Origin of the sequence: Bartonella sp. AA168HLJHH (assembly GCF_042197365.1) — a bacterium.
GTDB lineage: Bacteria > Pseudomonadota > Alphaproteobacteria > Rhizobiales > Rhizobiaceae > Bartonella.
In genome coordinates, this window is record NZ_JBHIRS010000001.1 from 1 (window position 1) to 57,671 (window position 57,671).

The 57,671-nt window shown below is 37.9% G+C and carries 46 protein-coding genes, 1 other RNA gene and 2 pseudogenes (1 of these 49 running past the window's edge); 28 read left to right on the forward strand and 21 right to left on the reverse strand.

The annotated features are described in order from the left end of the window. The 17 genes and pseudogenes from ACFINM_RS00005 to gshB form a co-directional block, all read right to left on the reverse strand. A pseudogene (locus ACFINM_RS00005) lies at positions 1-1,113 on the reverse strand (hemagglutinin repeat-containing protein); the annotation flags it as partial. A gap of 215 nt (positions 1,114-1,328) precedes the next feature. Continuing rightward, positions 1,329-2,210, reverse strand: a complete 882-nt coding sequence (locus ACFINM_RS00010) for an outer membrane protein (protein ID WP_375630287.1) — start codon at positions 2,208-2,210, stop codon at positions 1,329-1,331. Between the two features lie 182 nt (positions 2,211-2,392). Beyond that, a pseudogene (locus ACFINM_RS00015) lies at positions 2,393-3,204 on the reverse strand (outer membrane protein). A gap of 377 nt (positions 3,205-3,581) precedes the next feature. Next, positions 3,582-4,418, reverse strand: coding sequence for a porin (locus ACFINM_RS00020; RefSeq protein WP_375639432.1), 837 nt, complete (start codon positions 4,416-4,418; stop codon positions 3,582-3,584). A 334-nt stretch (positions 4,419-4,752) separates the two neighbouring features. Next, positions 4,753-5,586 (reverse strand): outer membrane protein, encoded by an 834-nt coding sequence (locus ACFINM_RS00025; protein WP_375621215.1) that lies wholly within the window; start codon positions 5,584-5,586, stop codon positions 4,753-4,755. A gap of 1,503 nt (positions 5,587-7,089) precedes the next feature. Continuing rightward, positions 7,090-7,419 carry a hypothetical protein gene (locus ACFINM_RS00030; RefSeq protein ID WP_375621214.1) on the reverse strand — a complete coding sequence of 110 codons (330 nt, stop codon included), beginning with the start codon at positions 7,417-7,419 and terminating at the stop codon, positions 7,090-7,092. Positions 7,420-8,545: 1,126 nt separating this feature from the next. Continuing rightward, complete coding sequence (locus tag ACFINM_RS00035) at positions 8,546-9,166, reverse strand: ribonuclease D (protein WP_375611786.1); 621 nt, start codon at positions 9,164-9,166, stop codon at positions 8,546-8,548. Next, entirely contained in the window at positions 9,159-10,553 is a 1,395-nt protein-coding gene (locus ACFINM_RS00040; RefSeq protein ID WP_375611787.1) for a M20/M25/M40 family metallo-hydrolase, read from the reverse strand. The genes ACFINM_RS00035 and ACFINM_RS00040 overlap by 8 nt, the downstream gene beginning before the upstream one ends. 84 nt (positions 10,554-10,637) lie before the next feature. Next, positions 10,638-11,513, reverse strand: coding sequence for a bifunctional DNA-formamidopyrimidine glycosylase/DNA-(apurinic or apyrimidinic site) lyase (gene mutM / locus ACFINM_RS00045; RefSeq protein WP_375621213.1), 876 nt, complete (start codon positions 11,511-11,513; stop codon positions 10,638-10,640). Positions 11,514-11,784: 271 nt separating this feature from the next. Next, positions 11,785-13,032 (reverse strand): aminopeptidase, encoded by a 1,248-nt coding sequence (locus tag ACFINM_RS00050; protein ID WP_375639437.1) that lies wholly within the window; start codon positions 13,030-13,032, stop codon positions 11,785-11,787. A 177-nt stretch (positions 13,033-13,209) separates the two neighbouring features. Next, the gene (locus ACFINM_RS00055; protein WP_375639442.1) at positions 13,210-14,043 is read right to left on the reverse strand and encodes a cell wall hydrolase; all 834 of its coding nucleotides are present in this window, start codon (positions 14,041-14,043) and stop codon (positions 13,210-13,212) included. A gap of 549 nt (positions 14,044-14,592) precedes the next feature. After that, positions 14,593-15,315 carry a phosphate signaling complex protein PhoU gene (gene phoU, locus ACFINM_RS00060; RefSeq protein ID WP_012754655.1) on the reverse strand — a complete coding sequence of 241 codons (723 nt, stop codon included), beginning with the start codon at positions 15,313-15,315 and terminating at the stop codon, positions 14,593-14,595. 21 nt (positions 15,316-15,336) lie between these two features. Continuing rightward, the gene (gene pstB, locus ACFINM_RS00065) at positions 15,337-16,095 is read right to left on the reverse strand and encodes a phosphate ABC transporter ATP-binding protein PstB (protein WP_012230692.1); all 759 of its coding nucleotides are present in this window, start codon (positions 16,093-16,095) and stop codon (positions 15,337-15,339) included. Between the two features lie 51 nt (positions 16,096-16,146). Next, on the reverse strand, positions 16,147-17,436 hold the full coding sequence (pstA, locus tag ACFINM_RS00070; RefSeq protein ID WP_375639449.1) for a phosphate ABC transporter permease PstA: 1,290 nt from the start codon (positions 17,434-17,436) through the stop codon (positions 16,147-16,149). Beyond that, positions 17,433-18,893, reverse strand: a complete 1,461-nt coding sequence (gene pstC, locus ACFINM_RS00075; protein ID WP_375639455.1) for a phosphate ABC transporter permease subunit PstC — start codon at positions 18,891-18,893, stop codon at positions 17,433-17,435. Before pstC ends, pstA begins: the two co-directional genes overlap by 4 nt. A gap of 75 nt (positions 18,894-18,968) precedes the next feature. Continuing rightward, a complete protein-coding gene (locus tag ACFINM_RS00080) occupies positions 18,969-20,015 on the reverse strand; it encodes a substrate-binding domain-containing protein (protein ID WP_375613323.1) in 1,047 nt (348 codons plus the stop codon). Between the two features lie 133 nt (positions 20,016-20,148). After that, the gene (gene gshB, locus ACFINM_RS00085; RefSeq protein WP_375639459.1) at positions 20,149-21,096 is read right to left on the reverse strand and encodes a glutathione synthase; all 948 of its coding nucleotides are present in this window, start codon (positions 21,094-21,096) and stop codon (positions 20,149-20,151) included. 87 nt (positions 21,097-21,183) lie between these two features. On the opposite strand from gshB, the gene ACFINM_RS00090 reads away from it, so the two are divergent. Then, complete coding sequence (locus ACFINM_RS00090) at positions 21,184-21,978, forward strand: molybdopterin-synthase adenylyltransferase MoeB (protein ID WP_375639463.1); 795 nt, start codon at positions 21,184-21,186, stop codon at positions 21,976-21,978. A 924-nt stretch (positions 21,979-22,902) separates the two neighbouring features. Here ACFINM_RS00090 and ACFINM_RS00095 read toward each other — a convergent pair. Continuing rightward, positions 22,903-23,466 carry a c-type cytochrome gene (locus ACFINM_RS00095; RefSeq protein ID WP_375611798.1) on the reverse strand — a complete coding sequence of 188 codons (564 nt, stop codon included), beginning with the start codon at positions 23,464-23,466 and terminating at the stop codon, positions 22,903-22,905. A 125-nt stretch (positions 23,467-23,591) separates the two neighbouring features. Here ACFINM_RS00095 and ACFINM_RS00100 point away from each other — a divergent pair, with 125 nt between their 5' ends. The 24 genes from ACFINM_RS00100 (at position 23,592) to truB (ending at position 49,612) form a co-directional block, all read left to right on the forward strand. After that, positions 23,592-24,323, forward strand: coding sequence for a 3-deoxy-manno-octulosonate cytidylyltransferase (locus tag ACFINM_RS00100; protein ID WP_375611799.1), 732 nt, complete (start codon positions 23,592-23,594; stop codon positions 24,321-24,323). Continuing rightward, the gene (locus ACFINM_RS00105) at positions 24,320-25,183 is read left to right on the forward strand and encodes a prephenate dehydratase (protein WP_273790573.1); all 864 of its coding nucleotides are present in this window, start codon (positions 24,320-24,322) and stop codon (positions 25,181-25,183) included. The genes ACFINM_RS00100 and ACFINM_RS00105 overlap by 4 nt, the downstream gene beginning before the upstream one ends. Positions 25,184-25,720: 537 nt before the next feature. Further along, positions 25,721-26,128 (forward strand): hypothetical protein, encoded by a 408-nt coding sequence (locus tag ACFINM_RS00110; RefSeq protein WP_375610537.1) that lies wholly within the window; start codon positions 25,721-25,723, stop codon positions 26,126-26,128. A 1,585-nt stretch (positions 26,129-27,713) separates the two neighbouring features. After that, positions 27,714-27,811: signal recognition particle sRNA small type (gene ffs, locus ACFINM_RS00115), an RNA gene on the forward strand. 223 nt (positions 27,812-28,034) lie between these two features. After that, the gene (locus ACFINM_RS00120; RefSeq protein WP_375639468.1) at positions 28,035-29,975 is read left to right on the forward strand and encodes a DNA polymerase III subunit gamma/tau; all 1,941 of its coding nucleotides are present in this window, start codon (positions 28,035-28,037) and stop codon (positions 29,973-29,975) included. Positions 29,976-29,989: 14 nt separating this feature from the next. Beyond that, positions 29,990-30,313 (forward strand): YbaB/EbfC family nucleoid-associated protein, encoded by a 324-nt coding sequence (locus ACFINM_RS00125; protein WP_375621202.1) that lies wholly within the window; start codon positions 29,990-29,992, stop codon positions 30,311-30,313. Between the two features lie 30 nt (positions 30,314-30,343). Beyond that, positions 30,344-30,949, forward strand: a complete 606-nt coding sequence (recR, locus tag ACFINM_RS00130) for a recombination mediator RecR (protein WP_375639473.1) — start codon at positions 30,344-30,346, stop codon at positions 30,947-30,949. A gap of 69 nt (positions 30,950-31,018) precedes the next feature. Continuing rightward, complete coding sequence (locus tag ACFINM_RS00135; RefSeq protein WP_375621200.1) at positions 31,019-32,047, forward strand: YeiH family protein; 1,029 nt, start codon at positions 31,019-31,021, stop codon at positions 32,045-32,047. Positions 32,048-32,782: 735 nt separating this feature from the next. Continuing rightward, positions 32,783-33,469, forward strand: coding sequence for a tRNA (adenosine(37)-N6)-threonylcarbamoyltransferase complex dimerization subunit type 1 TsaB (gene tsaB / locus ACFINM_RS00140; protein ID WP_375621199.1), 687 nt, complete (start codon positions 32,783-32,785; stop codon positions 33,467-33,469). Further along, positions 33,469-33,960, forward strand: a complete 492-nt coding sequence (rimI, locus tag ACFINM_RS00145) for a ribosomal protein S18-alanine N-acetyltransferase (protein ID WP_375611805.1) — start codon at positions 33,469-33,471, stop codon at positions 33,958-33,960. Before tsaB ends, rimI begins: the two co-directional genes overlap by 1 nt. 31 nt (positions 33,961-33,991) lie before the next feature. After that, complete coding sequence (miaB, locus tag ACFINM_RS00150) at positions 33,992-35,368, forward strand: tRNA (N6-isopentenyl adenosine(37)-C2)-methylthiotransferase MiaB (protein WP_375621198.1); 1,377 nt, start codon at positions 33,992-33,994, stop codon at positions 35,366-35,368. 159 nt (positions 35,369-35,527) lie between these two features. Continuing rightward, positions 35,528-36,652, forward strand: coding sequence for a PhoH family protein (locus tag ACFINM_RS00155; protein WP_375639981.1), 1,125 nt, complete (start codon positions 35,528-35,530; stop codon positions 36,650-36,652). Next, complete coding sequence (ybeY, locus tag ACFINM_RS00160) at positions 36,649-37,116, forward strand: rRNA maturation RNase YbeY (protein WP_375611807.1); 468 nt, start codon at positions 36,649-36,651, stop codon at positions 37,114-37,116. The genes ACFINM_RS00155 and ybeY overlap by 4 nt, the downstream gene beginning before the upstream one ends. A 109-nt stretch (positions 37,117-37,225) precedes the next feature. Beyond that, positions 37,226-38,251 (forward strand): hemolysin family protein, encoded by a 1,026-nt coding sequence (locus ACFINM_RS00165; protein ID WP_375613314.1) that lies wholly within the window; start codon positions 37,226-37,228, stop codon positions 38,249-38,251. Further along, on the forward strand, positions 38,214-39,848 hold the full coding sequence (gene lnt / locus ACFINM_RS00170) for an apolipoprotein N-acyltransferase (RefSeq protein ID WP_375639477.1): 1,635 nt from the start codon (positions 38,214-38,216) through the stop codon (positions 39,846-39,848). The genes ACFINM_RS00165 and lnt overlap by 38 nt, the downstream gene beginning before the upstream one ends. A 148-nt stretch (positions 39,849-39,996) precedes the next feature. Then, complete coding sequence (locus ACFINM_RS00175; RefSeq protein ID WP_375611810.1) at positions 39,997-40,410, forward strand: helix-turn-helix domain-containing protein; 414 nt, start codon at positions 39,997-39,999, stop codon at positions 40,408-40,410. Between the two features lie 130 nt (positions 40,411-40,540). Beyond that, positions 40,541-41,809: a methionine adenosyltransferase gene (metK, locus tag ACFINM_RS00180; protein WP_375613312.1), complete on the forward strand. Its 1,269-nt coding sequence runs from the start codon at positions 40,541-40,543 to the stop codon at positions 41,807-41,809. Then, positions 41,806-42,507: a tRNA (guanine(46)-N(7))-methyltransferase TrmB gene (locus ACFINM_RS00185; protein ID WP_375611812.1), complete on the forward strand. Its 702-nt coding sequence runs from the start codon at positions 41,806-41,808 to the stop codon at positions 42,505-42,507. Before metK ends, ACFINM_RS00185 begins: the two co-directional genes overlap by 4 nt. 127 nt (positions 42,508-42,634) lie before the next feature. Beyond that, entirely contained in the window at positions 42,635-43,285 is a 651-nt protein-coding gene (gene rimP / locus ACFINM_RS00190) for a ribosome maturation factor RimP (protein ID WP_375611870.1), read from the forward strand. A gap of 47 nt (positions 43,286-43,332) precedes the next feature. Next, the gene (gene nusA / locus ACFINM_RS00195) at positions 43,333-44,964 is read left to right on the forward strand and encodes a transcription termination factor NusA (protein WP_375639482.1); all 1,632 of its coding nucleotides are present in this window, start codon (positions 43,333-43,335) and stop codon (positions 44,962-44,964) included. Beyond that, entirely contained in the window at positions 44,965-45,600 is a 636-nt protein-coding gene (locus ACFINM_RS00200) for an RNA-binding protein (protein WP_375630008.1), read from the forward strand. Next, positions 45,597-48,116 (forward strand): translation initiation factor IF-2, encoded by a 2,520-nt coding sequence (gene infB, locus ACFINM_RS00205; RefSeq protein ID WP_375639486.1) that lies wholly within the window; start codon positions 45,597-45,599, stop codon positions 48,114-48,116. Before ACFINM_RS00200 ends, infB begins: the two co-directional genes overlap by 4 nt. Positions 48,117-48,237: 121 nt before the next feature. After that, positions 48,238-48,645, forward strand: a complete 408-nt coding sequence (gene rbfA / locus ACFINM_RS00210; RefSeq protein WP_375639986.1) for a 30S ribosome-binding factor RbfA — start codon at positions 48,238-48,240, stop codon at positions 48,643-48,645. Positions 48,646-48,649: 4 nt separating this feature from the next. Beyond that, positions 48,650-49,612, forward strand: coding sequence for a tRNA pseudouridine(55) synthase TruB (truB, locus tag ACFINM_RS00215; protein ID WP_375639490.1), 963 nt, complete (start codon positions 48,650-48,652; stop codon positions 49,610-49,612). Between the two features lie 460 nt (positions 49,613-50,072). Here truB and ACFINM_RS00220 read toward each other — a convergent pair whose 3' ends face one another. Further along, positions 50,073-51,701, reverse strand: coding sequence for an MFS transporter (locus tag ACFINM_RS00220; RefSeq protein WP_375639495.1), 1,629 nt, complete (start codon positions 51,699-51,701; stop codon positions 50,073-50,075). A 314-nt stretch (positions 51,702-52,015) separates the two neighbouring features. On the opposite strand from ACFINM_RS00220, the gene rpsO reads away from it, so the two are divergent. From rpsO to ACFINM_RS00235, 3 genes are all read left to right on the forward strand, one after another. After that, positions 52,016-52,285 carry a 30S ribosomal protein S15 gene (gene rpsO, locus ACFINM_RS00225; protein ID WP_375611819.1) on the forward strand — a complete coding sequence of 90 codons (270 nt, stop codon included), beginning with the start codon at positions 52,016-52,018 and terminating at the stop codon, positions 52,283-52,285. Between the two features lie 248 nt (positions 52,286-52,533). After that, positions 52,534-54,726, forward strand: coding sequence for a polyribonucleotide nucleotidyltransferase (gene pnp, locus ACFINM_RS00230; RefSeq protein ID WP_375630006.1), 2,193 nt, complete (start codon positions 52,534-52,536; stop codon positions 54,724-54,726). Between the two features lie 72 nt (positions 54,727-54,798). Further along, positions 54,799-55,794, forward strand: a complete 996-nt coding sequence (locus ACFINM_RS00235; RefSeq protein ID WP_375630005.1) for a class I SAM-dependent methyltransferase — start codon at positions 54,799-54,801, stop codon at positions 55,792-55,794. 19 nt (positions 55,795-55,813) lie between these two features. On the opposite strand, the gene hslU is transcribed toward ACFINM_RS00235, so the two are convergent. Further along, positions 55,814-57,124, reverse strand: coding sequence for an ATP-dependent protease ATPase subunit HslU (gene hslU / locus ACFINM_RS00240; RefSeq protein ID WP_375611822.1), 1,311 nt, complete (start codon positions 57,122-57,124; stop codon positions 55,814-55,816). Continuing rightward, positions 57,125-57,671, reverse strand: the 3' portion of a protein-coding gene (hslV, locus tag ACFINM_RS00245; protein WP_375611823.1) for an ATP-dependent protease subunit HslV. The gene runs 35 nt beyond the window's last position; the window shows 547 of its 582 coding nt (coding positions 36-582); its start codon lies off the right edge, out of view — the gene reads right to left on this strand; the stop codon is at positions 57,125-57,127.

A 57,671-nucleotide genomic window follows, 5' to 3' on the forward strand; every position in this document is an offset into this window, starting at 1 on the left:
ATCCCTTACATCTTGTACAGCACCAAGAATGCCCACATTGACAGAGCCTGTCACACCAGCAAAAGACTTTTCATGCTCCTCTGAATGGCTTTTATGGTGATCTGTCATGCCATCAATCGTCACACTTTCTCCACTCACATTGATATCTTGACCGGAAAGCAGATGAGAAGCAGTGATTGTGGTCTCTTTGTCTGATTGCGTGATAATGTTGCCCATTGCCCCCAGAACAGAGGAGACCGTTGTGGTATGCGATTGAGAACTATCGGACGATTCCTCATGCAAAAAGCCACTTGATGACGATTGTGCTTGCTGATCCAAGTGTTCTTGGGCACCTTTTATGACAATCTTTCCCCCAGAGTGAATGGTAATATCCGCTTTTTTCTGATCTCCTAGTGCTTTCTCTTCTGACGTTTCCTCTGCCTTACCGGCTATGAGCGTCGAGGCTACAACTTCCGTGTTGTTGCCTGAGGCAATGGCAATGCCTTTTTCTCCTGCTATACTTGAACCTACTACTTGGGTGGCTCCAAAAGTTTTATAATAGGATGAACTTCCCCCAAAAAAACCGCCATCTGTATAGCTAGATATCTCACGGTGTGAGCTATCCTCTGCATTATTGATCAGGACATCGTTGCTGGCTTTCAGCCCTACCTTGCCCTCAGCCGCAATGGAACTGCCTGTGATGCTAAGGTCATGCGGTTTGCCATCCTGTCCTGCAATGACAGTGGTATCACCTCCAGATTTTATCGAAGAGCCAACGGCATGAGAGGCTTGCATGTCCACTTTCGTGTTTTTGCCCTGAAGATGATACTCCATCTCATCGTTTCTTACCCCTATTGTTACCTCCCCTTGGGCGCCAAGAGCAACATTACCCTTGGCATCTATATTGGAAGCAGCAATATGGATATCGCCACCCGATAGAACAGTGGTCTCTTTTCCAGAACTTAGATGAGAGCCATTGTGCACCGCGACATGAGATGTTTGATCCCCGCGATGGCTATTGGCACTGTTGCGTGTGGCATCAATCGAAACATTCCTCTCAGCTTGCAAGAGGAGTTTATCCGTTGCTTGAACATCAGAGCCTAAAATATTCAAATCTTTTCCAGAGACATAAGTGGGCTTGATGTACTTTGAAAAATATTTATTTAAAAAAAATGTGTGAATACACAACAACAAGTGTATTCCGTTTAGGGCGTTCTGTTTTGCATGAGGAGTATGATCCCATTAAAAATGAAGAGATTAAGAGGAATAAAATAGAGAGATAATAAAATAAAGGCCCCGTTAAACGAGGCCTTAGTATTTTTTGTGCTGATAATTTCATTTTTACGAAATTAGAATTTGTAAGCGACACCTACACGGAAGTCATTGGTTTTGTAGTTGAATTCACGTGTATCGTTGGCGAATTTCTTTTTACCAAAATCGGAGTAACGGTATTCTGCACGTAAAAGAACGTTGTCGGTCATTGCAAAGTCAACACCGCCGCCAATAGTGAAACCAACCATTGTCTTCGTGTCATCAGCCCAAGTACCACCAGTCAAATCTACATTTTGCTTAACTGATGGGTTTTCAACCACACCAGCTTTCTGTTCAACTTTAACTCTCTCTCCTTTTCCTGTAACTGATTGAATACCCTGTACCTGCGCATAGGCAATACCACCAGCAACATAAGGCATAATGCGGTCAACAGCAGCAAAACCGATACGAACGCGTGTAGCACCAGACCATTTTTCTTTGTAACTGTGCTTTTCCGTTACCTTGTCGCCTTTTTCAAACTGTTGCTGACCTTTTAATTCAACCTTAGCTTTTTCAAGGGCAGCATTAAAATCTGCTGCATTTTTTTCAGTAAGAGTCAATTCACGGGCTGTTTTTGATTCTTCACGGTCTGCCCAAACTGCATCGGTTTCAACACCGAGAATGAGACCATTTCCAAGGTCTACGTTAGATCCGGCATAAATACCACCCATGAAACCAGAAGGACTAGGTGTGTTATCTTTTTTGAAAAGTTCTTTATCTTCTCCTGGAATAGTTACTTTAGTTTTACTCGAAAAGTTACCAACTTGACCACCAAGATAAAAGCCTGTCCAAGAAAACGAGGGGGCTGCTGCGATAACTGCTGGGGCTGTTTCACGAGGGATGATAACATCAGCAGCTTGTGCTGCAGAAGCTGAAATTAAAGCGGCAATAGAAGTTGCTATTAAAGATTTTGTATTCATAATTTTGCTCCTAAATTAACTATCAAACGACCTTACAAGATTACAGATAGAAAAGCTGTAGTAAAAATATCACAATCATACAAATAAAACCCCAGAAAACAGCGTTTTTTTAAAAGTCAATATCTTTTGGAAATTTAATTTTTTATTAATACTTTTTATTCATAATTACACTTTTGATGAAATTAGAACTTGTAAGCGATACTTACACGAAAGTCATTGGTTGTGTAGCCTAGTTTAAGATAATCCTTTTTAAATTCCTTCTTACCAAAGTCTGAGTAACAGTATTCCGCACGAAGCAGAATATGATCTGTCATCGCGAAATCTATACCACCACCAAGGATAAAACCCTCCATCGTTTTTGTTTTATTAAATACTGTAGCAGAAACTCTTTACTTGGCTTACCCATTTGCCAACTTTTTTGTTCCTGAAACTTTACCAACACCTTGTATTTGCGCATAAGCAATACCATCGCAAGATAAGGCATAATACTGTCAGCGACAGAAAAACCAACACAAACCCGTGTTGCACCAGACCTTTTTTCTTTGAAACCAATGCGATACACTGCTGTGTCACCCTTTTGAAACTTTTTATTTTCATCCAATGTAACACCAGCAATGCAACACCAGCATCTTCAAATTCATCATTAAAATCATTAAATTCATCAACCACAAGAATCTTTGAGACCGTCTTCGTCTCTCCTCGGTCTGCCCAGACTGCATCGGTTTCAACACCTAGAATGAGAACATTTCCAAGATCTACGTTGGAACCTAAATAAATACCACCGTTGAAACCGGAAGGCATAGGTAGTGCATCTTTATCTGAAGTTTTTTCTTTTGTCTCAAAATCAAATACATAAACTTTGACTTGAAAAGTTGCCAACTTAACTACCAAGATAAAAACCTGTCTAAGAAAACGAAAGAGCTGTGATAACTGTTGGAGCTGTTTTACGAGGAATGACAATATCAGCAGCTTGTGCCGCAGAAGCTGTAGTCATAGCGATAACAAAAGTTGTTACTAAAGATTTTATATTCGTAAACTTTGCTCCTCATTTATTTACGAGCACAGTATTATACGACTACAAAAAAACGCTGTAGTAAAATGATACAATCATAGGAAACGAAAGCTGACGCAAGATAAAGTCATTTCATAACTTCACGTTTCATAAGAAATTGTAAGTTACAAGTATGTGTAAATTATTGATTTTATGGCATAATTGTTATCTGTCATTTATAAAAATCTTTTTAAGAAAATCTAAATAATATCTTTTACTCCCCTAATAAATATAGGGTATGTGATAATATAACAACAGAAAATAATAGAGGCCCTGTCAAAGACAGAGCCTCTTGGAAGTTTATTTCGTTGTTGACGAAATTAGAATTTGTAAGCAACACCTACACGGAAATCATTGGTTTTGTAAGCTAATTTATCCCCGCCCTTTACAAATGCTTTTTTACCATAGTCTGAGTAACGATATTCTGCACGCAACAGAACATTGTCTGTCATTGCAAAGTCAATACCACCACCTACAGTGAAACCAACCATCGTTTTCGTTTCATCAAACACTTTAGCAGAAGCGATTTCGGCACCTTCAGCTGTCGCTGCCTTAAGAGAATCAACCACTTGCAGCTGCGTATAAGCAATACCACCAGCAACATAAGGCATAATGCGATCAACTGCTGCAAAACCAACACGAACGCGTGTTGCACCAGACCATTTTTCTTTTATAGAGGTGCCCTCTACACGTTTGTCAGTCGCCACGATACCAGCAATAGTTTTTCCTGTAGCAGGTGTAGCTTTAGCTTCTGTAAGCTCATCTTTGAAAGTTTGAAGGCCTGCGTCCCCAATGACTGCTGAATGCGCTTTTGAATCTTCGCGGTCAGCCCAGACTGCATCGGTTTCAACACCTAGAATGAGGCCATTACCAAGATCTACGTTGGAACCTACATAAATACCACCCATGAAACCGGAAGGCTTAGGTGTCCAGTCTTTATCTGTAATTTTCTTTTTTGTTTCTGAATCAACTACATCAACTTTACCTGAAAAGTTACCAACTTGACCACCGATATAAAAGCCTGTCCAAGAAAATGAAGGGGCTGCTGCGATGACTGCTGGGGCTGTTTCACGAGGGATGATAACATCAGCAGCTTGTGCTGCAGAAGCTGCTGCTATAGCGATAACAGAAGTTGTTACTAAAGATTTTATATTCATAAACTTTGCTCCTAATTTATTTATGAGCACAGTGCTACAAGATTACAGAAAGAAAAGCTGTAGTAAAAATGATACAGTCACAGAAAATGGAGGGCACATCCCAGACAAAATCGCTTCATAGCTTGATTTTGTACGAGAAACCTAAAGATATATATATAAATAACTTATTGGTTTTTAAATGTAATTCTTGTTTATTGTCTATGATTTTTTTAAGAAAATCTGAATAATATCTTTTCACATCCACAATAAATTATGTATTGTGTGATAATATGGCAACAGAAAATAACAGAGGCTCTGTCAAAGACAGAGCCTCTGTTATTTAACTTATCATCTGTTAAAATTTGTAAGCAACACCAACACGGAAATCATTGGTTTTGTAAGAAGTCTCATATTTATCATTTGAGAATTTCTTTTTCCCAAAATCTGAGTAACGATATTCCGCACGTACAATAATATTATTGGTCATTGCTAAATCAACACCAGCACCAAGGGTGTAACCAACAAGGGTCTTTGTTTCATCAGACAGAGTACCAGAAGCGATTACTTTGTCTGAATCTTTATCTGTTATTGAAATCAACGCACTATCTTGAAGCTGTGTATAAGCGATACCACCAGCAACATAAGGCATAATGCGTTCAGCTGCAAAACCAATACGCACGCGCGTTGCACCAGCCCACTTTTCTTTAAAAGTGAAACTGTGGGTTCGTTTAGCACCAGGTTTAAGCGCATCTTTACCAATATTAATTGCAGCGTCTTTTAATACCTTGTTAATATAATTGATGTGTTCTGGGGCAATGACATATGTTTTTCCTGTCTTCGTGTCATCTTTATTAGACCACATGATATCTGTATCAACACCTAGAATAAGGCCATTACCAAGATCAACGTTGGAACCTGCATAAAGACCACCCATGAAACCAGATAGTTTAGGCAAAAGGTCATCAGGCGCTGGAATCTTGTTTCCATTACTGAGAATATCCATTTTCGTTTTACCCGAAAAACCACCAATCTGGCCCCCAACATAAAAACCTGTCCAAGAAAAAGTTGGAGCAACAATAACGGGAGCAACAGGTGTTGGTCTTGGGGGAACAATAACATCTGCTGCTTGTGCTGCTGAAGCTGAAACAAAAGCGAAAGCAGAAGCTGTTATTAACCATTTCATATTCATATTTTCTCTCCATAGCTGAATATTTATTTGAACACACCGTTTCATATAGAGCCCCATCTTCAGATATCTGTAGCAAAAATGATACACTTATAAAAAAAAACAAAAAGCCAATCAAAGTACCCTTAATTGCTTGATCTGTAATAATGAGAATAAAACTATGCCCATGCACAAATGATCTCTTTTCCTCACGTTTTCTCTCCTTTATCATTTTGATAAAAAAACTGCGCCACAGTACCCTCCGTGTAAAGCGTGTGCTATTGACATAAAAATATAATATATTGATTTATAATGAAAAAATATCTTTTATATTAATTCGTCTGCAATATTGACGATGCTCTTATCTTAAGCCTTTTTATATTAAAGAAACCAAAACCATCCCTCTGCACCTCACAAACAAGCAAGTGTGTGAATAAATAAAACTATTTAAAAGCTAACATGCCTCCTATTAATACTCTCAATATTGAATATTGAAGACCGTTACAATATTGAGAACAGCTAAATCTAACTGTTCCATTTAAATTCATACAAACAACGTTTTTAGCTTCATCCTTCGCATAACCAAATGTGAATAGCTCTTTGATTGTTTTTTCATCATTGTAAAGAATGCTTGTACCGCACAAAACAAGATCTCCACTACCCTATGGACTGCAACAAAATTACATGTAATTTCATCACGCTTGCTCTTTGTTTTTAATTTAGGAATTTATTCCTTTTTGACATATTTACGCTTCTGCTTAACTTTCTAGAAAATCTTTTCCAGAGCTTTAGCCCTATTTGTAGGCTATCATTTCATACTCTTTTTAGCTAAATTGAAAAAAATACCTAAAGACAGACAACCGGTATGATAAACATTAAAACTTATATAGAAATCTCCTTAAAGCTGAAAAAACGAGAAATCTTTCTTAAAGTTTTCACACCACACCTTGCTTTAAAAATCATGAATTTGGCAGAAAAAATATCTGATATTTTGAATCATAGACAAATGAATATTTTATAAATTCTGTAGTCGAAGCATAGCATGAAAGATCAAAAGTTTAACATTTTTGTTGCTTCACTCGATTTTGATGAAGTATCCTCTCTGCAAACAGCTTAGTTTCTTGTCGAGAGGATTTTTCTTAACTCCTTACTTATGTGATTCACTTAACTAAAGGCTCTCTCTGGACAAGCCCTACTCTAAAAACACTTATCAAGGAGTTTTATATGCGCTGTATAGTTACGCTTAAAATGACAGTATTTACAGTATAACAGCGTAACCCAAAATCGGGAGGTTATATTTATCCAAACCCATGAATTTTGTAACGAGCGATTGCCATTATACAGAGTATTCTTACACCGAAATCCACCTCCCCATATCTTTTCCAAATAGTACTCTTCACCCCCTCCGTACATAATTATAATACCCTTTGCGAACAACTGCTCCTCCACTTTTCAAATGATAAAAAATATCTCCTCTCTTCAATTCCCGATCATACGTTAGACCTCTTGATGTTGTTTTCTTACTTTTTAATAACTCATTGGACTTCGTCCAAATAAGTCTGGTCGTTTTCCTTTCCCTGATCCTCTTTTAGGCTTTTTAAATCTTTTTTTACCAGAATATGATACAGGTACTAACTTAGCTGCTGTTATGCATTGGTTGTTATGCGTGCAAGAAAGTTCCATTTGAACAACTTCAGAGAAGATCTTGCTCAACTGTTCACTAGAAAAAAGATCTCTAGGAGGAACAATAGAAGGTATACCCTCTATTAACTTTTGAGAAGACAAGAAAGAAGCACCCTGAGCTACAGAGATTGAAGCAAACGTAGCGAAAGCCGTAATAAAATATTTTATATTCATAAATTTAACCTCATTAAATATCCATAATGGATTTTATCTAGTGTCTTCATTGCAAATTTCTAGAGAAAAATAGCATGTTTATAGATAAAAAGTGAGAATCCTCAAAAAACAAAGCTTTGAAGCATTTTAATTTTAAAATAAAAGAAAATTGCCCTGCTCTGCCAACATAGAAATTACTTATTGAGTAATAAATAAAGGCACGAAGTATCGTCTGAAAATAATAAACTATACGAACTTCATATAATATACTGATTTATAATGATAATTTAGCGTTATTCATATTGACTGAGAATCCTAAATACCATAAGATTCTCTCATTCCAAATCTTTTTCATGTTGAATCAATCAAAACCATTTGTTTGCACGTTACAAGTTGTGAGAGCTGTGTAGATAAAAAACACTAAAAAAAAAGACTAAAAATGCCTCTTATGAACCGTCTCAAGTGCTAAGGACTTACACAACATTGGGAATTGGCACAGTTGTGTGGATGGTAGCGGCTTGTTACTCCATAAGCATAAAGATGGTAGTGTTCAATAGATTTTATATTGGTATTGGAAGCTTTATTGTTATATCTTTTATGAGCGCCACCGTAAAATGAACTTGGGTGTCGGTTTCTTTACAAAAAGCACATGAATTAGCAACACAAATATATTCCGTTTAGAGCGTTCTGTTTTACACGAAGAACGTAAATCCATTAAAAACATGAGAAACAAAAGTATGGGGCAATGCGTAATCTCTATTATTTAACAGACATTGCTTTAAATACTTTTGAAAGTCGTAAAGCAGAATTAAAAATGATGGTAAAGATGAGATTGGTTTTTTACATTTACACATTCATATTCTCCCCCAATTAGGCTGTATACCGGTTTCAGAGATTTAAGTCTTCCAACCTACCGTATGTTTTCAGCCTCTCCTCAAAATTGCTTTGTTTCAAATAAAAGCTGTTACAAAAATAAAAAATATGAATTCGCAAAAGTACCTTTATTGCCTAAACTTCAAATGAAATAGCACTTAAGAATTTATTATAATTCTTATCAGAAAAGATGAGAGGATAAAATGCCCATAATGTACAAGCATTTTGTCCTCTCACATCAATAATTAACTCCATTTAAAAGCCAATTTTAAAGTTAGCTATGCGCAAAAATATCAACTTCCGCCCATCCTAAAAGATCAAGCCTAGCTCTCATAGGCAAAAATTGAAAGCATGCCTTGGCAACATTTTCTCGCTCTTCACGTCTTAAACGTTCTTCAAATATAACCTTTAAACGATGCAAATATAACACATCCGACGCAGCATATTCAATTTGTGCCTGTGATAACGTTTCTGCCGCCCAATCCGAAGATTGTTGCTGTTTAGAAATATTCACATTCAGCAATTCATTACAAATTTCTTTCAAACCATGACGATCCGTATAAGTGCGCGTGAGTTTCGAAGCAATCTTTGTACAAAAAATAGCCTCTGGCATAACACCAAATGTATGTGCTAAAATAGCAAGATCAAAACGCCCAAAATGGAATATTTTTACGACCGCTTTATCTTCAAGAAGCTTGACCAAATTAGGTGCATTCTTTTGTCCTTTAGCAATCTGTATAATATCGGCAGTACCATCTCCAGAAGAAAGCTGAACAACGCATAAACGATCACGATAGGGTTGTAATCCTAAAGTCTCGGTATCAATCGCAATGGCATCAGTTTTATAATTGTCTAAGTTTGGTAAATCACCTTGATGAACGCGAATCTCAGCCATTTACCCTCCTACTTGCTAAAGCAGCAAGAATACGCGCCCAAGACCGCTGCCCCTTATGAAACGATTTTAAATTATATTTTTCATTAGGAGAATGAATACGGTCATCAGCCAGTCCAAAACCAACCAAAAGAGTTTCCATACCAAGAATTGACCGAAAATCTGCTACAATTGGGATCGAGCCCCCCATGGCTGTCAAAACAGCAGGCACTTCCCACTCTTGTGATAAGGCATCCTTCGCCTCCTTGATAAAAGATGAATCATCAGAAATCTGAAGTGCCGGAGAAGAACCGTGATTCTTAAATTCAACCTTACAATCAGCAGGAATTGAGCTACGTACATAATCACGCAACGCTTGGCGTATTTTCTCTGGATCTTGCTTATGCACCAAACGACACGATACTTTTGCACTCGCTTGAGAAGCAATAACTGTTTTCATCCCTTCCCCTTCATAGCCGCCACTAATACCATTAATTTCCATGGTAGGACGTGCCCATACAAGCTCTAAAATGCTCCGCCCTTTTTCACCAGCTGGAACGGAAAGTCCTATAGGACCAAGAAAATTTTCAGCAGTACAATTAAGTGCATTCCATGATTGTAAAATCTGTGGAGGTGTTTCTTCTACGCCATCATAAAAACCAGGAAGTGTTGCCCTATTATTTTCATCGTGAAGTCCTGCTAAGATTTTCGTTAAAATACGAATGGGGTTAGCTGCTACTCCTCCAAAATAACCAGAATGCAAATCACGATTCGCTGCTGTGATAATAATCTCTTCTGCCATAATTCCCCGAAGAGAAAGAGCAATAGATGGTGTATCCGCATCCCACATTGACGTGTCACAAACCAATGCATAATCTGCCTTAAGTTCATCTGTATTTGCTTTTAAAAAAGGAATAAGGGAAGGAGAAGCACATTCTTCTTCTCCCTCAAATAAAACAGTAACTTTAATAGGAAGCTGCCCTGTTTCTTTCTTAAATGCACGACATGCTTCAATAAAAGTCATCAACTGACCTTTGTCATCTGAAGCTCCACGAGCACAAATAACTTTCTCTCCATCTCTCTCTTTTAAAGAAGGTGTAAATGGATCATCCTCCCATAAACTCAATGGATCAACAGGTTGAACATCATAATGTCCGTAAAACAACACATGCAAACAATCATCTGAAGGTCCAGGATGATGCCCAACAACCATTGGATGCCCCGGCGTATCACGGCGTGAAGCCTCAAAACCGATGCTTTTTAAATCCTCTACTAACCAATCAGCTGCTTTACGACATGCATCCTTGTAAGCCGAGTCTGTAGAAATCGATTGAAAACGTAAAAGAGAAAAAAGGCGTTCAAGGCTCTTCTCTATATTTCCATCAAGATGTGTTAGTACTTTATTCAGCATAAAAAAAACCTTTCAAGCCTTGTGTAATTATATTATAGATGCGATGACTTTAAGCCTCTTGTAAGATTTTGCAAGACACCTTATTCATTTTTGACATTGTGAGCAGTAAAAACTTGAACGTCCAGCCTGTAAAATGCGCATAATAGGCGCTCCACATTCCAAACATTGCTTGCCTTCTCGTCCATAAACTGAAAAAGCATGCTGAAAATAACCAAGCGAACCATCTATATGCATATAATCACGTAAAGAAGAGCCACCAGACAAAATGGCTTCAGAAATCACATTGCGTATATTTTGTGCTAAAGAATCTGCAAATTCACGTGCACGTGCCGTTTTTGATGCCAATGTAAATGCACCACGTTGTGGAGACAAACGACTCCGCCAAAGTGCTTCACAAACATAAATATTCCCAAGACCTGCAACAATAGACTGATCAAGTAAAACACCCTTGAGAGACATTTTTTTATTAACAAAAGCCTTTTGTAAATAACGACCAGAAAACGAATTACTCATAGGTTCAAGACCTAGCTTATTTAAAAGTGGATGTTCATAAAGCTTATCCGTATCGACTAAAAGCATAAACCCAAAGCGACGCACATCATTATAAATAAGACGATAAACGTCACCATTCTTTGTCTGAATATCCATGACAAAATGATCATGTTTAACTAATTTACTTGACGCTGAACAAGCTTTTCTTAAAAAATCATTCTCTATACGCCATGAACCAGACATTCCTAAATGGCTTAAAATCGTTTCATCCTGAGAAAGATGAAATAATAAATATTTCGCACGCCGACCAAGTTCTATAATTGTTCTGCCAATAAGGCGCTCAGAAAAAGCCTCAGGAAAAGGAAAGCGCAAATCTCTACGATTAAGTTTGACAGATACTATCTTTGCATCAGTTACAACGGACTCAAGTCCACGACGAACTGTCTCTACTTCAGGAAGCTCAGGCATTACTCTTCTTTAATAATTATACACTTTCCAATCGTATCACTGATAAATTGACTTCTTCCCCCCTCAAAAAACGAAGACTTCCTCTACATCTACTAAACAAATTCTTGATGAGTCGATTTTACTTGGATTCCTACTCATGTGAATCATTTAACTAAAGGCTTTATGGACAAACCCTGCCTTGAATATATACCACACACTCTAAAATACTTAACGTATCAATAAAGCTTACATCCCACCCCACCTCAAATGACCGTGTTTTATGGTAACAAAATTAAGCCCATTCACCCTTACGAAATACAGGAACTCTTACACCATCTTGGGTAATGCCATCTATGTCAATTTCACCAGAACCAATCATCCAGTCAATATGAATGACACTTTTATTCCCACCACGTGCTGCAATCTCTTCTGACGTCAATGATGCCCCATCTAAAAAGCATTTGGAATAACACTGCCCTAAAGCAATATGACATGCAGCATTTTCATCAAATAAGGTATTATAAAAAAGGAGTCCACTCTTAGAAATTGGTGAAGAATGGGGCACAAGGGCAACTTCGCCCAACCGGCTTGCACCCTCATCACTTTGCAAAACCTGCTGTAAAACTTCTTGACCTGTTGATGCACGAGCCTCAACAATACGCCCGGCTTCAAAACGTACTTCAATATTATCAATCAGAGTTCCTTGATAGGAAAGGGGCTTTGTTGAGCGAACGAAACCTTCAACCTTATGAGCATGAGGAGTCGTGAAAACTTCTTCTGTCGGAATATTCGGATTGCAAATAACACCATTTTGAGCAACGGATGCACCACCATGCCATTCATGATCATCTGCCAAACCAACAGTTAAATCAGTCCCTGGCCCTGTAAAGTGTAAGGCAGAAAAACGCTGCTCATTAAGCCAAAATGACCGTTTCTTCAAATGTGCATTATGAACAGTCCACGCCTGCACCGGATCTTCTCCTGTAACACGTGAAGCAGAAAAAATTGCATCGGCTAATTTTTTAATCGCCTCATTAAGTGGTAAAGAAGGAAACATTGCCTCAGCCCATCCTGCTGTTGGATAAGCAACAATCGACCAATTCATAGCAAAATTTGATATTTGCTTGAGTGCCGGCTGGTAAGCTATTGAAGTGGCTTTATTTAAACGTGAAACCTTATCAAAATCCTGATTGGAAAGGAGCAAAGGATTATCACCAACAATCGCTAAACGCGCTGCCCCATTTTCAAAAGCCTTTGCCATTCCCTCATAAAGCCAAGAAGGGGCACAATCAAAACTAGCTGTATGGGCATTTTCAAACCGTGTAAGCGATAACATATCATCACTAAAAATTGGTGTAATGACACCAGCACCAACCTTATAAGCATGATATGCAATACGCCGAACAAAAGGTAACGCTGAAACTGGAGCAGTTAAAACAAGATCCTGCCCCTCTTGTAAATTCAACCCCACTTTCACTGTAATTTCTGCAAGACGATTAAGCATTTCAGGCAAAATTGTCTCATGAATATCAAAGTACATTACCAATACCCTTCTTTAAATAGAATGCGTTCTTTATGTCGTCATATTATAAATTGTTTTTCAGATCCTTTGAGTTCGCTTTCTCTACGTATATTTATGCGTATCATTATCGCTAAAATTCACTTAATTCATAAACCGCAATGGGTATATAATCCTTCTTTGGTCATGAAAAACTTACTAGTTCCTGTGTCGTTTTTCTAACATTGCAACAATTGCATTTAACTGATCAGATGAAGGTAAAGCCATAATCGTTTTATTTTCCTCTTTCCTAGCTAGATGTTGAGGTGCATAGGCAGGGATAGGAACTTTATCAAGCTGTACCATAGCAAAAGGCGCAGGATGTGCCATCTTGGACTGTGCTACTTCTGTCGAAGGAGATGTACTTTTCTCTGCCTTTACGCCCCTACTCTCTAAGCCTTCATCTATAAAGCTTGGCGCATGACCAGAACGTTCTTGAGCAAAAGCATAAGCAACATCATAAGGGCGATTATTTGTAGGAACTTGAAGTTCTCCATCACGTGATCGTTTTTCATAAAAAGCATTTCCCCCTGCAACCTGAACATAATGCATGTTTTTATACGGAAAAGACAAACCAGCGGTATGAAAAAACTTAGCGTGTTTAACTTTCTTATCTCGTTCACCTCGTAAAACGGCATCAGCCGCCTCTCTTACACGAGCAACAGATGCTTTCTCCGTCATAGGACGCGTTAAAACACCAGGAGCAAACTGCCTATATTGACCAACAACACCACAAATCGTCTTAGGATAGGCGGTTGAATTAACACGATTCATAACAACCGTTCCAACGGCAATCATTCCTTCACGGCTTGTGCGATTTGATTCAAAATACATTGCTCGCATAAGACATTGACGCTCTGTCAATGGATATGTAACCGCTTTTGTCTTATTATTATTTATTTTTCCAGCATCTAAATGACTTGAAGCACATCCCACAACAACTAACGGCGCTACACAACAGGTAACAAAAACATTCCAACGATTTTTTTTCATCTTATGCAACACATTCCTATAATCTCTGAGATATTCAAGTCTTGAAATGAGCTTTAAATGTATCTCTCAATAAAGTACATAGCTAATTGTTACCACTCAGTAAAATTTTAATACAAGAGGTAATCAAAAAGTATCTATGCAAAATAAAAAATAAAAAACTCTTAATTTACAGATCGATATTGTTATTCTTCATGGTTCAATATAGGCTATAATAACCCACACATTTCAATTACAATAAAGTAACACTATCCACTTCTTCTACATACGAAAAAATAATACAGATATCCCCTTTAATATAAAATTTTAACAAAATGATCTGAAAGGAAATTCCCCTAGAAAACTCCCCTCCTGCCACAATACGAGTGATGATATCATCTAATATACAAATATGTCAAACCAAGAGTTAACAATCTGCCATGCTTCTCTGAAAAAACTCTTTGTTGCTTCTTTGTGCTTTTCCATAAGATGGTTATCTTATTCTTTCTATAGCTGCACTTTAAGAAAATACTCATATATCTACAAACTTATTTTATACATATAAGAAAAATTTTAATCTATTTTCTTCTCACCTACCCCAACTTTATAAGTAAGGTCATCGCGAGGACGATCAGAGGACATATGGTAACCCGTTATGATATAATGCAGCATTTCAGCAATATTAGTAACATGATCACCAATTCGTTCAATATTCTTTAAACAAAACAGTAAGTGCGTACAAACCGTAATATTGCGCATATCTTCCATCATATACGTCAAAAGTTCACGAAAAAGAGAAGTATACAAAGCATCAATCTTCTCATCACGCTCACGCACCGCGTCAACACGCTCTAATAGGCGACTCGTATAAGCATTTAAGACTTCTTTTAATTGATTGAGTGCTAAAGCTGTAATTGTTTCAAGCCCATGATAAACAGAAGCAGATTGACGTATTTCTGAAAGTGCAACAGTCCTTTTAGCAATGTTTTTTGCCATATCCCCAATCCGTTCAAGATCAGAAGAAATACGAATGGCTCCAATAATTTCACGCAAATCGACAGCCATCGGTTGACGTTTGCAAATAATAGCAACCGCTTTTTCATCAATGTCACGTTCTGCTTCATCTAAAAATACATCATCGGCAATCACTGTCGTTGCAAGTTGAAGATCACTACACACAACCGATGCGACAGAACGTTCAATCATCCTTTCTGCATGGCTCCCCATTTCTGTAATCCTTGCTTTTAAATATTTTAGTTCTGCATCATAAGAACGGACAGTATGATTCATAGACATATCTTATACTCCTCAATTCACCTATCCAAAACGTCCCGTAATATAATCTTGCGTCCGTTGTTCTTTTGGTGAGGTGAAGATCATTTCAGTCGCACCAACTTCTACCAAATGCCCTAAATGAAACATAGCTGTATATTGAGAAACACGTGCGGCCTGTTGCATGGAATGCGTTACGATAACAATTGTATAATTCTGCCTCAATGCATCGATAAGCTCTTCAATCCGTGCTGTCGCAATGGGATCAAGAGCCGAACAGGGCTCATCCATCAAAATAACTTCAGGACTAACCGCAATGGCGCGTGCAATACACAAACGCTGTTGTTGTCCTCCTGATAAACTTGTTCCAAGATCATGAAGTCGGTCTTTTACTTCTTCAAACAAACCTGCCTGCCTCAAACTCTTTTCAACGACATCATGCAATTCAGAACGCGTTTTAACTAAACCATGAATGCGTGGACCATAAGCAACATTCTCAAATATAGATTTTGGAAAAGGACTAGGTTTTTGAAAAACCATTCCTACACGTGCACGCAATTCTACAACATCAATCCGTGTGTCATAAATATTCTCCCCATCTAAGGTAATAAGACCCGTTATTTTAGCGCCTTCAATCGTATCATTCATACGGTTAAAACAACGCAAAAAAGTCGACTTCCCGCATCCTGATGGACCTATCAAAGCCGTCACTTGATGTTCAGGAATATCAAGTGTAATACCATGGAGTGCTTCTTTGTCTCCATAAGAAACCTTCACATCCTGACCACGCATTTTAATTTTCATTATAAAAATTCACCTTACAAAAATCTTATCAAAGCTGTTGTTTTATTAAAATTACTGGCGGCGTTCAAATCGTCGACGTAAAAAAACCGCAGAAATATTCATGATCGCAAGAAAAATCATCAATACAATAATAGCACCTGATGTCTTTTCAACAAAAGCACGCTCTGCTTCACCCGCCCACATAAAAATTTGAACAGGCAAAGCCGTTGCTGGATCCATGGGGGTCGTAGGAATATTAACAACAAAAGCAACCATTCCAATCAAAAGCAAAGGAGCTGTTTCACCCAAAGCCTGAGCGACTCCAATAATTGTGCCTGTCAAAATGCCAGGCGCAGCTAAAGGAACAACATGATGAAAAATCATTTGTGTTTTTGATGCTCCCAACCCCAAAGCTGCAGAACGAATAGAGAGAGGAACAGCACGCAGAGCAGAACGTGTTGCAATAATGATCGTGGGAAGAGTCATGAGCGCTAAAACAAGACCACCAACAAAAGAGGCTGAACGTGGTAATCCTAAAAAATTAACAAAAAAAGAGAGTCCTAAAAGACCAAACACAATTGAAGGAACAGCTGCAAGATTATTGATATTAACCTCTATAAAATCTGTAAATTTATTTTTGCGTGCATATTCTTCTAAATAAAGAGCCGTTGCTATGCCTATCGGAAGGGAAACTAATAAAACGATGCCTATCATATAAAGAGAACCAATGATCGCAACACCTAATCCCGCAGTCTCAGGACGACTTGAAGCGCCAAATGTAAAAAAACCAATATTAAATGTTTTATAAAGCGTACCATCATGCGCTAAACGCTTTATCCATTCTATTTGTCGATTAGAAACTTTACGGTTTTTTTCTGCTACACGCAGATCAATCTGTCCCTTATAAGCAGAATCAATATCCGCAGATGCCAAAACTTTAACTTTTTGCATTGTGCCAATCAGTTTTGGATTCTTTGTCACCATTTCACGCAGTTGAACACGGACACCATTTGAAAACATCCGGTTAACGTCCAAAAGAGAGGCTCGATCATTTTGATTGATATTAAGTTTCTTCGCTAAAGCATTGCGTACAAGAAGTGGATAATTCGCCGTCATGAGCACTTGTGGTTTTGTTTTACGTTGACCACTTGGATCAATGATCTTTTCATCCAAATAAATCGATAATGTCATTTCACTTTGAAAAAAAGCTGTATAACCCTGACTAATGATAGACCATAAAAGCGTAAATAAAAAAAATAAACCAATAGAAATGGCAATCAAACCATAGGCACGAAAACGACGTTCAGCCCAATACCGACGCTTGAGACTAATATTGCGACGAGGAAAAAAATCTTCATTCATTCATATTGTTCCCGATATTTACGCACAATATAAAGAGCCAGAATATTCATCAAAAGTGTCATAACAAAGAGCGTCATCCCTAAGGCAAAAGCCACCAGAGTTTGTGGAGAATTAAACTCAAAATCACCGGTCAATTGATTAACAATCTTAACAGTCATCGTAGTCATTGCTTCGAAAGGATTGAGTGTTAAGTTTGCTGCAACACCTGCCGCCAAAACCACAATCATTGTTTCTCCAATTGCACGCGATGCCGTCAACAAAATGGCCCCCATAATCCCTGGAAGCGCTGCTGGTATAACAACTTTTTTAATTGTTTCAGATTGCGTTGCGCCTAAACCATAAGAACCTTCACGTAAAATGCGTGGAACAGCCGTAATAACATCATCCGATAAAGAGGAAACAAAAGGTATCAACATAATTCCCATCACAACTCCAGCAGTCAAAACACTTTGTGCCATAATAAAACTAACCCCGTCTGAGAGAGAAGCAGAGAGATCTCGTAAAAATGGTCCCACAACCTTCAAAGCAAAAAAGCCATAAACAATCGTTGGAATGCCAGCAAGAACTTCTAACAATGGCTTCACAATTGCTCGCAATCGCGCAGAAGCATACTCCGCCATATAAAGAGCTGAAAATAGTCCTATAGGTACAGCAAAAAGCATGGCAACAAATGCAATATAAAGCGTACCAGCAAGAAGCGGTATTAAACCAAATTGTCCTACTTCATCGCTGGAACCGCTCGCGGAAAAACGCGGATCCCAAACTGTTCCTAAAAAGAAATTTGAAAAGGATACAGACTGAAAAAAGCTTACTGTCTGAAAAAGCATAGAAAGCGCAATGGCTATTGTTGTCAAGACTGCAACAATAGATGCACAAATCAATCCAATAATAATAAAAGATTCAACCTTATTACGGGCACGTTGATGAGGCGCAATTTGCATCATTCCACAGATAAAACCAAAGGACGCAATAGCAAAAAGAAAAACATAACCTATAAACTGAAGCTTTTCAGAAGAGAATACCCACGACTGTGCTATTTTGAACACATCATCCGATGCTTCATCGGATAAAATCAATCCCTTCGCGAGTAATTGTGCCTGCACTTCCTTATAGGAAGCGCTAGAAAGATTCCCCTCAAAGCGATGAATCTTTTTGACGAGACTTCGAAGTGTCTCCCAAAGTAGATCGTGATTTACAGGCTCTGTTACATGCGCACTATACGCCTCAAGCTCTCGAGAGGCATTATATTCTAAATAAATTGTACTCCCAGCATCCCAAACAATTAAAAAAATAAAAGCTGGAATAACAGTAATCAAAAATGTCCACCAGCCATAATAATACGCACGAGAATGCATTTTATGTTGTCTGTATTCAAGAATGCGTGCTCGCATATAAGAAATACAAAAGCCACAAAATCCAAAAGTCAATAATAACAAAATAATAAAGGAAATGCGCATTTTATCTTTCAGTTTTTATAAAAAAATAGCATCCAAATTCCCTATCCCAGAAATCCAACAAATTTTCCCTGCAAATTATTTCAATGTCATTACTCGACCAGCAGAAAAATCAGAACGCTGTGCTTGACGCTCCTTTTCAGGAGAAACAATCAAACCATATTCAGCCAAAGGACCCTCTGGACCAATCATTTGATCAGAAAGAAAAAAGTCAACATACTCTCGCAAACCTGAAATAATACCTAAATGTGCTTTCTTAATATAGAAAAAAAGCGGACGAGAAACCGGATATTGTCCACTAGAAATCGTCTCAACTGTTGGCGCAAAACCGTTAATATCGGCAACCTTTAGTTTATCAGCATTATTTTGATAAAAAGACAAACCAAAAATACCAACCCCTGTTTTATTAGAAGTTAGACGCGCAAATGTTTCAGAATAATCACCATCAATATCAACCGCTTTTCCATCCTTACGTACCGCAATACAAGCAGTGTGTATCTCCTTATCATCCATTCCTAAAGACTTCATCACCTCAACTGCCCCACTCTCTTTACACCCCTTAGTAAGTAATTTTTCCTCAAAAACTTCACGTGTCCCATGCTTCTCCCCAGGAATATACGCTGCTATCGTCCAATCAGGAAGAGCACTATTAACTGCACTCCATTTCAAAACATTATTCGGTTGCAACTTTCCGTCTATAATAATTCGAGCAGCAAGGGCTTTATAAACATCTACTGGCTGTAATTTCCAATCAGGTCCCTTAATATCAGTTGCAAAAACAATGCCATCATACCCAATACGTATTTCCTCAACATCTTTTACACCAGCATCAAAACAAGACTGTAATTCACTCGGTTTCATTGCTCGCGAAGCATTAACAATATCAACAGTGTTCTCCCCAATACCACGGCAGAATTCCTTAATACCAGCTCCTGTTCCTCCCGATTCGATAACAGGAACCTTAAAATGGGGATAAATTTCTCCAAATGTTTCAGCAACAATCTTTTGATAAGGTAAAACTGTAGATGAACCAGTAATCTGTATTTGATCGCGCGCATTGCCTCCATTTGCTGACAGCAGTAGCGCAAAAATCAATCCCACTCCAATTGATAATACTTTGTTCATCTATAAACTCCCTAAAAATCGAAAACAAAGCCTCTTAACTTATATTATACGGTCATTCTAGTTCACATTTACAACATAACAAATATAAAAAACAACATGGATCATTTTTTTAAAACCATGTTTTTGTCCTCTGTCAAATAAATTCATTTGAACGCTTGAACTCAATAACATCCCAAAACAAATGAGCAACATCTGTACCGCAGAAGCGTTTAATTTCACGAATTCCCGTAGGAGACGTCACATTAATTTCTGTTATATAATCTCCAATCACATCAATCCCCACAAAAAGAAGACCGCGTTCCTTTAAGGCTGGACCAATGCGTTCACAAATTTCATAATCACGTTTTGTTAACTCCACATTTTCCGCGCGACCTCCAACATGCATATTAGAGCGCACATCTGTTTCTGTCGGAATTCGATTAATAGCTCCAACAGGTGTACCATCAAGCAAAACAATCCTTTTATCTCCTTTTCGTACTGCCTCTAAATAGCGCTGAACAATAAAAGGTTCGTGATAAATTTCTGCAAACATTTCTAACAATGATGCTAAATTGCGATCATCTTGTTTTAAATAAAAAATACCAGCACCCCCATTTCCATAAAGTGGTTTAACAATAATATCGCCAAATGTCTCTCTAAAAGCTGTTATTTCTTCAATATCTTTGGTAATTAATGTTTCTGGCATCAGATCAGAAAATTCAGTAACAAAAATTTTTTCTGGACTGTTGCGTACCCATGCCGGATCATTCACAACGAGTGTTTTAGGATGAATACGCTCTAACAAATGAGTTGTTGTGATATAATTGAGATTAAAAGGTGGATCTTGGCGTAAAAGAACCACATCCATATCTGTTAATTCCGTACGAGCAGGCTTTTCTAATCGATAGTGGCTTCCCTCTTTATCATGTACAATCAATGGCTCTAGTCGTGCAATCACACAACCATCGTATAGAGATAAACGATCTGGTGTATAATGGAAGAGAGAGTGTCCACGTTCTTGGGCTGCTAAAGCGAGTGCAAATGTCGTATCTCCTTGAATCCGAACTGTTGAAATATGATCCATCTGAATGGCAATTTTCATAAATAAATCCTCTCTATCCTAAAAGCAGACTGGTCTATGCATCATAAACTTAGTAAACAATAAAAGAACTATGACAAGAGAAAATTTATGACACAAGAAACAGATATAAAATTAAACAACAAAGAAATCGAACGCTATGCACGCCACATCATTTTGCCTGAAATTGGTGGTACAGGGCAACAAAAGCTAAAAAAAGCACGCGTTCTTGTTGTAGGCGCTGGTGGTCTTGGTGCTCCTGTCTTAACCTATTTGGCTGCCGCAGGTGTTGGAACTCTTGGAATTGTCGATAACGACATCGTTTCACTTTCCAATTTACAACGCCAAGTTATTCATAAAACAAATGCAATCAACAAAAGCAAAACAGACAGTGCTGAAACCACTATAAAAGCAATAAATCCCCATGTTGTAGTTGAAAAACACACCCTACGCTTAGATAAAAGTAATGTGGATAAACTGCTCAATGCTTACCACATCATTGTTGATGGAAGTGATAATTTTACCACTCGCTATCTTCTCGCTGATCACGCTGCCCAATGTAAAAAACCTTTAATAAGTGGTGCTGTAGAACGTTTTAATGGCTCATTAACCGTCCTTATGCCGTATAAAGACAATAATCCTCACTATCGCGATTTATTTCCCACCCCTCCTGCTCCCGATACTATTCCAACATGCGCTGAAGCTGGAATCATCGGTGTTTTACCTGGCGTTATTGGAACCCTACAAGCAATGGAAGTTATTAAAATGATCACAAACATCGGAGAGCCATTAGTAGGAAAGATTCTTCTCTATAATGGATTATTAGCGCAATTTAATATTATTACTTATAAACGCTCAAATTATAAAGAAAATACCATAGTTATTAAGAAGCTTGGAGAATCATGATTATGTCCTCTCTTCCACTAATTTTTAGCACTCTCGCAATATGTATTGAAATACTAATTAATTTTATCGCAAGTCATCGAAACATTGTAACCAATGAAACCTATTAAATTTATCACAAATATGGAAAACCTTTTGTGAAAAAATAATTCTCTATAATGGATTATCAGCATAATTTCATGTCATCGTCTATAAATGGACAGAGACTCGTGGGAACATAGCTGCTATCAATATTCTTGTGTAAAAAATTTTCGACGTAGATAAAAATACAATCAGCAGAACTCTATTCAACTATTTTAATATTCACACATAAAAATTGTTTCACATGAAAGTGCTTACTTCAAACCATAACCTATAAATAAATAATCTAAGTCACATTTTAGTGATCGATACTATAAAAGGTTAATGATCTGTCAGTACATCTCTAACCTCAAGAGAAAACGTCTATTCATCGAGCATCATAAAATGCAGCTTAGGATTATTGCACGTATAAGAACAATCAATTGTCTCTGTTCATAAGAAAAATACATGGGAATTGATGTAAAAGTACATGGGGATTTGTGTATAGAAGGATTGAGATAAACCTCATGGAGAGCTTTAATTATATAATTATTGCATTTAGAAGCAGAAAGCTGCGGCTCATAAATTGATAATCCTTCAGCAATAATTTCACAGACAAGTATATGTAGAAAAAGTGAAGCACACAAATCTTGAAAACCAATCCACAGACGACAGCGTAAAGAGTGCATTTTTATAAAAGATCTCTTTAAAATAAGCGAGTAAATATGCAATGTTAAATATGTTCTGTTTTGCGTGAGGGGCGTTCCCCCCTAACAAAACATCAATAAGAGCTCTTTTTATAAAACTGTGAAACTAAAATTACAAAAAAATCAGACTTCTTTCTAAAATTAACATCTATGGTATAAGTTAATTTGGCTCGTTCGCTTTATTATTATCCATTGGTAAAGGAACAGGATGATCGGATAAACTGCGTAAATAAAGCAAGAGATCGGCACGATCTTGGTCATTTTTAATTCCACGAAAAGACATAATGGTCCCAGGAAAAGCTTCACGTGGAGAATGTAAATAACGATCTAACGTTACAAAATCCCATTTTTGATCAGAATGAGCACGTAATGCCCGTGAATAAGCAAAACCTGCTGCTGATGCCAAAGGGCGGTTAACAATCTCCCAGAGAACTGGACCAACACGCCCTGCTTCATTGCGTCCAGATGTGTGGCATATGGCACATTGGCGAAAAACTTTACGGCCATTTTCAAAATTGCCTTGTTGAAGGCGGCTATTTAGTGATAGGGAAACATCAGGTGCTTTTTGTTTTTCTTGAAATATATCATTCTTGGCAACTGTATGATGATATTGGACTGATGTAGGATGATCGTAAACTATATTGCTGAGTGTGAAAATCCCCACAATAGCGACCAGCACACATAAACAAGCACAAATAAAATAAATAAATCTCGAGCGATTCATAAAAACTCAAATGTTCACGATTTTATTACCATTTTTAGTTTAAGCTTTTTCTTTATAACACACAACATCTTCTTTATAACACACAACATCATAAATGCATCACAGATGACATTGGGAATCTTACAATGGCTCTTGAAACAATTATTCTTATTCCTGCCCGTATGGGCTCAACCCGTCTTCCTCAAAAAGCTCTCGCTGAAATTGGCGGAAAACCGATGATTGTTCATGTCGCAGAACAAGCCAAAAAAGCTGGAATAGGACGTACAATCGTTGCAACAGATCATAATGATATCGCTAAAGCTGTTGCAGATTATGGGCATGAATATATCATAACACGAGGTGATCATAAGTCTGGATCTGATCGTATTTATGAAGCTTTAGTGCGCATTGATCCTGAACAACGCTACAACGCCATTTTAAATATACAAGGTGACTTACCAACAATCATGCCTCGTGAAATCATTCGTGCGCTACGCCCTTTAGAAAATAGCTTTACTGATATTGCAACCTTGGGTGCCAAAATCATTGAAGAAAATGAAACAAGAGATCCCAATGTTGTCAAAATCATTGGTACACCGCTTTCTCAAAATCGCCTTCGTGCTCTTTATTTTACGCGCGCCAAAGCACCTTATGGAGAGGGTCCTCTTTATCACCATATTGGAATATACGCCTATAGGCGCGAAGCACTTGAGAAATTTGTATCATTCAAACCCTCACCACTTGAGAAACGTGAAAAACTTGAACAATTACGTGCATTAGAAAACAATATGCGTATTGATGTGGAAATAGTCGATACAATTCCCTTAGGTGTAGACACACAACATGATCTCGATAGAGTTTGTGAGATTTTAGCATGAAAATACTTAAAAAAACCAATAAAATTTCTTTCCAAGGAGAATACGGCGCTAATTCCCATATTGCTTGCTCCAATATGTTCCCCAATATGGATGCTGTTCCCTCTGCTACTTTCGAAGACGCCCTTAATTTAGTGGAAAGCGGGAAAGCTGATCTTGCTATGATCCCTATTGAAAATACCCTTGCGGGACGCGTTGCAGACATTCATCATCTTTTACCACAGTCATCTCTTTATATTATTGATGAATATTTTTTACCTATCCATTTTCAACTCATGGTTTTGCCCGGCGTTACACATGACGAAATTAAAACCGTCCACAGCCATACGCATGCCCTTGCACAATGCCGAAAAATCATACGAAACAACGGTTGGAAACCTGTTGTTTCTGCTGACACCGCTGGAGCTGCAAAATTTATTAAAAAAAATGCTAAACGTTCACAGGCTGCCTTAGCACCTTTAATCGCAGCAGAACTCTATGGACTTGATATTCTTGAAAGAGATGTTGAAGATAACCCTCATAATATTACCCGTTTTGTCATCCTTTCACGCTCCAAACGACATGTCCCCAAACCTCAAAATGGCGAAAAAATCATCACCAGTCTTCTTTTTCGAGTGCGCAATGTCCCCGCTGCTCTCTATAAAGCTATGGGAGGATTTGCAACGAATGGTATCAATATGACAAAATTAGAAAGCTATCAAATTGGTGGAAATTTCAATGCAACACAGTTCTTTGTTGATATTGAAGGACATCCTGAAGACCCGATGATGAAACTTGCCTTAGAAGAATTATCTTTCTTTTCTGCAGAACTGCGTATTATCGGTACTTATCCAGCACAAAACGATCGAACATCGTATATATAAAAGCAATTAAGCTGCTATCATTTTTTGTTGATATCAAAAAGCATCGTAAAAATTTCATAATGCAACGCATCTTGAAAGGGCTCATTTTTTCTACTCAACACCCTTCATAAACACTGAAGAAGAAAAAACAGCTCGTAATAGAATATATAAATTATTTTCATAATATTTTCTCACAAATTATATCATGATAAACCGCAATTCAACTCGTATAAAAACCAGTGTAAAAAAACACAGTAACCAAAAATAAAAACGCTTGTACCATCTATTTCCTTTTATATATTCAAAGAGAGCTTCTTGAGAAAAGTCATTTCCTCTGACAATATTCCAATAAAGATAACGAACTTCTAAATTAGCTCTCAAAACAATTCAAATTATTATACATAATAGAGCATTCGAATCTTTTAGATTAATATCATTCTAAACATGGTTTAAAACTAGAAAATGCAACTTAGCCCTGATTTTAGCGTTAAGTTTGAACTTGTATCTTTATAAAAACTGATTTATGATTCACCTCACTTTAGAAAAAAGGAGAGGATAATGAAAAAAATCTTCACGCGAGGATTATTAGCCGCAAATATTCTCGCCTACTCTAGTGTTGCATTTGCTGGCTTTGGTGAAAAAAAATGGAATTTTGCGCGGGATGAAAGTGTTGTGATCACACCATCCTATACATTCCAGCAAGGAGTTGAATACTCTTGTAATACCTTTAAACCGAAGAAAGTATCCTTTACTTTATCATACTCTGCCCCTTCTGATTTAAACAAATTGAGAATTTTTGTTGATGATGAAAAGAAAATAACCCATGATAAAGAAAAGAAAATCTTTACCCTAAAAAATATAAAATCTCTTCATATAAGTTTTCCTTGGTCAGGACATTATATTTTTAAAAATATTACGAACAAAAAAGTTGTTGGAACAGATTGTGACACAGGAGGTTATGATTAACAATATTTCTATAACATCTAAATTTGAGTAGAGTTATTCTTTTTTTCAGGTGTTTTTTTCAAAATACGGCATAATGAGCTATTAAAACTAATCGCTGAAGAGGTATTTTATCCTAATATGACAAACCTTAAGCTGCTTATAAGGTTAGATATTAAAGAACTTTTGCGAAAACTAAAAGACTAAACTTAAATTGTTCTGTATTTTCTACTATCAGAACTATTTTTTTAATAAGAATGTAACTCCTATCTTCGCAACTGCTTTATTTCAAGTAATATAAAGCACACCATACCCAAATCACTTAGATAAACAGAAAAGTAAAATTTGCTCTACAAGTGCATTCCTCACTGCACTTTAAGTCATACTCATTCAGCTTTTTATAAAAATTATCTCGCTTTTCCCTCCTTATTAAAGAATATAATTATCTGAAACTATAAAATGTCGCTTATATCGAATAAGAACCATTTTTATGCTTATAAAATCAGTACCCCCTTATTTCTATAGCGTTTAATGTTGCATCTTCTCTTGTATGAGTACAGTCTCTTAAAAATATATGAAACCTTTTCTCAAATAATGAAAATTCATATATTGATCCATCTTGTGATAAACATCAATGTTTTTTAATTAAAAGAACAAGCACGCAAAAAAAGAGCGATAACATCTACTCAGTATTTATATACGTTAAAAGAAAAAATATTACATATTTGATATTCTCATTCACTATAGAAATGAGGTGGTTCTCTTATAAGATATTTAATATATTGACTTATCATTATAAGAGTTCGATTTTTTATACTGAATTACAACCACAAATAAAGTAAGATCCTCCCATCTTAAATCTCATATTGAATCAATTAAAATCATTTCCTTGAAAGTTACAAATGGGAGTGATGTGTGAGTAAAAACGATTAAAAAAGGAATAAAAATGCTTCTTATAAAGCCTCTCAAGTGCAAGGGATCGCAACATTGGGAGTTGTTAAGTAGTATGAGGGCTAAAATTTATACTTTGTATTAAGTATAAAGAGGATAGTGCACAATGGATTTATAACTCAAGGGAAGCATGTATACTATTTATGAGTGGCGTTTGAAATATAGTTAAGAGTATTGAGCAATCACTCTTTAAAAAACCTGTGAATGTACAACATTAAATGTATTCTGTTTGGGATGTTCTATTTTGTATAGAGGAGCAACATCATTAAAGCAATATTTTATAATTATTTAAATAGCACTCTTCCCCCTAACTTTCGCATGTTAGCCAATTACATGATCTATATACTTTATTTGCTTCTTTAACTGTTGTAAATTTTTGATGATCCAATTTCGTAGTTTTAGAACAGACGTATCTATCCTAAAACTCTTACATGTTTCAGCAAATGAGAATAATTATATATTCAGACTATCTTAAGCGAAAAGATATTTTCATACCAAATAAATATGCAGAGCTACTGCTATAAAAACTAATAAATCCACAATCTCTTTGTTGTTTATATATCAATAAATTAAATGCAAAGGAAAATTCTTCGTCGTTCTTAGGATATTTTTCGTTTCTGATCTTGATTTTTCATTCCAAATCGACAATATGAGCTTGGGAGGTTGGTGGTGGACGAACTACTCGCCAACTGGGTCAGGTCTGGAAAGAAGCAGCCCCAACGAGTTCTGGTACGGGTCATCGTTCCAACCTCCTATTTTGCTGAAAAAATTATTTTTTATGCTGTCTTTTAGCGAGGTATTTTTAATCTTCAGAGCAGCATTTGTATGCAGTAAATAAAGGGGTTTTGTTATTTTTAAACAAATTGTCCCATAAATAATTTGATTAAGAAAAAATCCTTTTATATGAGACTACAGTATTGATCTATGCTTTTGTATTATCAAAATGTACGCATAAAGAACTTCGAAGTTGGAAATACTCATGGAAAATTTACCGGTAGAAACAGCCTATCGTGTTCTTGCTCGTAAATATCGACCCCAAAACTTCTCTGACCTCATTGGTCAGGAAGCTATGGTGCGTACTCTCACCAACGCCTTTGAAAAAGGTCGTATTGCACAAGCGTGGATGTTAACAGGGATTCGTGGCGTAGGTAAAACCACAACAGCACGTATTTTGGCACGTGCACTTAATTATAAAACAAAAGATATTGACCAACCAACAACTGTATTGGACTCTCTTGGTGAACATTGCACACAAATTATCGAAGGACGCCATATTGATGTTATAGAAATGGATGCCGCTTCTCATACGGGCATTGATGATATTCGTGAAATTATTGAACAAATACGCTATCGTCCTGTTTCTGCACGCTATAAGGTTTATATTATCGATGAAGTACATATGCTCTCAACACAAGCCTTTAATGGTTTATTGAAAACTCTTGAAGAACCACCTTCCCATGTGAAATTTATTTTTGCCACAACAGAAATTCGCAAAGTTCCTATTACAATTCTTTCGCGTTGCCAACGTTTTGATTTACGACGTATTGACTCAAAAGCTTTGAGTGCACATTTGCGTCAAATTGCGAAATATGAAAAGGTAGAAGTAGAAGATCAAGCACTCTCTATGATTGCCCGTGCTGCAGAAGGATCTGCACGTGATGCATTATCCATTTTTGATCAAGCAATCGCCCATAGCAATGGCAATGTTAATGCTATTGCGGTGCGTACAATGTTAGGATTAGCGGATCAAGCACGTATTATTGATCTTTTTGAATTTATCATGAGGGGCGATGTTGTCAATGCGTTACATGAATTACGCCGTCAGTATGAAGCAGGTGCTGATCCTCTTACTATATTGACAGAACTAGCCGATTTTAATCATCTGGTCACACGTTTACGTTTTACACCAGAAATAGTGGAAGATTTTTCTCTGACTGAAGAACAACGTTTAAGAAGTTTAGACTTTTCAAAAAAACTTTCCGTTCCTGTTTTATCCCGAAACTGGCAAATGTTACTCAAAGGTTTACAGGAAGTTAATCAAACTGCACGTCCTCTTCAAGCCGCTGAAATGCTTTTAATTCGTCTTGCTCACACGGCTGACTTACCAACTCTTGATGAGGCTTTAAAAAAGCTTACGCAAGAAAAAACGCCTCACACACTGGTTAAAAACTCTTCTCATCAAGAATCTACAAATGCAAATAATATAACAAAAGAAACAATGGTCGGAGCCCATGCTTCCTCGAGCGTTTCAAATACATTAGCCGATCAATCAGATTTAAAAACATCTTTGAAAAACCAATTAGATCATTCCTTACAACCAGAAAATTTAGTTGAAAATCAAAACCATGACAAAATCAACGCCCAAGAAGTAACAGAAATTCCAGAAACTTCTCAATCTACTGATCTTTCTGAAAAGATTGCAAATTTATCGCATTCTGTCACGCAAAAAACAGAAAAGATTACTGAACCTAAAACTCTCGTGATTAATTCTTTGCACGATATTGTTCAATTAGCCGAACAGCATAATGACGTTCCTTTCAAACTCCTTGTTAAAGAATTTGTTCATCCTGTTTCTTTTGAAGCTGGGCATATTACCTTGAGACTTTCTGAAAATACCCCACAATTTCTTGCTCATGATATAGAAAAAAAGATATCTCAATGGACTGAAAAACGCTGGACAATAACTTTTGTTAATGAAGGAGGTGGCCCAACCTTACAGGAGGAAAGTATAGCGATTCAAAAGACTCTTTTTTCCAATGCAGAAACAGATCCTGATATCGCGAAAATCCTCAATCATTTCCCAGAAGCAAAAATTGTCGATATTCGACTTAATAAAGAAGAAAATGATCTTGATTTACTCCCCAATACCTTTAAAAATGCTGATATTTTTAAAAATAAAAATGATATCAATGATGAATAAGGATACCTATTCCTATGCGTGAAATGATGAGCATGATGAAAAAAGCCAAAGAAATGCAAGAAAAAATGCAGAAGATTCAAGAAGAAATAGCTAATCTGCAAGCTGTGGGCACTGCAGGGGGTGGTCTCGTCCATATCACTTTAAATGGCAAAAATATTATAACAGCAATTCAAATTGATCCTTCATTACTCAAACCTGAGGAAGCTGAAATTCTTGAAGATCTCATTATGGCAGCTTATAATGAAGCAAGAACAAAAATCGAAGTCGCAATAGAAGAAAAAACCAAAAGTATGACGGCAGGGCTACCACTCCCATCAGGTTTCAAGCTTCCATTTTAATGAAACGGATTTTTCCCGTGGGACAAAAATATGTCTAAATACATTGCAGGACCTGAGATTGAACGTCTCATTCAGATTTTATCACGGTTACCAGGTCTTGGTCCACGTTCAGCGCGTCGTGCTGCGCTTCATCTTATCAAAAAAAAAGAGACATTGCTAGAACCTTTAGGAGCAGCTATACAATTAGCTATAGAAAAAGTCGGCATTTGTTCTGTTTGTGGAAATGTCGATACCATTGATCCTTGTTCAATTTGTACAGATTTGCGCCGCGATGATACAACAATCATCGTTGTTGAGGATATTGCTGATCTGTGGGCTCTTGAACGCGCAAAAACTTTAGCCGCACGTTACCATGTGTTGGGTGGACGACTCTCCCCCTTAGATGGAATAGGTCCTGACGAACTCAACATTGCCACCTTAATACAGCGTGTTGTACAAAACCCTATTACGGAGATTATTCTTGCTGTAAATGCGACTGTCGAAGGTCAAACAACTGCTCACTATATCACTGATCAGCTTTCTAATTTTCCAGTTAAAATTACGCGACTTGCTCATGGTGTCCCTGTAGGAGGCGAGCTTGATTATCTTGATGACGGAACTTTAGCAGCAGCTGTACAAGCAAGAACAAATCTTTAAAAATTTCTTTCTCTTACTTGTTATCTCGTTTTATTTACTATCATTTCTTTTTATGGGGAAAATATCCAAGTGATAAAGAAAAAACTCTCACTTTTAAACGACTTTGGTCCTGGTATTCTAGTATGTTTACTCATATCAGCCTTAGCTTATGGCTTAGAAGTCGTAGAAAAACAGCTTTTTGGACAAGCATGGCTTGAAAGCCTTGTTTTGGCAATTCTTTTAGGATCGATTATCCGTAGTTGTTTTCCTTTGCCAACATATTTTCAAAAAGGTATCACCTTTTGTGCAAAAACACTTCTCGAAATTGCTATCGTTCTTCTAGGAGCAAGCATTAGCATTAACGCAGTCCTTTCAGCTGGCTGGAATTTGCTTGCTAGTATCATATTCGTGATATTCGTAACGATTATCCTGAGCTTTGCCATCGGCCGACTTTTCGGGCTTTCTACACATTTGGCAATGCTGGTCGCTTGTGGGAATGCTATTTGTGGCAATTCAGCTATTGTTGCCGTTGCACCTGTCATAAAAGCAAAACATGACGATGTAGCCGCGTCAATTGCCTTCACTGCTCTTTTAGGAATTCTTATTATTTTATTTTTACCCTTTTTACATCCATCTCTGAATTTGTCATTTAGCCAATATGGTGTGCTTGCTGGCATGGTTGTGTATGCTGTACCACAGGTTTTAGCAGCAACAGCATCTGTCTCTTTTCTAAGTGTTCAAATTGCAACAATTGTCAAATTAGTACGGGTTCTCATGTTAGGCCCTGTTATTTTTACTCTATCAATCATTTATCGCCGATCAGCACAAACACGCTTGCGTTTACATACCCTCGTCCCATGGTTTATCATTGGCTTTATTATCATGATGCTTGTTCGCTCAAGTGGTCTTATCCCTGAAAAGGCTATCAATCCCATCAAATTTATTGCCCAATTGTTTACTGTTATCTCAATGGCTGCACTAGGATTAGGTGTTGATATCCGATCACTAAAAAAAGCAGGATGGCGCGTCATTTTGGCTTCAACCTGCTCCATAATTATTCTCGGTATTTGTAGCCTTATCATGATACAATTGAATGATTTAAATCATATAACATTTTAAATGTACATTGATTATTATTTTTTCAACGTAGTATGCAATCAACCCAAAGTCCTCCTTATTATTAAAATCAGTTCTTTCATAAACCAGAAAAAATTCTAAAATACTGCTCATTATTCTATACAAAAAATTGAAAGAGCTGATATTTAAGTGAAAACTGTTAAATTTGCTTTTCAGTCCATAATGATTTGCAACGGGGTAGTATCGAAATACGTAACTCATGCAAAACAATGCCATTTCTTTCATCTGCTCTCATTACGCTGAGGTTTTTATATAAAGACGGATAAAATATATTCTTATTTGGAAAAAATGTGGGGTCATAACTTTTCCTCTTTTAAATTACTTTTACTTACTATGTAATACAAGTGGCATCATCGTACTATTTGATAGCTTAAAAGTTGTGACAATCCTTACATTTAAACGATTCGTGAAAGGAGTTTTTATTCTTTTCTTCAACAGTTTTGATTCATACGCTAACTCCGCTTGTAATATACAAGCTAATAACTTTAATTGTTTCACCATAAGTAGATTTAAAATAAGAGAATCTTACAATACTCAAGATACTCATTCAAAAAGTGATAAAAATAAGGATTAAATCAACATCTCGTTCTATCCCATAAAAAGATATTGTTGCTTATTGGCACTAGTAACTTTCTTACAAATGAAATATACGATAATGAAAAGATTAAAAATACAGCAGGACTTTTATTTATCGTTTTATTCAACTAAAATATTTTTATGCTTATCCTTGCTATAGATACTGCTTCAATTTATTGTGCTGTTGCGCTTATTCGTCATAAATCTGTTATTGCGCGTATCAATGAGCGCATGAACAAAGGACATGCTGAAAAACTTATTGGGCAGATTACACAAATAATGAAACAAGCCAATATGACGCTTGATCAAGTTGAGCGTATTGCTGTCAATATTGGACCTGGATCATTTACTGGTGTACGTGTCGGTGTTGCAACAGCGCGCGCTTTGGCATTAGCACTTGAAATACCTGCTGTTGGAGTGAGTGCTCTTGAAGCGTTAGCAGCACAAGTCATAAACAATAAAAGTACAGCATCGGCAATTACTGTTGTCATTGAAGCAGGGAGAGGGATGTTCTACCATCAAAATTTTCATAATGATCTCACACCTTTGGGAGAGCCGGGATTAAAAACAATTGAAAATATCCTCGAAGATTTGCCCAAAAAAACCCGACTGACTGGCCCAGCTGCTGATGTCGTTGTGGAGCATATTAAAAACCATAAAATATACGAAAAAATTGTCCTAGAAAAAATCCCCTGCGAAGCGGCCGATATTGTAAACTATGCTTATCTTGCTGCAAACAAACAATCAAAAAATTCACCTCGCCCACTCTATCTACGCAGCGCTGATGCAAAACAACAAACCAATTTTGCTTTACCACAAAAAAAATAATGCCCAAATTTTCATTGACAAAAAAGAATTTTGGAATTGCTCCGCTACAAGTTAATGATAGTGCTTCTCTTCATCAAATTCATCAGCATTGTTTTACCCCTTCTTGGGAAAAACAAGCTTTTGATAATTTCTTAACAGATCACTCTATCTTCGGATACAAAGCTTTTCTCATTGATCACTCTGATCAAATTTTAGGCTTTTGCCTATGCCGTCTCATCCTTGATGAAGCAGAAATCATCACAATTGCTGTTCATCCTCATTATCGTCAAAAAGGAATTGGTACCTTTCTTATCGATCGTACAGTTCACCATCTTCACGACAAGGGCGCCATAAAATTATTCTTGGAAGTAGAAGCCACAAATCTTTCTGCTTTGAACCTTTATCAACGCTTTGAATTTCAAAAAATTTCTGAACGTCTTGCCTACTACGCGTCAAAAAATGGTCGTGGTGATGCAATTATCATGCAAAAAACTTTTAAGCAAATAGATTGAGATTTGTGTAAAAAACATTTACACATGCGCTATGAATAAAGTAAATCCTAAAAATACGCCTCCTGTTGCTCCTAAAAAGGTTTTTATCAAAACCTATGGATGTCAAATGAACGTTTATGATAGCCAACGGATGACTGATAGCCTCAGTTCGCAAGGCTATGTGACAACACAAATTCCCAATGATGCCGATCTTATTCTTGTTAATACCTGTCATATTCGTGAAAAAGCAGCAGAAAAACTTTATTCTGATCTTGGTCGTTTGCGCGTTATGCGTCAAGAGCGCACACCTGATAAACCCCTGATGGTTGGTGTAACAGGTTGTGTTGCACAAGCTGAGGGAAGTGAAATCTTGCGCCGTGCTCCAACAGTGGATCTTGTTATTGGTCCGCAAATGTATCATCGCTTGCCAGAATTGTTAGAAAAAGCCAAACAAGGGAAAAAAATTATCGAAACAGACTATGCTGTTGAAGATAAATTTGCTCATTTGCCGCCCCATAATAAACATGCAGTAAGAAAACGAGGTGTTAGCGCATTTTTAACAGTACAGGAAGGTTGCGATAAATTTTGCACTTTTTGTGTTGTTCCTTACACACGCGGTGCTGAAATATCACGGTCTGTCGAGCAAATTACCGAGGAAGCCCTTCAACTCATCGAAGCGGGTGTCAAAGAAATTACGCTGCTTGGACAAAATGTCAATGGTTGGCATGGACAAAGTGCTGATGGCAAAACTTGGCGTCTTGGTGATCTTCTTTATCATCTCGCAAAACTCGATGGTTTAAAGCGTTTGCGTTACACAACCAGCCACCCACGTGATATGGATGATAGCCTTATTGCCGCGCATCGAGATCTTGATATGTTAATGCCTTACCTCCATCTTCCTGTTCAATCAGGTTCAGATCGCATCTTAAAAGCCATGAACAGACAACACAAAAGCTCTCATTATCTTCATCTTATCGAAAAAATTCGAACCGTACGGCCAGATATTGCCTTTTCAGGCGATTTTATTGTAGGGTTTCCAGGAGAAACAGATGAAGACTTTGAAGAAACCATTAAACTTATTCAACAAGTACAGTACAGTTCAGCTTATTCTTTTAAATATTCCCCCCGTCCTGGAACAGTGGGAGCCACAATGAAAAATCATGTTGATGAATCTGTAAAAGATGCCCGACTTCAACATTTACAAGCCCTTCTCCTTGAGCAACAAAATGCGTTTTTGCGTTCTAAAATTGATCAAAAAACGAACGTTCTCATCGAAAAACCTGGACGTCACTCAGGGCAAATGGTAGGGCGTTCCCCTTGGCTTTTACCTGTTGTTGTCGATACAGAAGCCTCTACAGGTAGCGTGATAGAAATTCATATTAAAAATGCAAGCTCAAACAGTTTTGTTGGTGAAGTGACAAATAGATAAACATGCCTCTAATACCTTGTTCAAAAATAAATATTTTGGAAAACTCTTTTATTTTAAAAGCAAATGATTACATCTAAAGCGTGCACTTTTTGTAAAAATTGTCTTTTATAAAGTTTACTTAACAAAATGTGCAATATTTATGTAGATATGGAGAATAGGCTGAAAGCTTCAACCGAAAAAATAAAGCGTATTAAAGAAAAAGTAAATACGTCCCTTGAAAAGGCTGATACCTTGAAACAAACAAGCGCTTCAGATGTGAGCCAAGTTGTTTTGATTTTCGAAAATAATAAATATGCAAAAGCAGTTTTTGGTAAATTTGACGAAAATCTCGCTTATATCGAAAAAAAACTCGAACTTAGTATTCATCCGCGTGGTAATGAAGTCTTAATCCGTGGAAATGTTTCTGTTATAAAACGTGCGCAATATGTATTGCAGCAGCTTTATGAACGTGCCAAAACACATCAAGAGCTCACTTTATCAGATATAAAAGGAGCGATTGCTATGGCAAATATACCAAAGAAGCAGAAAGAAGACACAATAACACACAAATCTGCAACGAAACGTATACCAGCTCGGTTGAGTACCCATAAAAAAATAATTCATGCAAGAACTCCAACACAAGACGCTTACATAAGTGCTATGGAGCATACTGAACTTGTGTTTGGTGTAGGACCAGCAGGAACAGGAAAAACATATCTTGCTGTTGCTCATGCTGCAATGCTTCTAGAACGTGGTATCATTGAGCGAATTATTCTCTCACGTCCGGCTGTTGAAGCTGGAGAACATCTTGGTTTTCTTCCCGGTGATCTCAAAGAAAAAGTCGACCCATATTTACGACCACTTTATGATGCTCTTTATGATATGATGCCCGCTGAAAAAATAGAACGCATTTTAGCCTCTGGTGTCATAGAAATTGCTCCTCTCGCCTTTATGCGCGGACGAACACTTGCCCATGCTGCTGTTATTCTTGATGAGGCACAAAATACTACGCCCATGCAAATGAAGATGTTCCTCACACGTCTTGGAGAAGGAACGCGTATGATCGTTACCGGTGACGTGAGCCAAATTGATTTGCCTACAGGGCAAAAATCAGGTCTCATTGAAGCAATTCGCATTCTTTCAAATGTAGAAAATATTGCAATTGTGCATTTTGATGAAAAAGATGTTGTACGCCACCCACTTGTTGCTGCTATCGTTCGTGCTTATGATCGTGATTCCGAAATACAAAATAAAAAAAAATCATTCGCATGCGATGCATTAAAAAATGAATTTGATTCATCATGATTATTATTGATATAATGATTAAAAGCGCAGGGTGGAATGATGAGAAAATGCTTTATAATATCACTGAAAAAGCATTAATGGCAACTATGCATCATGTTTCATTGGCAAATGTTGTAAGCGAGATTAGCCTGCTTTTTACGGATGATGAACATATGGCACAAATCAATGCACAATGGCGCAACAAAAACAAATCTACTAATGTATTATCCTTTCCTGCTTTTCCACTTAAAGCTGGAAATCGACCTGGTCCCATACTCGGTGATATTATTATTGCCCGAGAAACTGTTGTTTTCGAAGCAGAGAAAGAAGGAAAAACATTTCAAGACCATTTAACACATATGATTGTTCATGGTATCTTGCATCTGCTTGGTTATGACCATGAAACTGATGATGAAGCATATAAAATGGAAAAGCTCGAAAGAGAAATTCTTCAAAAGCTTTCCATAAAAGATCCTTACGCATAATTGTCTATCAATGATAAAATTTAACTTTTAAAATCAATATTACCAGCATACCATTTAAAGCCTCTTATTTATCTATTATAAAAAAGAAAGTCTAAAAGATTTCAAAACCATGGCAAACAAAATAAATGCACAAAATAATAGTCAAGCATCTTCTAATAATGAAAAAGACCCCTCTCAACAGACGAATCATACAGAGAAATATTCCCTGATGAATCATTTATTTTCATTCTTACGGGGTCGTAATTGTGCATCTACGTCACTGCGCGATGATCTTACCGTTGCACTCACGACTAACAATGAAAAAGATACCGCCCTCTTCTCACCTGAAGAACGTACTATGCTGCATAACATTTTACGCTTACGTGAAGCACGCGTGGATGATGTTATGATACCTCGTTCTGAAATCGAAGCATTAGAAATAAACACCTCTCTTGGAGAAACTCTTAAATGTTTTGCAAAAATTGGTCATTCTCGTATCCCCGTTTATGCTGAAACTTTAGATGATCCGCGCGGCATGATCCATATCCGCGATATTCTTAACTACATCACTCGCTTTATTATCAACCCAACAAAAACCGAACAAAAATCCGATTTGCTTCAATTAAACCATACAGACTTGCATACTCCAATTGGTGAATTGGATTTGATCCGAACAGTTCTCTTTGTTCCCAGTTCTATGCTTGCAAGCAAATTATTAACACGGATGCAAACTACACGAACTCAAATGGCTTTAGTTATTGATGAACATGGAGGAACAGATGGTCTCGTTTCAATGGAAGATATTGTTGAGTTAGTCGTTGGGGATATCGAAGATGAACATGATAATGTCGACAATGCTATCGTACGTGAACCAAATAATAAATGGCTCGTTGATGCAAGAACTGAACTAGAAGATGTGGAGAAAGCTCTTGGTCCTGATTTTATCGTAGGGGAATATGGTGATGAAGTTGATACTATTGGTGGTTTGATCGTCTCCATTCTTGATCGCATTCCTGCTAAAGGTGAAATTGTCGAAGCTGTACCTGGCTATAGATTTCGTATTTTAGAAGCTGATAAACGCCGGATTAAACGATTGCGCATTTTTCGCATTCCCAAAAATGAGAATCTTGAGAACAATGCCATCCCTAAAGAATAGTCCAGCATTTTTAAACAATTTCATCGTTTTTTTGTTCTCTGTTACAGGCTGGAAGCGCCAAGCATGGATATTTCTGTGTGGTGCTCTTACTTCTTTTGCACTTCCACCCTTTTATTTAACACCTCTTTGCTTTTTAACTTTCCCTCTCTTTATTGTTTTACTTGACTCAATACGGGCCACCAAAAACAATAAAAAACATTTTTTTACTTACGCTTTAAGCTGTGGAACCTTTGGTTTTAGTTATTTTATTTGCGGCCTTTGGTGGCTATGCAATGCTTTGTTAACAGATCCAGATTCTTTTGGTTGGGCAGTCCCATTAGCCATTTTATTCCCTCCACTCTACCTTTCTCTTTATTGGTTTTTTTCTGGTTTCATTGTCGGTTTATTATGGACAAAAGGAATAGCACGCTTTTTTGTTTTAGCCTTTGCATTAGGATTATCCGAGTGGTTGCGTGCGTTTTTATTCACAGGATTTCCATGGAATTCTCTTGGCTATACAGCCATGCCAACCCCAATGTTCATGCAATCTGATGCAATCGTAGGACTTTACGGAATGAATATTCTTGCTGTCTTAGCCTACAGTTTGCCAACTGTTTTATTAACGGATGAAAAAAAGAAAGTGGCACTTTCTCTTTGTTTATCACTTATATTCATTCACTGTGGTTTTGGGTTTTATCGTCTTCATACTATAGAAAACACAACTGAAGATCAAAAAAGTGCTTATTGGGTGCGCATTGTTCAACCGTCCATCCAACAAAATATAAAATTGCGTGATAATACACGAGAATCTATGTTGGAAGCGCATATGAAGCTAAGTGCAACGCCAACAACCGATCAAAATTCAGAACCCGATTTTATCGTATGGCCTGAAGCTTCCGTTCCTTACCTTCTCTATGATAACTCATCTATCACAATGCGCATTGCCTCTCTTTTAAAACCTAAACAATGGGCTATTGTTGGAGCAATACGCGCCAGCAATGATCTACCTCATTCCCAAACACAATATTTTAATACAATTGCAGTCATTAATGCTCAAGGTAATATTTTAAATACTTCCGATAAACTTCATTTGGTTCCTTTTGGTGAGTATCTTCCTTATCAGAATTTATTGAAAAAAATTGGATTGCGTACCCTTGCTGATAATATTGGTGGATATAGTGCTGCAAGTGTGCGCAAAATTGTTACAATGCCAAACGGATTTTCTTATCTACCCTTAATTTGTTATGAAGCAATATTTCCCCATGAAATGACTTTTAAAGGCTCCCCACCTCAAGCAATTATTAATATTACAAATGATGCATGGTTTGGTGTAACACCTGGACCCTATCAACATCTTCAACAAGCACAGCTTCGTGCCGTTGAACTGGGAATCCCCCTCATACGGGCCGCCAATAATGGCATATCAGCTGTTATTGATTCTTATGGACGAATCGTTGTAGCTCTTCGACAAAATGCTGTAGGCATTATTGATTCACAAGTTCCATCATCCATTACCCCTATAGGAAGCAATGAATACAGAACTTTCTCTACTTTTATCTTATTCATCCTTATGCTATTGTGTCGTATTGGTTTTGGTTTTACAAAACAGCTTAAATGATTCAAGTGCCCTTTGTACGGTATTGTGTTGTGTGTACCAGTGATATTGGGAAAAAATATTACATATTGTTTTAATTATATGATAAATCAACTGCGCATAAATATGATGTTGGTTTAGAAGAAAAATGCTGGAAATAAAGAGTTGCATTATGACCGAAACTAGAAAAAAACCTGACCCTATAGATATCTATGTTGGAACTCGTATCCGTTTACGTCGTAATATTTTAGGACTCACTCAAGAGAAACTAGGTGAAAAATTAGGAATTACTTTTCAGCAAATCCAAAAATATGAAAAAGGAACAAACCGTATTGGTGCCAGCCGTCTTCAAGCGATAGCGGAAATTATGGATGTTCCTGTTTCTTACTTTTTTGATAAAGGTATTACCTCCCAACAAGTAGAGGGGTTTGCTGAAAGTGAACACAATTTTATAGACTTTTGTTCTAGCAGCGAAGGGATTCAGCTCATGCGCGCTTTTACAAATATATCTGATGCTAAAGTGCGTCGAAAAATTATTGACTTGGCAAAAGCACTTTCTGAGGAAGATTTGACAAATAAGTTATAAATTAAAATTATATCTTTTCTCTTTTATTCATATACATTTGCATTGACTATTTGCTGTAGAATTAGCAAATGGTGACGACTTTAGTAAGCAATTGATTAAATCGTTGGTTTTCTTTTTTGAAGGAGTTCCTATGCCGCATCAAGATTATCTTTTTACGAGCGAATCGGTATCGGAAGGACATCCTGATAAAATTTGTGATCGTATTTCCGATGAAATCGTTGATATGATCTATAAAGAAGCTGAAAAGACTGGTACTGATCCATGGTTAGTACGCGTTGCCTGTGAAACTCTCGTCAGTGTCAACCGTGTTGTTATCGCTGGTGAAGTACGTGTTCCCGATACGCTATTAAAAAAAGATAAAAATAAAGAATTCATCTATGATGAAACTAGCTTTCCACTCATTAATCCTACACGTTTTCGTACAGCAGCGCGCCGTGCTATTCGTACCATTGGCTATGAACAAGCAGGCTTCCATTGGAAAACTGTTAAAATTGATGTTCTTTTGCGCCCACAATCAGCTGATATAGCAAGAGGGGTTGATAATGCTACGGATCGGCATGGTGAAGAAGGAGCGGGTGATCAAGGTATCATGTTTGGATATGCTTGCCGTGAAACACCTGATCTCATGCCTGCGCCAATTTATTATGCGCATAAAATTCTCAAACTTCTTGCCGCAGCTCGTCATAAAGGAGAGGGAGAAACTGGAAAATTAGGACCAGATGCTAAAAGCCAAATAACCATACGTTATAAAAATGGAAAACCGATAGAGGTCACATCCATTGTTCTTTCAACGCAGCACCTTGATGAAAGCTGGGATTCCAATAAAGTACGTACAGTGGTTGAACCTTACATTCGCCAAGCTTTACATGACATTCCCATTGCAGCTCAATGTAGTTGGTATATTAACCCAACAGGAAAATTTGTCATTGGAGGCCCTCAAAGCGATGCCGGATTAACGGGACGCAAAATTATTGTGGATACTTACGGAGGTGCAGCACCCCATGGAGGCGGTGCTTTTTCAGGAAAAGATACAACAAAAGTTGATCGTTCTGCTGCCTATGCGGCACGCTATCTGGCTAAGAATATTGTTGCTGCTCATTTAGCAGAGAGATGCACCATTCAACTCTCCTATGCAATTGGTATTGCACAACCTTTATCTATTTATCTTAATCTTCATGGAACAGGAAAAGTCGATGAAAAGGTTATTGAAGAAGCCATCCGCAAAATAATGGACCTTTCACCTACCGGCATTCGAAAACATCTTGACCTCAATAAACCTATTTATGCGAAAACAGCTGCCTATGGTCACTTTGGTCGTAAACCAAAACACGATGGTTCGTTTTCATGGGAAAAAACTGATCTCGTGAAAACGCTTCAAACAATGATCCAAATCCCATGATTAAACATAATATACGTAAGAGTGAAGCATTTTTTGGACGCCGACAAGGAAAACAACTTCGAGACAGTCAGCTTACACGTATACAAATGCTTCTCCCCAGTTTGAATATTGATTTAAATGTCCCTCCTCCCTTAAACCTTACATCCTTATTTTCAAGCAAAGTAAGAGAAATTCGACTTGAAATCGGTTTTGGTGGAGGTGAACATTTACTTCATGAAATGGAATATTTTCCAAAAACCGGTTTTATCGGCGTCGAGCCCTTTATCAATGGCATGGCAAAAATATTATCGTCTCTTGAACAGCATCAAAACCATCAAAATCGTCTTCGCCTCTATAATGATGATGCTACACGCCTTCTTGATTGGCTCCCTGATAACTCGCTTGATGGAATAGACCTCTTCTATCCTGATCCTTGGCCGAAAAAGAAACACTGGAAACGACGCTTCATCAACATAAAAAATCTTAACCGTTTTGCTCGTGTTCTTAAAATAGGGAAATTTTTGCGCTTTGCTAGCGATATAGACAGTTATGTAAACTGGACTTTGTACCATTGTGCACAACATGATCACTTTGAATGGAAAGCAGAAAGCCCTCAAGACTGGAAACTCCCTTATCCACTATGGAGCGGAACCCGCTATGAAGCAAAAGCTTTACGCGAAGGACGAACGCCTGCCTATCTTACCTTTATCAAGAAATAAATGATCAAGCGCTTTTCTCATAAACAACTTGAAAAATTTTGAATTTAAGAGTATCAATAGTTAAATTCTTGGTCTTATGATGAAGAGTGGGCCGTTGGACCCGCTCTTTTTTAATATCATAAAACTGATGAAACCAACTTGGATAAAATGTATGAACGAAGCTGAAAAAATAAGCAATCTTGACGAACCGCGCCTATTTGAAGAAGATGGTATCGAAGCACAGGTTGCTGCTCTTGTCATACCACTACTTAAACCTTTAGGTTTTCGTTTGGTTCGTGTGAAACTTCTTGGTCAAAATGGTTTAACACTTCAAATTATGGTTGAACGTGCCGATGGTTCTATGACCATAGAAGATTGTGAAACTGTTAGTCGAACAGTTTCTCCCCTCCTTGATGTACAAAATGTTATTGAACGCAAATATCATTTAGAAATCTCATCACCTGGAATTGATCGTCCATTGGTAAGAAAATCTGATTTTTTTCATTGGCAAGGGCATCTTGCAAAAATTGAAACCAAAATAACAATTGATGGGCGCCGAAAATTTCGTGGGACACTTACAAATATCACGCAAGATGGATTTATTTTAAACACTGATAAAGCTGCTTATGGAGAAGCCATGTATACCCCTATTTCCTTTTGTGATATCATAAATGCGCATTTAGTGCTTACCGATGAGCTTATTCGCGATGCATTGAAACAAAATAAAGATTTAAGTCAACAATTCATTGCCGAAGAGAACGCTAACGACTCTATACAGACGCTCAATTTCAAAAAATAATATCACTGGGAAATACCCATCGTGTGGCACAAAGAAGGAGAAAATTGATGGCTACAAGCGCTAACAGGCTTGAGATTCTGCAAATTGCAGATGCTGTTGCACGTGAAAAGTCAATCGACCGTGAAATTGTCATTTCTGCGATGGCTGATGCTATTCAAAAAGCAGCACGTTCTCGTTATGGTCAAGAAACCAATATTCGTGCTGAAATCAATTCTAAAACAGGTGAAATTAAATTACAGCGCCTGCTTAAAATCGTTGATGTCGTTGAAGACTATACAACGGAAATTACTTTGTCTGATGCTCTCAAACGTCAAGCAGAAGCAAAAATTGGTGATTTTTTTGCTGATCTTTTACCTCCTATGGATTTTGGACGTATCGCAGCACAATCTGCTAAACAGGTTATTGTACAAAAAGTACGCGATGCAGAGCGCGATCAGCAATATGAAGAATTCAAAAATAAAGTTGGTGAAATTATTTCTGGTACAGTTAAGCGTGTGGAATATGGTAACGTCATCGTTGATCTAGGACGCGGTGAAGCTATTGTTCGCCGTGATGAATTAATTCCTCGTGAATCATTCCGCTATGGAGATCGCATTCGTGCTTTTGTCAATGATGTACACCGTGAAACGCGTGGTCCGCAAATTTTCCTTTCACGCACACATCCCCAATTTATGGTAAAACTTTTCACTATGGAAGTACCAGAAATTTATGATGGTATTATAGAAATCAAATCTGTTGCTCGTGATCCAGGTTCACGGGCTAAAATCGCCGTTGTTTCACGTGATGGTTCCATTGATCCTGTTGGAGCATGCGTTGGAATGCGAGGAAGTCGTGTACAAGCTGTTGTTGCTGAATTACAAGGCGAAAAAATTGATATTATTCCTTGGTCGCCTGATGCGGCAACATTTGTCGTTAATGCACTGCAACCTGCTGAAGTTTCTAAAATCATCCTTGATGAAGATGCTGAACGGATTGAAGTTATTGTGCCAGATGATCAACTTAGCCTTGCTATTGGACGACGTGGGCAAAATGTTCGCTTGGCTTCGCAACTAACAGGATGGAACATTGATATTTTAACGGAAAAGGAAGAATCTGAAAATCGTCAAAAAGAATTTACTGAACGGAGTAAATTGTTTATGGAAGCCTTAGAGGTTGACGAAATGATCGGACAGGTTATGGCATCAGAGGGTTTTTCTTCTATTGAAGAAATCGCCTATATTGATCTTGAAGAAATCGCTTCTATTGATGGTTTTGACCATGATACCGCCGCTGAAATCCAAAGTCGTGCCCGCGAATATCTTGATCATCAAGAAAAAGAACTTGATGAAAAACGCAAAAAGCTTGGAGTTTCTGACGAATTGCGAACACTTCCTGGAATGACAAGTGCTATGTTGGTTGCTGTAGGTGAAGATGGTGTAAAAACAATAGAAGACTTTGCTGGCTATGCCGTTGATGATTTAGCTGGTTGGAGAGAACGTAAAGAAGGTCAAACACAGAATTTTTCTGGTATTTTAACCCCTTTTGACATTACACGCGCAGATGCAGAAGCTATGGTTTTAGCCGCACGTGTACAAGCAGGCTGGATAGACCAAGCTGATCTTGTTACAGAAAGTCCTGTAGAAGATGAAAATTCTGCAGAAAATGAAAAAACAGATGATTTGGATGTGGATACACTTTAAATGAACGAACGGACTTGCATTGTGACCCGAAAAAATGCTTCAGCACAAACGCTGATCCGTTTTGTTATTGGTCCCAATAACCAAATTGTTCCTGATCTTAAAGCGAATTTACCAGGGCGTGGCGTTTGGATTTCTGCCCATCACGCTGTTATTGAGAAAGCAATCAAACAGAAAGCTTTTCATAGAAATTTTAAAACAGATGTTGAGGTTGCACCAAATCTTGTGCATATTGTTGATACGCTTTTACTAAAAGCCGCTCTTTCAAGCCTTTCCATGGCACGAAAAGCGGGAGCAATTGTTATGGGAGCAACAAAGGTTGACGCTGCTATCCGCTCTGGTAAAGTTATTCTTGTACTTCATGCTAAAGAAGCAACAGAAGATGGGAAACGAAAAATTGCACAGGCCATCCATTCAATACAACAACAAACAAATCGGACTATAAAAACCATATCTTTATTTACAAGTGATGAAATGCGAGTGGCTTTTGGCTCTAATCCTGTAATGCACGCGGCCTTACTGGACACAAAAGCTGCTGAAGGATTTCTCAAAACAACATGTAAATTGATCAGCTATCGTGACGACAAGCATAGTAAGTCTAGTGAGATGACGGCACAAGCCGTGAAGGAAGTACAATGAGTGAAAATAACAACGACAAAACAACCGTCAAGAAGACACTAACTCTCAAGAGGTCTGTCTTGGAAACGAGCACGGTTAAACAAAATTTTAGTCATGGCCGTACGAAGGCTGTCGTTGTCGAAACCAAACGGCGTAAAATTACGCGACCTGATGAAAAAGCTGAAACCCTACAGCCCATTACAAAGCCGCATGTGGCCCCCCAGCGTTCTAAACCGCGTTTTGAGGGGAAAAAGCCTCAAGAATCTGTGACCAAAAGCAATCTTTCATCAACTGAAATGGAAGCGAGACTTCGCGCGTTAGAAGAAGCACATATCCAAGAAAAAATAACGCGAGAACAAGCCGAAGAAGAAGCAAGACGCGCTAAAGAGCGTGAAGAAATTTTACAGCAAGAAATTAAAGAAAAAGAAATACATCTCCAACAAGAAGAAGAAATATTGCCAGTACAGACTCCACCTGTTCCCCCTCTCATTGAACAGACAGATATTCCTATTGCGCCTAAACACACAACCGTGGTTGAAAAACGCAAAATAGATGACAATAAAGAGGAAGAACGGCATAGTCGACGTGCTAATCCTGCTAAGTCAGAAATACGTGTACCAAAAGTTGTCAAAGGAGCTGATGAGAGGAGACGCGGAAAGCTAACTCTGAATAGTGCACTGGATGAAGAAGGAAGCGCACGTGGGCGCTCAATGGCTGCAATGCGGCGTAGACAGGAAAAGTTTAAGCGTGCACAAAATCAAGAACCAAGAGAAAAAATTTCTCGCGAAGTTGTTCTTCCTGAAACGATTACCATTCAAGAGCTCGCACAACGTATGACTGAGCGTTCTGTTGATGTGATTAAATTCTTGATGAAACAAGGACAAATGATGAAACCTGGCGATGTTATTGATGCAGATGTTGCCGAACTCATCGCTGTTGAATTTGGCCATACTGTTAAACGTGTTTTAGAATCTGACGTAGAAGAAGGTATCTTTAATATAACAGATAATCCTCAAAACATGCAGCAGCGCGCCCCTGTTGTAACCATTATGGGCCATGTTGACCACGGAAAAACTTCGCTTTTGGATGCTATTCGTAAAGCAAATGTTGTTTCTGGCGAAGCAGGAGGTATTACGCAGCATATTGGTGCCTATCAAGTAGAACAAAATGGTCAAAAAATTACCTTTATTGATACACCAGGTCATGCTGCATTTACCGCTATGCGTGCACGCGGAGCTCGTGTTACTGATATTGCTGTTCTCGTTGTAGCCGCTGATGATAGTGTTATGCCTCAAACGATTGAATCAATCAATCATGCGAAAGCTGCTGGTGTACCTATCATTGTTGCTATCAACAAAATTGATAAACCAGCTGCGAATGCACAAAAAGTGCGTACAGAACTTCTACAACATGAAGTGTTTGTTGAAACTATGGGCGGAGAAACTTTGGACGTTGAAGTTTCTGCTAAAACTGGTCAAAATCTTGATAAACTTCTCGAAGCTATCCTTCTTCAAGCTGAAATGCTTGATCTGAAAGCAGATCCTCAACGAACTGCAGAGGGCGTTATCATTGAAGCCAAATTGGATCGCGGACGTGGGTCTGTTGCAACAGTTCTTGTTCAAAAAGGTACATTACACCCTTCTGATATTATAGTTGCTGGAAATGAATGGGGTCGTGTACGTGCTTTGATTGACGACCATGGCCGCCATGTCAAAGAGGCCGTTCCCTCTACACCAATTGAAATTTTAGGCATGCAAGGAACACCACAAGCCGGAGATCGTTTTGCTGTTGTCACACATGAAGCAAAAGCACGTGAAATTTCTGAATATCGGCAACGATTAGCACGTGATAAAGCTGTTGCGCGGCAAACTGGTTCGCGTGGTTCTCTTGAACAGATGATGACAAAATTGCAAACGACTGGTGTTAAGGAATTTTCTCTTATTATAAAAGGAGATGTGCAAGGATCAATTGAAGCAATCGCTTCAGCATTGGAAAAACTCGGAAATGACGAGGTTCGTGCGCGTATTGTACATTCTGGTGCTGGAGGAATTACCGAAAGTGATATTTCTCTTGCAGAAGCTTCTAACTCTGCTGTAATTGGCTTTAATGTTCGAGCTAATAAGCAGGCACGTGATTTTGCTAAAACACAAGGAATTGAAATTCGTTATTACAACATCATTTATGATCTTGTTGACGATATCAAGGCTGCTATGTCTGGATTACTCTCACCAGAACAGCGTGAAACTTTCCTTGGTAATGCTGAAATTCTAGAAGTCTTTAACATTACAAAAATTGGAAAAGTTGCAGGATGTCGTGTTACAGAAGGTAAAATAGAACGAGGAGCCGGTGTTCGCCTTATCCGCGATAATATCGTTATTCACGAAGGAAAGCTGAAAACACTCAAACGCTTTAAGGATGAAGTCAATGAAGTGCAAAGTGGTCAAGAATGTGGGATAGCCTTTGAAAATTATGAAGACATGCGTGCAGGAGACATCATTGAAACCTTCCGTATCGAACATATTAATCGCACATTATAAAATAATCCAATAACTTTACTCTGTTGTGAAATGAGAAAAGTTATTAGGTTTTATACACAATATCTCTTTTTCCTTATCTAAATGGTCAAAAAAGAGATCTTGTAGCAAGGATAAAACTTTGATGAAAAATGCAGGGACATCACAACGGCAACTTAGAGTAGCAGAGCAAGTACGTCATGCAATAGCGCATATATTACAGCGTGATATTTTGCTTGATGATATCTTAAAAGATATTGTTATTTCTGTCTCTGAAGTACGCATGTCACCAGATTTAAAAATTGCTACTTGCTTTGTATCACCTCTCAGCACTCTTAAAAATGCTTCTCATACCGATGTTGTTGATACCCTCAATAAACATAGTCGTTTTCTCCGTGGAGAAATCAGTCATGCGTTGCGACAAATGAAATATATGCCAGAACTGCGTTTCCGACTTGATAATAGTTTTGATAATTTTTCAAAAATTGATGCCCTCCTTCGCTCGCCTGAGGTTGCACGCGATCTTCACCATAGTGATACAGATGAGGATTAAAGATATGGCGCGGCAACACAAAAAAAAGGGGCGTCCTGTTTCTGGCTGGGTCATATTTGATAAACCAAAAGGAATGAAATCAACAGAAGCTGTCTCACAAATCAAATGGCTCTTTCATGCACAAAAGGCAGGACATGCGGGTACACTTGACCCTCTTGCTTCTGGTCTCCTTCCCATTGCATTGGGCGAAGCAACCAAAACCGTCCCTTACGTGATGCAAGGCAAAAAAACTTACCGTTTTCATATTGCTTGGGGGCAAGAGCGCTCAACAGATGATTTAGAAGGAGAAATAACGAAAACTTCTCTCATACGTCCAACACAAGAAGAAATACTTGCTCTTCTTCCTCAATATACGGGTATTATTTTGCAAACACCTCCACAATTTTCAGCAATCAAAATTGCTGGAAATCGTGCCTATGATTTAGCGCGTGAAGGGGAAGTTGTTGAAATTCCGCCCCGTGAAGTGGAAATAGAAACTTTCAAGTTATTAGAAATGCCTACTAAAGAGCATTCTGTCTTTGAAATAACCTGCGGAAAAGGAACTTATGTGCGCTCTTTAGCACGCGATATGGGACGTGATCTCGGTTGCTATGGGCATATTGCTGATTTAAGACGTATTGCCGTCACACCTTTTGATGAAAAAGATCTCATTACATGGGAGGAACTAAAAGCGGCCATTCCGCCAAATAAAAACACTACAGATGAGAATAATCGTTCTTTTGAAAAAAACTTCTCAACACTCGATGGGCTCTTAATTGACACAAGCGCCGCATTGGATTGCCTCCCTCACTATATCCTTAATGAAACTCAAGCACAGAGAATTATAAGAGGCCATTCTATCCTCTTGAATCATCACAAAGCAGCTCTTGATGAAGAGGAAATTTGTGTCCTCTATAAGGAACAACTTCTTGCTATTGGCACTCTCGACAAAGGTCTATTTAAACCAAAGCGGATTTTCACAATTTAATCGATTCTTTTCCCAACCACCTTTTGCGGAAAGATATTTTTCTCTATCAATTAAGAAAAATATGGTGCTTTTCATTGTCTATATTTACCGTATTCATATCAAAATTTAAGTCAGTGCTATAAGCTAACACCACCACACACTTTTTCCTCTTAATGTCGCAACAATCCTTGCATTTAAAGGATTCATAAAAGGCTTTTTATTTCTTTTTCAATCGTTTTTTACTCATACTTTAGTCCTCGTTTATAATGTACAAGCAAAGATATGGACTGATTTACTCTAAATAGATTTGAAACGAGAAAAGCTTAAGATTTTCAGAATCTATCACTCAACATGAAAAATGAAAAATAACCATTATAAATCAATTCATTAAATATTAAAACAGCAATTTTTTTATGATTACGCTAACAAATTGATCGAAATAATATTAATACATGTAATATTTACAAAAACTGTTTTAACCCTAAGGGAGATGATCAGAGGAAACTTTTAAAAGCATCTCATTGGCTTGAGGTATTGTTTGGCGTTCAATCATACGGTGCACTCTTATACCGTTAGGAGCACAATTTAAATGACGCAGACGCTTATTGACTTCTGCATCCGCTTTTGTGCGACGATGATTATGGCGTAAATAATCTACCCATGTTGGCATATGATAAGCCTCTGTCCAATATTCAGGTCTTTCAAGATCTCGTAAAAGGACCCACTGACGCGCACCATCACGTAATCGAATATGGCGTCGACGCGTCATCACTTTGAGAAACTCTTCGAGTTCATTTTCATGAATTTGGTAATCGATCATTATCATGATCGGGCCACTTCTTGCTTTGAGGTCGAGTAATAGTTCCGGCTCTCTAAAATGATCAAGAGGATTTAAATCTATCTGAGGAATTTCTTGAATTCTAAATTTTACCCCCGCAAGAGCACCAAAAATCAAGAATAGAGAACAAACGCTCAAAGCAATTGTTGGAGAATAACCATCAGCCAAAACTCCCCAGATTGCACTTCCAATAGCCATCCCCCCATAAGATGCCGTTTGATAAAGTGCTAAAGAACGTGCAACAACCCAGCGTGGTGTAGAGAGTTGTACAGATGTATTAAACAATGATAAGGCCAAAACCCAACATAACCCTGCAGGAAATAAAGCAATATGGCTTATAATCAGTGAACGGCTTATTCCCAATAAAAAGCAAGAAAAGGCAAAACCAATAAATGCACTTGCAATAATTGTTTCTGAACGAAAATGATGCCGTACAACTGCATTAATAATACCTGCTGTCATGGCTCCTAACCCAAAACAACCGAGCAATGTACCATAAAGAAGGGCACTTCCTCCAAGAACTTTGTGCGCAACAATTGGCAAAAGTGCTAAAATAGAAATTGCTCCTATACCAAAAAGGAACGCTCGAACCATAATACTCAGCAGATTAGGTGACATCGCAACATAACGCAAACCATCTGAGACAGCTCCTAACAGCCTTTCTCGTGGCAATGAGTTGTTTTCATAATTCGACTTCCAGAAAAACAACGCACCAATAAGAGGAATATAGCTTATAGCATTAAACAAAAAAGCAGCAGATGCCCCCAAAGTTGCAATGATGGCACCACCAATAGCAGGACCAACACTCCGCATCAAATTAAAGCCGACACTATTCAAACTAACAGCAGCAGGAATATTTTCCCTGCTCACAATATCTCCTATCGTTGCTTGCCAAGAAGGATTATAAAAAGCTGTACCACATCCAATCAAAAACGTAAAACATAACAAAAGCCAAGGTGTTAGAAATCCCATATAGGCTAAAACAGATAAACTCATCGATATGACCATCATCATAATCTGCGCACACAACATAATTTGACGCCGATTAAAATTATCAGCTAATGCCCCTGCCATCAAAGAAAACATAACAAGTGGTAATGTTGTGGCACTTTGAACTAGCCCAACCATGGAATGCGAAGAACTAATCAACGCCATTAACCACCCTGCTCCAACAGCCTGTATCAGCCCCCCCAAATTAGAAATAAGAGTAGATGACCATAAATTTCGAAATACCGAATTACGAAAAAGTTTTAATGTTGAAATGCTCTGCATCTTTTCCCTCCAAATCGGTATTTATCACTTTTGTTACCACATACACGCTCATAATCTTTGTATCAAAAGGATGCATAATTCTTTAAAAAACTTCTCATAAAACTCTATTTAAATCAATATTTCAAAACAAAAGCTTTTATTTAAAGAAAGACTTCAAAATGCTGTCAAGGACTAGTATTTTAACCTTCTTTCCTATATAAGAACGAAAATGGGTAAGAGTCTTCGACTTTTCCTGTTTTCTCACAGACCCTTGCTGAACGACATCTCGGCTATGGGTGGCTTTATGTTTCTTCGTTTTTGGAAAGGATAATACGATGTCGATTACAGCTGAACGTAAAAAAGCTCTTGTCGCAGAATACGCAAACAAAGTTGGTGATACAGGATCACCAGAAGTGCAAATTGCTGTACTTTCTGAACGTATTTCTAATTTAACAAACCACTTTAAATCTCACAAAAAAGATAATCATTCTCGTCGTGGTCTTTTGAAGATGGTATCTCAACGTCGGCGTCTTCTTGATTATCTTAAAGGAGTTGACCAAAATCGTTATCAGACACTTATAAAGAAATTAGGTTTGCGTCGCTAAAAGAAAAATGGAAGTGGTATTTAAAAAACACCCATTTTTTCAACGTGTTGCTTTTAATTAAAAATTTTAAAAACTGATAAGTTATTATGGGATAGAACTGCTCATCGTTTCGCATTTAAGCAGTTTACTTCTCTTTTCTTGCAACAAAGATAAAAAGTATGTTGTCCACCCCAGATCTTGGAAGTATGCTACGCAAAACCAGAATGTGAGCAATCAAAGATTTAAACACTGGTCATTAAGGATAAAAAATGTTCAAAACGCACAAGATAGAAATTGAATGGGCCGGGCGTCCGCTCACCCTTGAAACAGGGAAAATAGCGCGTCAAGCTGATGGTGCAGTGATTGCTACCTATGGAGAAACGATTGTCTTAGCTACCGTTGTATCGGCCAAAATCCCAAAACCAGACCAGGACTTTTTTCCACTCACCGTTAATTATCAAGAAAAATCCTATGCTGTTGGTCGAATACCTGGGGGCTATTTAAAACGTGAAAGTCGACCAAGTGAAAATGAAACTTTGGTTTCACGTTTGATTGATCGCCCAATTCGTCCCCTTTTCGTTGAGGGATATAAAAATGATACACAAGTTATTGTTTCCGTTATACAGCATGATCTCGAAAACAATCCCGATATCCTTGCGATGATTGCATCTTCTGCCGCATTGACCCTGTCAGGTGTTCCTTTCATGGGGCCTATAGCCGGTGCCCGCGTTGGCTATTGTAATGGACAATATATTCTTAATCCTCATATCGATGAAATGCCTGAATCAAAACTTGATCTTGTTGTTGCTGGAACAGAAAGTGCTGTTTTGATGGTTGAATCAGAAGCACAAGAATTACCGGAAGATATCATGTTGGGGGCCGTAATGTTTGGTCACAAAGGCCTTCAACCTGTCCTTGATGCCATTATAAAGCTTGCTGAAGTTGCTGCAAAAGATCCTCGTGATTTTGTTCCTGAAGATCTTTCTGAGCTTGAAAAAGCGATGCAGAAAATGGCAGAACAGGATATACGAAAGGCTTACACAATTACTGATAAGCAAGAACGTTATGCTGCAATTGATGCACTAAAGACAGAAATCCTCAATAAATTTATGCCAGAACCAGAAAAAGACTGTCAATTTAGTGCAGATCAAATTGCAACCGTATTTAAACAGTTGCAAGCAAAAATTGTTCGCGGAAACATTCTTGATACCCAAAAGCGGATTGATGGACGCAATCTTTCTACCGTACGCCCTATCCAATCAGAAGTAAGTATTTTACCCCGCACACATGGATCAGCACTCTTTACCCGCGGAGAAACACAAGCGATTGTCGTTGCAACATTGGGAACTGGTGAAGATGAACAATATGTTGATTCTTTGACAGGAATGTATAAGGAAACATTCCTTCTCCATTACAATTTTCCACCATTTTCAGTGGGTGAAACGGGACGCCTTGGTTCTCCAGGTCGTCGTGAAATTGGACATGGCAAATTGGCATGGCGGGCAATTCACCCCATGTTACCAACGAAAGAATCTTTTCCTTATACCATTCGTGCTGTCTCAGAAATCACTGAATCCAATGGCTCTTCTTCTATGGCAACGGTTTGTGGAACCTCACTTGCTCTTATGGATGCTGGTGTTCCTCTAGCACGCCCTGTTGCTGGTATTGCTATGGGCTTGATTAAAGAAGGAGAACGCTTTGCTGTTCTTTCTGATATTTTAGGGGATGAAGATCATCTTGGAGATATGGATTTTAAAGTCGCAGGAACAGAAAATGGTATTACTGCCTTGCAAATGGATATCAAAATTGATGGTATTACCGAAGAGATTATGAAAATCGCGCTTGAACAAGCCAAAGGTGGACGAATCCATATCCTTAATGAGATGGCGAAAGCTTTAACCAGTGCACGTGCTGAGCTGAGTGAATTTTCTCCACGAATCGAAGTTATGAATATTTCTGTCGATAAAATCCGTGATGTTATCGGCTCTGGTGGTAAAGTTATTCGGGAAATCGTGGAACAAACTGGAGCAAAAATTAATATTGAAGATGATGGTACCATTAAAATTGCTTCTGCTGATGCTAAAACCATTGAAGCAGCAAAACGTTGGATCCATTCTATTGTCGATGAGCCTGAAGTTGGTGCTATCTACCAAGGAACAGTTGTAAAAACTGCAGAATTTGGTGCATTTATAAACTTCTTTGGTTCTCGTGATGGACTCGTTCATATCTCTCAGCTTGCATCAGAACGCGTCACCAAAACAACAGATATTGTAAAAGAAGGTGACAAAGTTTGGGTTAAATTAATGGGCTTTGATGAGCGTGGAAAAGTTCGGTTATCAATGAAGGTCGTTGATCAAACAACCGGAAAGGAAATCACCGGTGATAAAGCGATGAATGAAGAAAAGTGCGTGGATGAAAAAAAACAACCTGAAAATAAGCGCCGCCGTAAGAAAGAAGAGTAAGTTTTTCCTCTTATCGTATCATGAAATGCCATCCCAACATTGGAGTGGCATTTTTCTTTGAAAGAGTCATATGTGTTATTATTTTTGCCTTTTGAAAATCATGAACTCCCGTATCCTGATCCAAACCAGTGTTGGCTAAGTTTTGGTTTAACAGAAATCCCAGCTCCAGAATGGGCACAAAATTTAAAAGTTATTACGCCTTGGCGACCAGATTTTTTAAAATTTGTCGATACTCAATTTCACTGCTCTCCTCAAATAGATAAAACTTTCAGCTATGATGGTGCATTTTTACATTTGAGCAAATATCGTGGTTTGAACCAAAATTGTTTTCTTGATTTATTAGAGTGCGTTAAACCCAATGGATGGATTGTAATCAGTGGGGATAAAATTGCTGGTGCTGCTTCAATGATAAAATGGGTCAAAACAATTGTTCCCATCACCAATAAATTGTCTAAAAATCATGGTCTTGTATTTTGGTTGCAAGTTCCTCAACAAATTGAGAGACATAACATTGCGCAATTGCGCTCACCACCGCTCACTTTTGGTAAATTTCAAACCACTTCTGGTATGTTCTCACACGGACGTATTGATCCAGGATCTGCTGCGCTTGCTTCTTATATGCTCAAAATTATTTCTGGAAAAACGGCTGATTTTGGTGCTGGATGGGGTTATCTTTCTCACGTTGCGCTTGAAAGAAGTGAAAAACTCACCGCTCTCGACCTTTATGAAGCAGACTACAATGCTTTGAGAGCAGCAAAACAGCACCTTAAATCCATAACAGCTCCTTTTCCAATTCATTTTTATTGGCATGACCTTGTACATGAACCTATCACAAATCTATATGACACAATCATTTCAAATCCACCGTTTCACACACAACAAACAACAGATGTTTCATTAGGAAAAAATTTTATTATAAATGCTGCAAAGTGCTTAAAGCCAAGCGGCAGTCTGCTTTTTGTTGCAAACCGCCACCTGCCTTATGAAACATTATTAAAAAATATTTTCCGCACAGTGTTGATACATGAACAAGCCCATGGTTTCAAAATTATCGAAGCACGCAGATAAACAGAACAAGCAATAACTTTCAAAGAATAAAACGTGAAAGATCGATATCAGCAGCAAGCTCGCCAATAGATTTTCTCACATAAGCAGCATCAATTTTAAACGATGTTCCAGCTTTATCAGGTGCAGTGAAAGAAATCTCATCCAAAACGCGCTCCATCACTGTTTGCAAACGACGTGCCCCTATATTTTCAATCCTTGCATTTAAATCTACAGCAATATCTGCTAAAGCATCAATTGCATCATCGGTAATTTCCAAATGAACCTCTTCTGTTGCCATAAGAGCAATATATTGTTTAATCAAACTAGCTTCTGGTTCCGTTAGAATGCGCCGTAAATCTTCCCTTGTTAAAGGGTTCAGCTCCACACGGATGGGCAAACGTCCTTGAAGTTCCGGTAATAAATCAGATGGCTTGGAAACATGAAATGCACCTGAGGCAATAAAAAGAATATGATCTGTTTTGATTTGCCCATATTTTGTAGCAATTGTTGTTCCTTCAACCAAAGGCAAAAGATCCCGTTGAACGCCCTCACGCGAAACCGCAACACTTGCTCCACCATCCCTAGTTGCAATTTTATCAATCTCGTCGATAAAAACAATACCGTCATTTTCAGCAACACGAAGCGCCTCTTGAATAATTTGCTCCTGATCAAGGAGTTTTTCAGATTCATCATCAATGAGCGGTTTAAAAGAATCCTTTACTGTCGTCTTACGGACTTTTGTACGACTGCCCATTTTGCCCAAAATATCTGATAAATTCATAATACCCATTTGTGCCCCAGGCATACCAGGAATATCAAAGGTTGAAGCACTATTGCTATTATTATCGGCGACTTCAATTTCAATCTCTTTCTCATCCAATTCACCTTCACGCAATTTTTTACGAAAACTATCACGGGTAGCAGGACTTGCTGTTTTACCAACAAGGGCGTCTAAAACCCGCTCTTCAGCATTCACGTGAGCCTTTTCTTTTATTTCATCCCGTTTCTTTTCACGCACAAGAGAAATGGCAATTTCAACAAGATCTCGAATAATTTGCTCAACATCACGTCCCACATAACCAACTTCAGTAAATTTCGTCGCTTCTACTTTCACAAAAGGTGCTCCAGAAAGTTTTGCTAATCGACGTGCGATTCCTGTTTTACCAACACCTGTTGGCCCTATCATTAAAATATTTTTTGGCATAACTTCTTCACGCATCGGCTCATCAAGCTGTTGCCTACGCCACCGATTGCGCAATGCAATAGCTACAGAGCGTTTGGCATCATTTTGGCCAATAATAAAACGATCAAGTTCAGAAACAGTCTCACGAGGGGAAAATACAACACACATTTAAATAGCTTTCTCTAAAGAAGATAATTCTGCATCCAATGTTTCAATCGTAAAATGATCATTGGTGTAAACACAAATTTTAGCGGCAATAGCCATAGCTTTACGAGCAATAGTTTCTGCATCTAAATCCAAATCCATGAGTGCACGCGCTGCTGAAAGAGCAAAATTTCCTCCAGAGCCAATTGCCATAACCCCATCTTCTGGTTCTAAGACATCACCAAGCCCTGTTAGAGCCAAAGTTACTTTCTTATCAGCCACGAGCATCATTGCTTCGAGACGACGCAAATAGCGATCTGTTCTCCAATCTTTTGCAAGTTCCACACAAGCACGCATAAGCTGATCAGGATATTGTTCAAGCTTTGTTTCCAATCTCTCCAGTAATGTAAAAGCATCTGCCGTAGCACCAGCAAAACCAGCAATAACCACTCCGTTCTTTCCAAGACGACGCACTTTACGTGCATTGCCTTTCATAATTGTCTGTCCAAGAGAGACCTGACCATCCCCGGCCATCACGACTTGTCCACCTTTTCGTACCGTAATAATTGTT

Excerpts from the sequence above, each read along its gene's own strand:
- mutM (WP_375621213.1), bottom strand. The coding sequence starts at position 11,513 with ATGCCTGAGCTTCCTGAAGTAGAGACAGTTCGTCGTGGACTTGAGTCC.
- pstA (WP_375639449.1), bottom strand. The coding sequence starts at position 17,436 with ATGAATGAAGATTTTTTTCCTCGTCGCAATATTAGTCTCAAGCGTCGG.
- ACFINM_RS00125 (WP_375621202.1), top strand. The coding sequence starts at position 29,990 with ATGCGTGAAATGATGAGCATGATGAAAAAAGCCAAAGAAATGCAAGAA.
- ACFINM_RS00090 (WP_375639463.1), top strand. The coding sequence starts at position 21,184 with ATGACACAAGAAACAGATATAAAATTAAACAACAAAGAAATCGAACGC.
- rimI (WP_375611805.1), top strand. The coding sequence starts at position 33,469 with ATGCCCAAATTTTCATTGACAAAAAAGAATTTTGGAATTGCTCCGCTA.
- rimP (WP_375611870.1), top strand. The coding sequence starts at position 42,635 with ATGAAACCAACTTGGATAAAATGTATGAACGAAGCTGAAAAAATAAGC.
- truB (WP_375639490.1), top strand. The coding sequence starts at position 48,650 with ATGGCGCGGCAACACAAAAAAAAGGGGCGTCCTGTTTCTGGCTGGGTC.
- hslU (WP_375611822.1), bottom strand. The coding sequence starts at position 57,124 with ATGTGTGTTGTATTTTCCCCTCGTGAGACTGTTTCTGAACTTGATCGT.
- recR (WP_375639473.1), top strand. The coding sequence starts at position 30,344 with ATGTCTAAATACATTGCAGGACCTGAGATTGAACGTCTCATTCAGATT.
- ACFINM_RS00185 (WP_375611812.1), top strand. The coding sequence starts at position 41,806 with ATGATTAAACATAATATACGTAAGAGTGAAGCATTTTTTGGACGCCGA.
- gshB (WP_375639459.1), bottom strand. The coding sequence starts at position 21,096 with ATGAAAATTGCCATTCAGATGGATCATATTTCAACAGTTCGGATTCAA.
- ACFINM_RS00095 (WP_375611798.1), bottom strand. The coding sequence starts at position 23,466 with ATGAATCGCTCGAGATTTATTTATTTTATTTGTGCTTGTTTATGTGTG.
- ACFINM_RS00120 (WP_375639468.1), top strand. The coding sequence starts at position 28,035 with ATGGAAAATTTACCGGTAGAAACAGCCTATCGTGTTCTTGCTCGTAAA.
- pstB (WP_012230692.1), bottom strand. The coding sequence starts at position 16,095 with ATGAAAATTAAAATGCGTGGTCAGGATGTGAAGGTTTCTTATGGAGAC.
- miaB (WP_375621198.1), top strand. The coding sequence starts at position 33,992 with ATGAATAAAGTAAATCCTAAAAATACGCCTCCTGTTGCTCCTAAAAAG.
- infB (WP_375639486.1), top strand. The coding sequence starts at position 45,597 with ATGAGTGAAAATAACAACGACAAAACAACCGTCAAGAAGACACTAACT.
- ybeY (WP_375611807.1), top strand. The coding sequence starts at position 36,649 with ATGATTATTATTGATATAATGATTAAAAGCGCAGGGTGGAATGATGAG.
- ACFINM_RS00105 (WP_273790573.1), top strand. The coding sequence starts at position 24,320 with ATGAAAATACTTAAAAAAACCAATAAAATTTCTTTCCAAGGAGAATAC.
- ACFINM_RS00050 (WP_375639437.1), bottom strand. The coding sequence starts at position 13,032 with ATGTACTTTGATATTCATGAGACAATTTTGCCTGAAATGCTTAATCGT.
- ACFINM_RS00175 (WP_375611810.1), top strand. The coding sequence starts at position 39,997 with ATGACCGAAACTAGAAAAAAACCTGACCCTATAGATATCTATGTTGGA.
- ACFINM_RS00080 (WP_375613323.1), bottom strand. The coding sequence starts at position 20,015 with ATGAACAAAGTATTATCAATTGGAGTGGGATTGATTTTTGCGCTACTG.
- pstC (WP_375639455.1), bottom strand. The coding sequence starts at position 18,893 with ATGCGCATTTCCTTTATTATTTTGTTATTATTGACTTTTGGATTTTGT.
- lnt (WP_375639477.1), top strand. The coding sequence starts at position 38,214 with ATGAGAATCTTGAGAACAATGCCATCCCTAAAGAATAGTCCAGCATTT.
- ACFINM_RS00055 (WP_375639442.1), bottom strand. The coding sequence starts at position 14,043 with ATGAAAAAAAATCGTTGGAATGTTTTTGTTACCTGTTGTGTAGCGCCG.
- rpsO (WP_375611819.1), top strand. The coding sequence starts at position 52,016 with ATGTCGATTACAGCTGAACGTAAAAAAGCTCTTGTCGCAGAATACGCA.
- ACFINM_RS00110 (WP_375610537.1), top strand. The coding sequence starts at position 25,721 with ATGAAAAAAATCTTCACGCGAGGATTATTAGCCGCAAATATTCTCGCC.
- ACFINM_RS00100 (WP_375611799.1), top strand. The coding sequence starts at position 23,592 with ATGGCTCTTGAAACAATTATTCTTATTCCTGCCCGTATGGGCTCAACC.
- ACFINM_RS00020 (WP_375639432.1), bottom strand. The coding sequence starts at position 4,418 with ATGAATATAAAATCTTTAGTAACAACTTCTGTTATCGCTATAGCAGCA.
- pnp (WP_375630006.1), top strand. The coding sequence starts at position 52,534 with ATGTTCAAAACGCACAAGATAGAAATTGAATGGGCCGGGCGTCCGCTC.
- nusA (WP_375639482.1), top strand. The coding sequence starts at position 43,333 with ATGGCTACAAGCGCTAACAGGCTTGAGATTCTGCAAATTGCAGATGCT.
- ACFINM_RS00035 (WP_375611786.1), bottom strand. The coding sequence starts at position 9,166 with ATGGCTGAGATTCGCGTTCATCAAGGTGATTTACCAAACTTAGACAAT.
- metK (WP_375613312.1), top strand. The coding sequence starts at position 40,541 with ATGCCGCATCAAGATTATCTTTTTACGAGCGAATCGGTATCGGAAGGA.
- ACFINM_RS00040 (WP_375611787.1), bottom strand. The coding sequence starts at position 10,553 with ATGCTGAATAAAGTACTAACACATCTTGATGGAAATATAGAGAAGAGC.
- rbfA (WP_375639986.1), top strand. The coding sequence starts at position 48,238 with ATGAAAAATGCAGGGACATCACAACGGCAACTTAGAGTAGCAGAGCAA.
- ACFINM_RS00200 (WP_375630008.1), top strand. The coding sequence starts at position 44,965 with ATGAACGAACGGACTTGCATTGTGACCCGAAAAAATGCTTCAGCACAA.
- ACFINM_RS00165 (WP_375613314.1), top strand. The coding sequence starts at position 37,226 with ATGGCAAACAAAATAAATGCACAAAATAATAGTCAAGCATCTTCTAAT.
- phoU (WP_012754655.1), bottom strand. The coding sequence starts at position 15,315 with ATGTCTATGAATCATACTGTCCGTTCTTATGATGCAGAACTAAAATAT.
- tsaB (WP_375621199.1), top strand. The coding sequence starts at position 32,783 with ATGCTTATCCTTGCTATAGATACTGCTTCAATTTATTGTGCTGTTGCG.
- ACFINM_RS00220 (WP_375639495.1), bottom strand. The coding sequence starts at position 51,701 with ATGCAGAGCATTTCAACATTAAAACTTTTTCGTAATTCGGTATTTCGA.
- ACFINM_RS00025 (WP_375621215.1), bottom strand. The coding sequence starts at position 5,586 with ATGAATATGAAATGGTTAATAACAGCTTCTGCTTTCGCTTTTGTTTCA.
- ACFINM_RS00030 (WP_375621214.1), bottom strand. The coding sequence starts at position 7,419 with ATGAATATAAAATATTTTATTACGGCTTTCGCTACGTTTGCTTCAATC.
- ACFINM_RS00010 (WP_375630287.1), bottom strand. The coding sequence starts at position 2,210 with ATGAATACAAAATCTTTAATAGCAACTTCTATTGCCGCTTTAATTTCA.